Source organism: Bacillus sp. FSL M7-0307 (assembly GCF_038627835.1).
Taxonomy (GTDB): domain Bacteria; phylum Bacillota; class Bacilli; order Bacillales; family Bacillaceae; genus Bacillus; species Bacillus altitudinis.
The window spans coordinates 1,806,177-1,863,847 of record NZ_CP152023.1; the positions used below are offsets into that span (position 1 = coordinate 1,806,177).

Below are 57,671 nucleotides of genomic sequence, written 5' to 3' on the forward strand. Positions count from 1 at the left end.
CATAGCGCCAGTCAGTGTGGCCATTGGATTCGTGTAATTTAACAATAAAGCGTGTGGACATACCTCTTCCATATCCTTTGCGAAGTCCAGCATCACAGGAATGGTTCGAAGTGAACGGAAAATGCCGCCGATGCCAACCGTATCCGCAATCGTTTGTCTTAATCCATATTTTTTTGGAATCTCAAAATCAATGACAGTGCTTGGCTGATAGCCTCCCACCTGGATGGCATTGATGACATATTTCGCATTCTTTAAGGCTTCTTTCCGGTTGTGATAGGACTGAATGGTCACATGTGCACCGTAGTTCTCTTTTAAGTGACGCAGCATCGTTTCTGATTCTTTCAGCCGGTTGTGATCGATATCATATAACGCAAATTCAAAGCCGGCAAGTGCGGGAACGAACAGACAATCTCCTAATATATTTTTAGCAAACACGGTACTTCCTGCACCGATAAATGTAATTTTAGACATAGACGACACTCCTTTTTACATCAAGGTTGGATTACCCTTTAACAGAGCCTTGAGACAGCCCTGCGATAAAGTATTTTTGCAAAAGTAAAAACATCGTGACCATTGGCAGCATCGCAATGAGAGCAGCGGCGCCAACGAGCTGGAGCTGGTGTTGATTTTGACCAAAGAAATTGGATAAGGCGACTGTAAGTGTATGCATCTCTTTATCTTGCAGAAAGAAGATGGCAAATTGATAGTCGTTCCAAATATACACACAGGCAATGATTAAAACAGAAGCGGTAATCGGCTTCAGCAACGGAAAAACGACGGTGAAAAAGACTCTGAGTGTTCCCGCGCCATCAATACGAGCGGCTTCTTCAAGCTCCTTTGGAATCGTCGACCGGATAAAACCGGCATATAGAAAAATCGTCAGTGGCAAAAAAGCAGCAACATTGTTTAAAATAGCGATTTGATAAGTATTCATCATGCCAATTTGTACAACCATTTTGTATAAAGGGACAAGGGCTGTGAGCGGCGGTATGACCATAATGGCAATGAATAAGAGATACACCGCTTGATTCAGCTTTGTTCCTCTTCTTGCAAGCGGATAGGCGGCAAGTGATCCAAAGATGATGAGTAGGGCAGCCGAGCTAAACGTAATGATCACTGTATTCAAAAAGGACTGGCCAAGCTGAGCATCTGTCCATGCCATCAGAAAGTTTTCAAAATGAAGCGTTGATGGGAACAACCATTTTGAGCTAAAATCTCCTATCCCCTTTAGAGAGGTCGTGACTAAAATATAAAATGGAATCAGGTGCAGCAATGTGATCAAAAGGGCGAGTAAGGAGTACCATCTTTTCTTTCGTTTATAGGCGTTATCCATCACACCTCGGTCTCCTTTCGTTTGAAATAAATGAGCGCTGCGACACTAACGACAAGGATGATAATAGCCATGAAGACACCTTGCGTCGCTGCATAGCCTGCATCCTGCCGTTTGAAATACAGATCATACATAAAAGTCGACATCGATTGCGAGGAATCTCCGGGTCCTCCGCCAGTGAGGGCGACAATGACATCAAATAATTTAAGTCCACCGATCACATTGAGCACAACATTGATGGTGATAGATGGCATTAAAAGCGGTAATGTGATGCGCCAAAATTGCTGAAGACCTGAAGCTCCGTCGAGTTGTGCTGCTTCATAATAATCTTTAGGTATGCTTTGGAGTCCTGCTAAATAAATGATCATGGCAATCCCGACGAATTGATACGTATTCACAAACACAATGATCCAAGTGTTTAGCTGCGGATTACCAAGTGCGTTCATTGGATCAAATCCAAAAAAGGTAACAACGTCGTTTAAAGCACCACCTTGGTACGCAAAGACAAAATACCAAATATAGCCCATAGCAATCGGGCTGATCATGACGGGTAAATAGATCACCGTTCTTGTGATGGCTCTCATCTTTAAACTTTGATTTAATAAGAGTGCATATCCAAGACCAATCATATTTTGTAAGATGGTGCTCCCGATGCCGTAAAGAAGGGTATTTTTCACAACAAGCCATGTGGTTGGATCTTGCAGTAGTCGTTTGTATTGATCCAGTCCGATCCACTCATACTGTTGTGAGAAACCGTTCCAATTTGTAAAAGAAAGCTGAATCCCGTTAAAAAAGGGATAAATGATAAAGGCACTGACAACGAGAACAGCAGGCAGATACATCCACCAAAGTGAAGAATTTTGGCTATTTTTCATCTTCTGTTTTGGAAAAGAGGTAAATGTCGCCGCCTGTTTTTCTTTTGTGATGTCACTCATTGGCTTCACTCCTGTTTCAGCATGAGCCTGCTATTGTTTTTTCAGACGCTTATATTCCTCTTCCATTTTCTTCGATAGTTGTTCCGGTGTGATGGAGCCTGCTAATAATTCTTGACCGGTCGTTGCCATGACAGCCCACATGCCGCTCGGTAAGTATTTCCGATCAAAATAGGGTTCAATCTTAATATCTTCATATTGCTCGTAAAATATAGAGTAATAGTTTTTGGCTTTGACTTCTTTTAAAGCCGTTTCAGAGGAAGTGCCCTCTGCGATTTTTTTTGCGTTTTCAGGCTTTGCTAAAAAGTCAATGAATTGTTTTGCTTCTTTTAGATGCTTTGAGTCTTTCCATGCCGCAACAGTAAAGCGTTCCCCGCCAATCCAGCTTTGCTCATCTCCTTCATGAATAGCTGGTACGGGCATGGTGCCTACTTTGATCGATTGATTGAGTTCAGTCGCCTCAGGTCCTAAAGATCCTCCCACAAAGGTGAAAGCGATTTTGTTTTGTGCCATCAGCTCAGGTGCTTGGGATAGTTTCGCAGTGAGTACATCTTTGTTTAAAAGGTCTTGATCTTTCAGCTCCTTCATAAACTGTGCAAGCGGTGTATAGTGAGACCAATCAAATGATCCATTTTCAAGGTCTTTTCCGTATTGATGTTTTTGATCGGTAATGAGTAAAGGCGTTGCCAGCTCATCAAAGACTTGGGCAATATTTGAATTATCTCCTCCTGGAATCCAGAGTGGCACCACTTCCCCTTTACTTTTTTCTTTGACAGTTTGTAAAGCACTTTTCAATTCATCCAGTGTTTTTGGAACTTTAATGCCATATTCTTTTAATAGATTGGCATTAAAACTAAGTCCGTCTTTTGCTTGGTTCAGCGGATAGGCATAGACTTTGCCATCTTTGTCTTTTAAAATTTGATCGAGTGAAGGATCGAGTTGTTTTACCCATTCCATCTCCTTTAGATCAGCCACGTATTCGCTATATCGCAGTTTGGCCCAGCCGTGTGTATCAAATAGGTCTGGCATATCGTTTGCCCCCATTTTGACGCGTATCATATCTTCATAGCTGTTGCCAGGGAAGTTGGCATCAATTCGGATGTTTTGATGTTCTTTTTCAAAATCACGGATCACTTCTTCAAATGCCTTTCTCTCCCCGCTGTTACTCATTGTGGAGAATAGAGTCAAGGTCACTTTCCCGTTTGCTTCAGACGCACCGTTATTGCCGCAAGCAGACAAGATCATCGACAAAGCTAGAGCTACACACAGCATCAGAATTTTTTTACTCATCGTTTCCTCCTTTTGATTACTGAAAATTCAGACGATTATCGGTAGAATTCATGCGGTTGCGGAAACAAAAGAAGTCCATTATACTGGAATTCTATTCTATTCTTTTCAAAGAGATAAGAGAGCAATTGGGTGAACTGCGTTGTTTTCAGCATGATCTGGCCATCATGCTCAGCAGCTCCCTTCCTGCTTTTTTGTCTCTTTTTTATTTGCTGAAATGCTCGTTCACCCCCTTTCATGGATTGGGCATGTGCTGCCTCTTTGCATGAGCTTTGTTGGCACGACGACTTTTAGGGGAAGCTTTCTTCCTTTTATCCGCTCAAGCAAAAGCTTTAGGCCCACTTCCCCCATTTCTTCTGTATATACTTTAACCGTTGTGAGCGGCGGGCTTGAAAAGGAAGCGGCTTCGATATCATTAAACCCCACGATTGAGACATCTTGAGGTACACGACGACCGGCTTCATGTAGCGCGCGCATAGCGCCTATTGCCATAGAGTCACTTCCGATAAAAAAGGCTTCTGGAAGATTTCCTTTCTGAATGGCTTTTTGCATAAGCGAGTAGCCTTCTTGCATGGAATATTCGCCTATGTGGATGTCATTCATATGAAGAGTTCCCGCTTCTTGCATTCTTTTGATAAAAGTTGTTTGTCTTTCATCCTCAATCACAGCATTTCCTTCAAAATAATGCTCCCTCTCTTTCCCGCCAATATATCCTAGATGTGTATAGCCGAGAGATTGCAGATGACGAATGGCACGATCTGCCGCTCTGACAAAATCCACATGTACACAATCATACAAATCTTCATCCGCATAATGATTGATAAAAACGATATGTTCCATTCGGTTTGTCATCTTTTCAACCGTATCAGGGCTGATTCGTCCAATGACGATCAAACCGTCAATATCCTTTAGTATCGCCCCTTTATCCATGTTTCTTAGGCGAAAGGTATGGAGAGTGGACAGACCTTGTTTGGCATATTCTTTTTCAATTCCTTTTCGAATCGATGAAAAAAAAGGATCATTTAATTCTTCGTCAATGGATTGGGCGACAACGACACCGATGACTGGGGATGCGGGTGGGCTATTTACTTCTGCTTGATCGGCTTTTCTTGCTCTGACTGGGGTATAGTTTAATTTCTTGGCTATGTCGAGGATGTTTTGTCTTGTTGCGTGTGAAACGGCAAGCGTTTGGTCGCCATTTAACACACGGGATACAGTAGAGACGGATACTTTTGCATCATGAGCAATATCTTTGAGTGTGGTCATAGGCAAACTCCTCAATATTTTTGACTAAATGTTTACTAAAGATATTTGAAGAATACCACATAAATAAAGCGCTTTCAATTATAAATTTGTGCTTTTTTGAAGTTTTTGAGTATGTTTTGATAAGGAGATAGTTTGTTTAGTAAAATTGCGTAAAAAAGAGGATGGACTTCATCCTCTTTTTTACTAAGGTGATTTCATTGTGGCTGTTTCTTTTGCGAACAATTGCTTCATTGTTTCCCATGCTTTATCTAATTCTTCGTGAAGTCCAAATAAACCTGAGGTGCCGATGATGTAAATTTCATTTCCTGCCTCAGCAAGCAGCCGGAACGTGCTTTCATTACAAGAGCCGTCTACCTCAATTGAAAACGAGTATCCTCCCTTCTCTTTGATTTCTTTCACCTCTTTCATTTTCGGAAGCATTTCTTTGATAAAAGGCTGACCAGCAAACCCTGGATCAATTGTCATGATCGTCACCCGGTCTATTAAATGAATAAAAGCATCTAATGCTGCAACTGGTGTGGCGGGATTGAGAACAAAGCCGACCTCACACTTTCTTTCGTGAATATGCCGAATGATTCGAAAAACGTCTTTTTGCACCACTTCTGGATGTAAACAAATCATCGTTGCGCCTGCATCAATACATGCATCAATTAAAAATTCCTGAGGCTGTTCGGCCATTAGATGAACATCAATCGGAACGTCTGTCAGTTTCCGAAGTTGTTCAATGAAAAAGGGTGATAAGGTCATATTTTTTACATAATGACCATCCATGACGTCGACATGATAACGATCTGCCCTTGTGTTCAGAAGCTGAATTTGTTCACGGAAGTGCGTTAAATCCATACACATCAATGAAGGTGAGAAAATGGCTGTCATCCTCCAATGCCTCCTTTTTAAAGATGAAATAAAAACTTGATCAATCCAATCAAGATTCCGATGATACCGAAGTCTGTATCTCCAAATGTTGTCCCTTCAAAGCCAAGAGTGCCTAACACAGGAAGTAAACAAGCTGGTAAAAATGAAAGGAGTATTCCATTCACAAAGGAACCGGCGACTGCACCTCTCATTCCTCCCGTTGCATTGCCATATACGCCCGCTGTCGCACCGCAGAAAAAGTGCGGCACAAGTCCAGGAACAATGACAGTTAAACCAAACAAAGGAAGAAGGAAAATAGACACGATGCCTCCTGCAAAACTGCATAAAAAACCGATGATCACTGCATTTGGAGCAAATGGGAAAACAGTTGGCGCATCAAGTGCCGGCTTTGCCCCTTTGACGAAACGATCGGCAATCCCTTTGAAAGCAGGCACAATTTCACCAATTGCCATCCGTACACCTGCTAAAATAATGTATACCCCAGCAGCAAAGGTAATGGCCTGAATGAGAATGAAGACAGCAAAGTTCGTACCACCACTAATGTTTTCTATGAATGAAATTCCCGCAAACGGTGCAATCGCAAAGAAAAGCAAAGCCATCGTAATGGAGATGGCCACCGATGTATCTCTTAGAAAACCGAGTGACTTAGGTACTTGAATGGTTTCCGTTGATTTCTCTGGGCGCCCGACCCATTTGCCGATCATTCCCGCTGTAAAATAGCCGAACGTACTGAAATGACCGAGCGCCAAATCATCACTTCCAGTGACTTTCCTTGTAAACGGCTGAAGGATTGCGGGAGCAATGACCATCGCTGCACCTAATACGATTGAACCAGTGGTGATCAGCAGCGTTCCTTGTATGCCGGCTGTTGACAGAACGACTGCAAGCATAGCCGCCATATATAGCGTATGATGACCAGTTAAAAAGACGTATTTAAAGGGTGTGAATTTTGCCAAAAGCAAATTGACCAACATACCAAAAATCATAATGAGCGCTGTCTGTGTACCGAATTCCTTTTGGGCAATGGCCGCCATGGCATCTGTATTTGGGACAACCCCTTGAATGTGAAAGGCTGCTTCAAACATCTTCCTGAAAACCCCAAGTGAATCAGATACGACTGTGGCGCCCGCTCCTAATATTAAAAAACCCATTGTTGTTTTTAAGGTGCCTGATACAGTATCGGCAGCTGACTTTTTCTGCAAAAGTAAACCAGCTAGTGCAAACAAACCGATGAGAATTGCGGGTGTGCCCAATATATCGTTCATGATCAGTTCTATCATGATGTGAATCCCCCTTTTTCTGTCGATTATATGTGTTTACGAAGGACGTCTTTAATGGCTTCCTGGTCTAACAAGTTATTTAATCCAGCGACCTTTCTTGTGCCGTCATCCAGCTGATCGATAATATCTGTTGCGCCAATATAGAGGTCTGCTTGTTCATTTTTGCTTGTACTGAGATCGGTGTGATCCACTTCCGCTAAAAGTCCTAATTCTTCTAATGCTTTTTTGACATTCATTTCAACAATAAAACTGCTTCCTAAACCGTTTCCGCATACAACTAGAATTTTTTTCATCCTCTTTTTCCTCCTTTATACTTGTGAAAATCGATTGATTAGTTGTTGAATGGCTGCTAATTCCTCTGCTTCAATCAATTGTCTCACCCGTTTTTCTTCACTTAACAGCATCGTCAGCTGTTTGAGTGCTTTCAGGTGGGTCATACTGTCAATGGCAGCTAATACAATGATGAGACGAACTTGCTTTTTTCCATCCTTTGAAAAGGAAACGGGCTGATGACATGACATAAGTGACATGCTTAATTTGTTCACGCCATCCTCTGGTCTGGCATGCGGAATCGCCACTTGTGGCGCAATCACAATATAAGGACCATTTTGATGAACAGACTGGATCATCGCTTTCACATAACTTTCCTGAATCGTTTGTTGATCAAGCAAAGGCTGTGCTGCTTTTGTAATGGCCTCCTGCCATGTGTCTGCTGTTTGCTGGAGCTGAATGGTTTCTTCTGTTAATAAATCGTTTAACACTGGTTTCCACCCTTTCTGGTGTGATACATATGTGGGATGAAGCAGCTCCTTCAGGTCATGAAGCAATGCTTTTTCATTTTGAACGATGGTATGCTGCTGAATGATATTGAATAAAGCATTCACATGGTGCTCATCAAGCTTAGGTTCTGAGCCTTCTCCATATTGAAGCAAAATTTTTCTCTCATAAGCAGTGAGAATAGGGTGAACGAGATGAACAGGTTTTCCTTTAAACGAAATAGGTGTCGTTGACACAACAAAGTCGGCATCAATGGATGTTAATTCTTCATATGAACGTTTTGATAACAGTCCGCGTATGTCGATGTAGCCGATTAATTCAAGAAGCTGCGTTTTCAGCATGTGACTTGTGCCAATTCCTTCTCCGCAGACAATGTAAACAGAACGTTTCGCAATCGATGAAATCCCTTCTCTTCTCATCCAGCCGCCAAAATGCATCGCCACATAGGCAATTTCATGATCGCTCATCTTTGAACAGGCCGCCTTCTCTAAATGGCAAGCAACCTTTTGTGTGATGTCAAACACCTCTGGCTGTGCATGTTTAATGGAATCTGTTAATTCATTGATGATCTCAATGTGATAGATGAGCCTATAATAGGCCGGAATTAAATGCATGGTTAAGTTTTGTTCCAAGACTTCTACTTCCTGGAAGGAAATACACGCATAACGCTGAAAGTCAATGATCATTTGTCTCGCAATGGTTCGAATGAGATGTTCTTCTGGTTTTTGACTTGTTGGGAGTTTTTGTTTTTTGGCACTGAGCCATAGCGTACTAAGAAAATAGATTTCATCATCATGAACCAAAAGACTGGTTTCTTTTTGAATTTGCGCCATGAAACGAATAGCAGCCAAGCATTCATCTGTTTCCTGCAATGTCCGTTTTTCTTCTGTTGAAATGTGTACAGCACGTCCTAGCTTCATCCGTTTAAAGTAGAAAAAGAGATCCATAGACAGCTGATCCAGCATGTCATCTGCAAACTCAAGCTTCAGATCTTGTTCGGACTGTTGAAGGAGAGCATGTATTCTCTTATATGAAATAGGACCCTTTAACCAAACCGATGGAAACGTTTTTTCATTTTTTATCATGGTGCGAATGAAATGAATATAAGGCTTCAGCGCCAATCGAATTGTTCTTTCTTCTCCTGAAATTAAATAGCCGCTAGCCGCCTGATAGTGAAGTGTAAGCTGCTGTTTTGAAAGTGCTTCTTTTAGCTGTTTCATATCCTCGAGCAATGTATTTCGGCTCACCTTTGTTATCTTCATAAAATCATCAATTCTTAGGCAATGCTCGCTACATGCAATGGATAAAAGCAAGATGGCCCTTCGTTCCTTTACACATGGTTCATAATCTTGACCAATAAGCATGGTGTCAGCTTTTTGAATAATGACTTCTTTTTCATGAGGATTTAAATAATAGCCAAGTTGGCCTTTTCGCTGCACACCACTAAGTTGATGAGTTTCCAGCCAGCTGTTCATTCGTTTGATTTCAGCATAAACGGTTCGAGTCGAGACATTCATTCGATTCTGTAAATCTTCTATTGATAAATAAGATGTCGTATGAAGCAGCATAGATAGCAAAGTAGTACCCCTTTTGGTTAAGTACAGTTGGAATTCCTCCTTTCTTTCCCTTTGGTTATAAGTCTAATCAACTCACCTGCATCAAAGAAGCCCAAATGTCTTCAGCACGTGCTTTGCAGCGATTGTGTGCTCTTTTCATAAGAAAAACACACTGATTGAGTGTGCTTTCAGACTTGTATACAAAGAGCTCTTTGTCTTCTTTTACGTGTTTGAGGACGAATAAACGCAAAAAACCTAGAATGGTATAAAGCCAGTCAAGGTTTTTTATTTTTCCTATATGTGACGCTTAAAATTATTTTTTGTTTAAACTAAATCCGAAATCCAAATAGTTTTCAAATGAAATACAAATACTCCAATCACCTTCTAATGATATAAAGTAGTGGTGCTGTGGGATATCTAAAAAATAGACTAGTAACTCTTCTAGATGTTTTAATTCAAACTGGTACCCAAACTCTGTAAGGTTATCCCCTATGTAAATTACTTGTAAGTTATTATCTAAATATTTTTCTTTTAATTCAGTTATAAAGAGAAGAGCATCAGAAAGTAACGATTCATGATTTGAGCTCTTACTATAATGTTTATTGGTTTGTAACCAATCTATTTTTGAACCAGCAAAATCAAATTTTTGTTCTATTAAGTCTAAATAAATTTTTGGATTTTTATGTACTTTGACATATTTAAGAAGGTCTTTTAATTCCAAATCCTTTATTAGATCTTCATCATAAGAATTCAATAAAATTACCCCCCTTTGTGTTTTTTAAAGTCTTTCTTGTCAAAATCCATAGGAATCGCTGTTTCGTCATTTTGTTGCAATCAATTCAGTGTACAATGCCATTGTAGCTTGCTGATCCGTCTCTGACAAAGCATATTCATCTTTTTTTGACCGAGTTATATTAAATTTTCTGCCATACCAAAACTTCATTCTTCTGTGTTCAATCCCAATAATAAATATAGTGCTGAGTTGAAGAATCGCTTGTCATCCCCATTTTTTCATACAATTGTTGTGCTTTTGTATTAGAAGTCGCTGTTTCTAGACTGATAAATCGAGCTCCTTTATCGTTTGCAAATGAAAATGCTTTTTTCATCAATTCCTTACCTACTCCCTTTTGACGAAAATCGTTTATAACAAACAAATCATTTAAAATGAACGCATCTTTCATCGCAACAGATGAAAATGTGGGATACAGTTGTACAAATCCTACATATTGTTCACCTTGCTTTGCAACAAACAAAATAGACTCTTGTTTACGGTATCGTTCCACTAGAAAATGATAAGCACCTTCTACATTAGAAGTCTGTTTATAAAATTGGCGATATTGATCAAATAGAACCGAAACTTGTTTTAAATCATTTTCATTAGCTCTTACTATATCCACTCTTCTATCCCCTTTTCATATCAATTAGTAGTATAATAATCGATATTCTGACATGTGAAAATGTACAAATTTATACTTTATTAAATGTCAGAAGGGAGGAATGAAGAAATGAAACATTATATTTTCCCTTTCAGTGCCAATCAACCAAAATATAAACAAATTTATGAGCAATTTAAAAAATTAATCGAGGAGGGAAAGTTAAAAACAGGAGAAAATCTTCCTTCCATTCGTTCACTAGCCAATGACCTAGGTGTTAGTCGCCACACTACACTACAAGCATATGATCAATTATTAGCTGAAGGATATATTCAAGCCAATGAGCGTAAAAGCTATAGTGTCAATGAATTTGAACCGATATTTCTTCAAACCTCTATTTCAGAAGTACCTAGAAATGAACCAATACAATTGATCGATTTCATTGATTTCAAAGCAAGTACTGTTGATGAGGAACAATTCCCTTTAAAAGTTTGGCGGCAAATTTCCAACAAAGTGCTGCAGCAATCCATTAGCTTTCAATATGGAGATCCTTTTGGAGAACCGGGGTTTAAACAAGAACTGGCTGATTATTTATTTCAAGCGAGAGGTATGATCATTAACCCCAAAAATATTATCGTTGGAAGTAATACACAGCAGCTACTGTTGTATTTGGGATTTCTATTAAAAGAAAGTTTTTCTAGTATGATTGTTGAAAACCCTGGTTATAGCGGTGTACGGGAGGTCTTTCATTTACATGGATTTGAAATGGAGAGTATTCCTGCATTAAAACAGGGTGTATTATTGGACCCACTTGTACATAAAAAGGGGAAATTATTGTATATCACACCTTCACATCAATATCCTACTGGTACTGCACTATCGATTCAACAAAGAATTGAATTGATTCAATGGGTACGATCAAATAACGGTTTCTTATTAGAGGACGATTACGATGGAGAATTTCGATATGGACAAAAACCATTTCCTGCTTTAGCATCTTTAGATGCTGCACATGTCATTTATTTTGGTACGTTTTCAAAAGCATTTCTACCAGCTGTACGATTAGCATATATGGTTTTACCTGATTCATTAATCAATATCTATATGAGTAAATTTGAACATTTCGAACATAATGCTTCTTTATTGCACCAACTGACCATGACTGAATTTATGAAAAGTGGGGAATGGACAAAGCATATTAAGCGTATGCGCAATACTTATAAAAGGAAAATGAACTTATTGGTTCAACAAGTTCACCATCTATTTGGAGAGCAGATTGAGATCATTGGTGACAATGCAGGGTTATATATCATGTTACGTATACACACGCCCTATTCCGAAAAAGAATTAATTGAAAAAGCTCTTCAACAACATGTTAAAGTGTATCCTACAAGTCATTTATTTATCGAAAATCCACCTGTACAACCGCACATACTGCTCGGTTTCGCAAACCTTACTCTTGAACAAATCGAAAGAGGTATTTGTTTATTAAAAGAAGCATGGAAATAAAATTGATGGTTCATTGGAGGTTTTTTTGTAACTTAGATGGATAAACTCATCTAACGCTTCCTCTGGCGAATCAATATCCTGATGAAATGTCCCACCTAAAAAATCTGCTAACTTCTTTAAATAACTGGAGCTATCATTCATTGAATCACCTCTGCAATGTATTATATCTTTTCTACTATTGAAAAAAGTTAAATAAATGAAAGGGTATAACATATTTTATATGACGAATATGTTATACCCTTTCTTCTTAAACTAACGCACCTGTTAGCATAACAAAAAAATGATTATTTTATTTTTTTTAGCATTTTAAAATTAGCCAACTTAACCCCCTTTTTTTCCACAGTTTGTGAACAAACAATTTTGTAACCTAGATGTTCAAAAAATGGCTTAGCTGTAATACTTGCTTCGGTATCAATTTCTAAAAGATTTAGTTTCTTTGCCTCAGATTCGAGCATATCAACTAAAGCTGTGGCTATACCTTGTCCTTGATAATCTTTATGAACGAATAGTCTATCTAAGTACCCGGTATGCGTTAAATCGCTAAAACCAACAACTTTACCATTCACTTTAGCAACAAATGTTATATTTTGACTCAATGATTCCTTCCAAGAATTCATTTTAGATTCTTTTTCATCTCTTGGTGCCCAAGCATCCAATTGTACTTGGGAATAATTTTTTGAATTTACGGAATGCACTGTTTCATAAAACAATGAAACAATCTCTTTTGTATCAGTTTCCTTAAACTTTATAATCTCCACTTTCTGTATACCTCCCCTTGTTTGGATAAGCATCCTATATTGTTATTCTCAATGAGAACTTCTTGCACCCTCATAACACATTCTCTCATAAAAGATATTACCGCTTCGTCTAAAGACCTCACAGTGTCCTTTCTTACGATTTAGACTTAAGCAATTGCAGCTCTTGATCCATGATTTCAGCTGCTTCTGAAATAAATTGAATGATTAAATCCAATTCTTCTGGCTTGTATTCATTTGTGAGTTTTTTGGTGGATGCCGATAAAGATAGAAAGAGTTGTTTCACCTGTGATTTCCCCGCTGTTAATGGAACAATGATGACCCTTCGCTTGTCTTTTGGGTCCTTCTCCCTTTTGACGTAGCCTGCTTTTTCTAACCGGTCAATGAGAGCGGTGACCGCACCTGAGCTAAGACCGGTTTTTTCACTTAATTCACCTGCTGTGAGTGGTCCAAGTTCGTTTAACAAATCTGCTGATTTGAGATCTGTTGGGAAAAGGCCGAGCGATTGAGCGGCTGCTTGGTGGAATAGGACTGTTCGTGTAGCAAGGCGTCTCATCGTATGAATGATCAGGTCCGCTTGCTCTTCTGCCTCGTTCTTTATTGACAACTTGTTCTCCTCCCTTTAAAATCAATTTATCTTGATCATCAAGATAAATGTTCTCTTACTTTATAATTAACTTGATCATAGCAAAAAAGTGAAGAGAACGTAAGCAGGAGGTAAATGAAATGAATAACGTGGATCATAAAGGCAAGGCATCCACTCGCTTTGTTGTCATCGGGTTGCTGTTAGGGATTTTTATGGCAGCGATGGACAACACCATTGTCGCAACAGCAATGGGAAGCATCGTCGCCGATTTGGGCAGTTTTGATAAATTTGCTTGGGTGACTGCTTCTTACATGGTGGCAGTGATGGCCGGTATGCCGATTTATGGAAAGCTTTCAGATATGTATGGTCGAAAGCGTTTTTTTCTGTTTGGACTTATTTTCTTTTTAATTGGATCTGCGCTGTGCGGCATCGCACAAACAATGGATCAGCTCATTATTTACCGTGCGATTCAAGGACTTGGAGGCGGTGCTCTTCTTCCGATCGCTTTCACAATTATCTTTGATATCTTCCCGCCAGAAAAGCGCGGGAAAATGTCCGGTATGTTTGGTGCAGTTTTTGGTCTATCCAGTGTATTAGGCCCGCTGTTAGGAGCGATTATTACGGATTCGATCGGCTGGCATTGGGTGTTTTATATTAACGTACCAATCGGTATTGTCAGTGTGTTCTTGATCGCCAAATTTTATCAAGAATCGCTCGAGCATCGTAAGCAGAAAATTGACTGGTCAGGTGCCATTACACTTGTCGTTGCGGTTGTCAGTTTAATGTTCGCCCTTGAGCTTGGCGGTAAATCGTATGCATGGGATTCTGTTCAAATCTTGACACTATTTGCTGTGTTTGTTGTCTTTGGCACCATCTTCTTCATTGTTGAACGAAAGGCCGAAGAACCGATTATTTCTTTTTGGATGTTTAAAAATCGTTTGTTTGCGACATCTCAAATTTTGGCGTTTTTATATGGCGGGACGTTTATTATTCTAGCTGTCTTTATTCCTATCTTCGTCCAGGCAGTGTACGGTGAATCTGCAACAAGTGCTGGGTTCATTTTAACACCGATGATGATTGGGTCCGTGATTGGCAGTATGATTGGCGGAACGATGCAGACGAAAGTACCTTTTAGACGATTAATGACCATCTCTGTGATTTCATTTTTTGCTGGGATGCTGCTGCTTGCCAATATGTCGCCTGATACAGCAAGATTGTGGCTTACGCTCTTTATGATGATTTCAGGTTTTGGCGTTGGATTTAGCTTCTCCCTTCTACCATCTGCTTCAATGAATGATCTCTCTCCGCGCTACCGCGGCAGTGCTAATTCTACCAATTCATTCATGAGATCACTTGGGATGACTTTAGGCGTGACGATTTTTGGAACGATTCAAACCAATGTCCTGACAAATCGTTTAGCAGATGCTTTTAGCGGAATGAAAGGAGCTTCTTCTCAAGTTGGTGACCCACAAGCCATTTTCCAAGAGGGGGCACGCTCACAAATTCCGCCTGATATTTTAAATAAAGTGATTGATGCGATGTCACAAAGTATTACGTATGTATTTATGATTGCTTTATTCCCGATTGCACTTGCGGCGATTACGGTCGTATTTATGGGAAATGCACGAGTACGTACATCAAATGAAATGAAAGAAAGCGAATAATGTAAAAAAAGCAGAGCGATGCGGCTCTGCTTTTTTTCATCTTATTGATATAAAAGTTGGGCTTTTCCTTCACTGCCAACGATCTTTATTTTAGATGTGACCATGTCTTTGGCTGCTTGTTTTGCTTTTTGTAAATACATACGCGGATCTAAGCTTTCAGGTTCGTTTGAGAAATGATCACGAATCGCTTCAGAGTATGCATTTTTCAGTTCAGTGGACACATTGACCTTTGCCATACCGAGTGCGACACATCTTTTGACATCCTCATCTGGTACAGCTGAACCACCATGAAGGACAAGCGGCACATCGACAAGCGCTGCAATTTGTTCAATGCGGTCAAAGTCGATATCCGGCACCCCTTTATAGATGCCGTGGGCCGTGCCGATCGCAGGTGCTAAAGTAGGTACACCAGTTTCTTCTACAAATTGACGGCATTCTGATGGAATGGCTTTTTCAGCATCTTTTTCATCCACGACAATATCATCTTCTACCCCGCCTACCTTGCCTAACTCGGCTTCTACATTCACACCTACTTTTAAGGCAAGGTCCACCACTTCTTTTGTGCGGCGTACATTTTCTTCATATGAATGCATGGAAGCATCGATCATCACGGATGTATATCCTGCTCGTATACAAGTAAGAATCACATCAAAATCAGTGCAATGATCGAGATGAAGTCCGATTGGCATTTGGTATTGATCAGCTGCCGCCTTTACTGTATCTGCAATGGCTTTTGCGCCAAGCGATTGGACCGTGCCAACCGTTGTTTGCAAAATGACAGGTGATTTTAATTCAGCTGCCGTTTCAAGTACCCAGTAAATACTATCAAAGGAATGTACATTGAATGCGACAATTCCGTATTTTTCTTTTTTTGCTACTTCAAGCATGGGTGTTGTGGAAAGTAAAGGCATAGTCAAACATCCTCTCTTGTCAAAATCTCTGTTTTTAATAAAGTGAGCATTTCTTCATTTGTTCTTGTTTCGAGCAGTTTTTGCCGTTTCGTTTCATCCATTAAGCCGCGTGAAAGAGCAGAAAGTGCTTGTAAATGAGTGGTTCCTGCTTCACTTTTTGGGATGAGTAGGGATAAGAAGAAAAAGCAAGGCTTCCCATCAAAAGCGTCCCATTCGATTCCGGTTTCTGTACGGACGATGACGAGTGCCGGTACTTGAATGGCGTCTGACTGTGTATGCGGAATGGCAAATCCATCTTGAAAGCCGGTTGTACTCAGAGCTTCTCTTTCAGCTAGTCCTTTTTTGACTGCCTCAGGAGATGTACAAATACCTGCTTCAGAGGCAATGTCAGCTATGGCTGCGAAAACGCCAGCCTGTGAAGAAGCCGTTTCATGTAGATTCATATAAATATGTTCCATCATTTCTCTTCCTCCCTATTAAACTGCGGGTTTGTCTATTTTCTTGCGGTAAAGTCCGTATAGAATCGCACCTACAAGTGATCCGATGAGTATGGAAAGCACCCACTGAAATGCCCCTGTGACGACTGGTAAGACAAGGAATCCACCATGCGGAGCAGGAACCTGTACGCCAAACAGATAGGTCAAAATGGCAGAGATGGCCGAGCCAAACATGATAATTGGCAGGACAACGACTGGGTTTTTTGCTGCAAATGGAATGGCTCCTTCGGTAATATGAGTCGCTCCGAGAATATAGTTGATCATCCCAGCATTTCGTTCTTGTGGTGTGAAATGTTTTCGGAAAATCGTTGTGGCAATCGCAATGATAAGCGGCGGTGTGATACATGCTGCTGACACCCCTGCCATGAAATAAAGGTTACCTTCTGCGAGTAAAGCCGTTCCTGTGACATAGGCTGCTTTGTTAAAAGGTCCTCCCATATCAAATCCACACATGGCTCCAACAATTAAACCTAAAAGCAATGGATTTGTGGATTGAACTGATGAGAGAAAATCCATTAATGAATTATTTAGCCCTGTGATTGGAACTAATAGCGGGGTCATGACAGCCCCAATTAAGAAAATACCGATAACAGGATAGATGAAAATTGATTTTAATCCGTCAAGTGATGCTGGTAATTTTTGAAGCAGGAATTGAAGAAGTACGATGATATACCCTGCTGCAAAACCTGCGATAATACCACCTAAGAATCCAGCGCCTCCATCGTTTGCAAGCAGGCCACCGATAAATCCGACAACCATCCCTGGGCGTTTGGCGATTGAATCAGCGATAAATGCTGCTAAAATAGGCACCATTAAGCTAAAGCCGAGTCCGCCAATGTTTTTCAAGTAGGCAGCAAACGGATGATACGTTTCATGCTGAGGATCAGCTGAGTAAATACCGAATAGAAAAGATAAAGCAATTAAGACCCCGCCTCCAACAACAAATGGAAGCATGTGTGATACACCGTTCATCAAATGTTTGTAGATGGTGTGTATCCACTTATTCGCTGACTTTTGTTGAGCTGATGAAGGCGCAGATGTTTTTTCTGTTCCAGAAGCTCTTCCTTTCACTTGATGAACGGGGGCTTCTCCATTGATAATGCCTTGAATCAGTTCGTTTGGTGTGCGAATACCCTTTGCTACAGGCACTTCAATGAGTGGTTTGCCGTGAAAACGATCTGTATTCACATCTTTGTCAGCAGCGACAATGACCCCATCGGCCTCCAAAATGTCTTGATCCGTTAAAGCGTTTTCAATTCCTACTTGACCATGCGTTTCAACTTTGATGTCGACCCCTAATTGCTCAGCTGCGATTTTTAATGCCTCAGCTGCCATAAATGTATGCGCAATGCCTGTTGGACAGCCAGTGGCAGCGACAATTTTCTTGCGGCTCATGTGAACTCCCCCTTATATGTTCTGAATGTGTATTTGCTCAATTAATGAATCAATGTCATGTAAATCACTTAACCCTTTTGAAAAGGCGGTAGATGCCCCTGTTGCAATGCCGTAGCGTAAGCATTCTTCCGAAGGTTGTCCTTCCAGCTGTTTACTTAGGAATGCAGCGAGCATGGCATCACCAGAACAAGCCGTGTTTACGACCGTTCCTATTGGTGCATTTCCTTTTAATACGGCTTCGTTTGTAAGGAATAGAGCTCCTTCCCCTCCTCGGGAAATGAGTACTTGCTCTGCACCCATCTCGATCAGCTTTCGCCCTGATTCAACGAGTTCTGTTTCTGATAAACGATGGGTTTTTCCAAAAAATGCGGCTATCTCTTCTTCATTTGGTTTTAGTAAATATGGTTTGTATTGAAGTGTTTCTAAAGCTGCTTTAGAGCTTGTGTCTAAAATAAATTTCACGTTGTTTTGATGACAAATAGCGGCTATCTCTGAGAAAATGCTGGCAGGGACGCCTTTAGGTAGACTACCTGACATAATGAAGATGCTGCCTTTTGGAATGGTCGAGATTTTTTCGCGAAAGGCATCAAGCGCTTTTGCCTCTATAGCAGGTCCTTGATTCACAAGCTTGTATTCTTCCGTTGTGTTAATAAATACATTAATGCGTGTAATCCCATCAACTGGGATAAAATCGGTTTGAATGGAGAGATCTTTTAACGATTGTTCAATATATGAACCTGAAAACCCAGCAATAAATCCTAATGCAGTGCTGGTGAAGCCATATTTCTTTAGCATAATGGACACATTAACACCTTTTCCATTCGGCTGATAATCCTCATCTTCCGTGCGGTTGACTGTATCTGCACGCATTTCTTTTAATGCAATATATAGGTCAATAGCAGGATTTAAGGTGCAGGTATAAATCAATTGGTTTCACCTTCTTTCTTTTCTCTAAAGAAAGTATCTCATACGATTCAGTGAAAAAGTTTTCAGATTGTGTAAAGGTTTTCACGGTAAAAAGCCTCCCATCATGAAGTGTGGAAGGCTTTTTAAGTGTTTATTTCATCCGAATCACATAGGCGTCTAGTAAAATGCGGGCAATGACATGAAGAGACAGGCGGGACCTGACTTCGTAATCTGGGAAGAATGATTGTTCCCCTTTATATCCGACGAGTGTCATATCTGATATTTTACTTAATGTAGAATCAATTCTAGTTGTGACCGTAATGGTCGTGACTTGCTTCATACTGAGGTTTTGGCAGGCTTCTACTAGTTCCGACGTTTCTCCATTTAATGAAACAAAGATGGCAAGTTCGTTTTTATCAATGTCACGCGATTTGAGCCGAATGATATTCGGGTCGTCATGAACTTCACATGTTTTTCCGATGAGCTGCAATTTGATGGTCATCTCTTTGGCGATCATCTCTGAGAAGCCTCTGCCAAAAATATAAATTTTGTCCGCATCGTGGATTTTTTGAACTGCATCCTCAATTTGCCCAATACTTTGCAGTTGAATCGTCTTTAAGACCTCTTCTTCATTTTTTCGAATGGCTAGTTTGATGTCTTCGTCAATATTTTTTAGTTGATCACTATCATCTGTCATTTTCTTTTCTTGTTTCAATCGATATTTAAAGGATGTATAGCCATTGTATCCAATTTTCTTCATCAGTCTGACAATGGTCGCTGTCGACACGTTGGCTCTTTCACTTAATGTGACGATGGATAAGGTGGAGATATCCTCTAAATGCTGGTGAATATAATGCAGTAAATAACGTTCTGTTTCACTTAACGTTTGATACACATCACTTGGTATATTAAATAATGGTTCATTCAATGCGATTCCCCCTTACTCATTTCATACTATAATTAAATGCCCTATGAAAACAAGGTGATTCTTTTATCCTGTATTTTTCATTAGAAAGCTGGATGAGTGAAATTTTGTTTTTAACATAAGCTAAGAAAAAGAACGGTTTGTGTGAAAGGAGTTGATCACTGTGCTTCAATTCTTGTTTTTTCTGATCCTTTTATATGTGGTGTATGTATTTTTGACCGCATTTGTCTTGTTTTATTTACCGTTTCAAAAAACATGTAAAGAACATTGCATCTATAAAGCCTCTTCCATCTCAGGAGACGACCAAGGCATAAATCAAGTCATGCTACTTGATGACGGGTTTGAATCAGGTCAAGTGAGAGTTCAAATGATTCGCGAGGCTAAAAAGAACATTCGTTTGAGTTATTATTCCATTCAAAAAGGAAAAACCGCCGAATGGGTGCTTGGTGCTTTAATTGAAGCGGCTGATCGAGGAGTAAAAGTTCAGCTGTTGTTAGATGGCATTTGCCATAGCCTGCGTGGACCGCTGAAGCATTTGCGTTATGCTGTGGCGAATCATCCGAATATGGCCATTCGTTTTTATGAGCCTTTTCGTTTGTTCAAGCCATGGACGTGGCATAACCGCCTTCACGATAAGCTTCTTTTGGCAGATGGCAAGGTCGCTGTCATGGGCGGCAGAAATATTGGTGATAAATACTTTGCAGATCAGCCCCCGAAAGACTTTGCGTATGACCGAGATGTGCTGCTGTTCAACGCCAAAAGGGGAAAAGTATTAGATGAAATGGAGCAGTATTTCGTTTATTTGTGGAATCATGATTTTACGAAAAGAACGAAAGATGTATTTTCCAAGGCAAAAGCGAAAAAAGGAAAAAAGCTAAGAAAACAGCTGCTAAGATCTTATCAGGAAGCCATTCGTACAAAAGAACCCTTTGTCATGTCCACATATGATTGGGCAAAAGACGCCATTCGTGCAAAACAGATTGCATTTTTCACAAATCCAGTGGAACGCTTAAATAAACGTCCGCTCGTCTTGAAAAAGTTAAACGATCTCGCACAGCGGTCAAAGCGTTCGGTTCTTATCCAGACGCCTTATGTCATACCGACACGGCCAATGAAAGACGGACTCACGCCATTACCAAGTGATATTCAAACGACGATCGTGACGAATTCTCTTACAGCGACACCAAACCCTTTAGCATTTGCAGGATATTTAAGCACGAAAAAGGAATTAATGAAAACGGGTGTTCATTTGTATGAATATCAAGGGCCGTATTCAATTCACGCCAAATCAATGGTCATTGATGATAACTTAAGTATTATTGGAACATATAATCTAGATGCAAGATCCAGCTTTTTAAATACTGAATCGATTTTAGTGATTGATAGTGCACCATTTGCGTTATCTCTTACGGAAGCAATCGAACGAAAAATCGCTTATAGTGTTCTCGTAGCGAAAGATCGAACAGAATATAAAGCAAGCGACTATGGACAGAAAAAAAAGCCTTTCATGAAAAGGCTCCTTTTAACTGGTTTATCTACTATAACGGTTTTATGGCGGCGGTTGATTTAAATAAAAGGGCAGCTACTTTTGTGGCAGCCCTTTTTCTCTTGACTGCTCCTCTTCTACAGGTTCAAGCTTGGTTAACTTAAATACGAGGATTCCTGCCACAATGACAAGTACACCTAATAATTTTGTAAAAGAAAATGTTACTTTTTCTAACCCAAGCCAGCCAAGCGAATCAAATAGAAGCGCACAACCTAGCTGAGAGGTGAGAACAATCGAGATTCCATAAGTGGGACCGAGACGTTTGATGCTCTGAACAAGACAGATGACAACGCCTACCCCGATGGCTCCGCTTATCCAGTACCAGGCTTCCATATGCCTTAATTGAAACATGCCGGTTCCTTCTAACAAAAGACCCATCAAAAGTGAAGCGATAAAGCCCATTCCTAGAACTAGCGTCGTTGTTGACCAAGAGCCTGTCTGCTCATTAACTTTACTATTAAAAATGGTTTGTAAGCTGACAAGTGCCCCAGCAGTGACAGCTAATATTATTCCTATGATCATATATAAGTCCCTTCGTTTCTTCTATTCATAAATGTTGTGTTCTGCTATTTCTAAAAGCCCTTTTTGATCACATATCGTAATCTTTCCTCTTCGCCTTTCAATCAGCCCTTTTTCTTGGAACTGCTGAATGACCCGATTAATATGGCGGTAGCTTGTTCCGATTAAGCTCGCTGCATCCGTGAGGCGAAGCGTACGTGCGTGCGCGTCATCATCACCTGTTAAAACAGACAATAAATAGCTTGCAAGTCTGACCTCTACAGGATATAAAAGGTGGAAGCTTAAATCATTTGATTTTGTATAAAATTTGTTTGTGATGCCCTTGAGCAAAAAGGTTAAAACTCGAGGATCGTCCTTTGCATGCCGCATGAGGGCTTGATGAGAAATCCTGAGCATATGTACTTCTGTAACGGCTTCAACTGTATTGACCATATCTGTCTGCTGAACGTATTCAATATCTCCAATCGCTTCAAGAGGGTTTTTAAAGCAAAGAATAAACGTTTTTCCTTCCTTTGTGGTGGTGAAAATCTTTAATTTTCCTTTCACCAGCAAGTACATATACTCCCTTTTATCCCCTTTTGAACAAATCAGCTCACCTTGCTGATAGCGCCACAAGCTCACATGTGAGATGAGTTTTTGATGAAAGACATTCTGTAATTGATGCGTCTTGATATAAGAGGAAAAAAGAGATTCATCATGCAGCTCCTCCATCTGATGCCCTCCTTTATAGTTTTAAGATGATGACGCCTGCAATCATTAAAAGGATGCCTGCATAATGAGGCCATTTCATTTTTTTCTTCTGAACACCAAACCATCCTTTTGCATCAATGGCAAAGGTAAACGCAAGCTGAGCGATGAGTAGAGCAGCGATGGTGAGTGTCACACCAATGATTTGAATGGCAGTGACCTCATTAAAGATAATAATGGCTGCAAATGCACCCCCAATTAAATAAAGAGGCTGCACTTTTTTGTATTCCTTAAAGTGGCCATCCCGTACGATGAGTAAAATGACGAGAGAGATGATAAACCCTGTCAGCTGCGTGATCGTTGCTGCCTGCCACGTCCCGATATCTTGACTAATTCTGGCGTTGGCCACGCCTTGCAGTGTAATACAAGCGCCGCCTAATAATGCGAAAATAACACCTTTCATTCGTTCAAAAGCTCCTTCTTTTTTCAGTCTAGTTCCATTAAATGATAGATGCCCTCATGTTGAAAAGGACATATGTCCCACTTTGCGTATTATATCAGAAACTTTCCCTTTTACAGTTTCTCCGTTTTAGATTTTTCACAGTGGGTACAGTTTTATATCAGCTGAAAACAGAATATTGGATTGAATCACATATAAAAAGGAGACATGTCAGAATGAGAAATCAAGAGAAACACTTTATTAATGGAGAATGGGTCGCATCAACAGGAAACGAAACGACGGAGGTCATTAACCCTGCGACAGAGGAAGTCATTGGCACCATTAGTTTAGGAACGAAAGAAGATTTAGATAAGGCAGTCAAAGCAGCCCGAGCCGCCTTCCCTTCTTTCTCAAAAACATCTCGAAATGAACGAGTAGAAATGCTGGAAAACATTGTGCGAGGGTACGAAAAACGTAAGGATGAGCTTGTAGAAGTGATGACACAAGAACTTGGTGCACCATTGAAAGTGTCCGAAGAAGTTCATTACAAAATGGGTTATGAACATTTTTCTAAAGCAGCAGAAGCACTGAAATCTTATACATTTACCGAAGACCGCGGTGGACATACGATTATAAAAGAGGCGATTGGTGTCAGCGGATTGATTACACCGTGGAACTTCCCGACGAATCAGACATCTCTTAAAATTGCGGGTGCCATTGCGGCAGGTTCACCAGTTGTCTTAAAGCCAGCGGAAATTACCCCTTTTGCTGCGATGATTCTTGCAGAAATTATTGATGAAGCAGGTGTACCGAAAGGAGTCTTCAACTTAGTAAACGGAACGGGTGACGTGATTGGTGACGGCATTAGCTCACACCCTGATATTGACTTCGTTTCATTTACAGGATCAGGTGCCGTCGGCTCTAAAATTATGGAAAACGCAGCGGACAATGTGAAAAAAGTAGCACTTGAGCTTGGCGGAAAATCCCCTCTTATCGTCTTAGACGATGCAGATGTGAACGAAGCAGCAGAAACAGCCATTCATCATATTGCGATGAATACAGGTCAAGTGTGTTCTGCAGCTACACGTGTGCTGATTCCAGAATCAATGAAAGACAAGTTTGAAAAAGCGCTGCTGAACACCCTGCCGAAGTTTACAGTTGGTGATCCGAGAGAAGATCACGCTACTGGCCCGCTTGTTTCTAAAAAGCAGTGGGATACGGTGCAATCTTATATTGAAAAAGGAATCGAAGAAGGTGCTACCCTTCTTGCTGGGGGAACTGGAAAGCCAGACGGAATCGATAAAGGATATTTCGCCAAGCATACCATTTTCACCAATGTGAAAAATGATATGACCATTGCGCAAGAAGAAATCTTTGGGCCAGTCATGAGTGTGATCACGTATCAAGACCTCGATCATGCCCTTGAGATCGCCAACGATACAGTGTATGGTCTTGCCGGGTATGTTGTTGGTCAAGATGAAAAAACATTAAAATATGTCGCTGAACATATTCGTGCCGGTCAAATCACCATTAACAATGCTGAAACAGATTACTTTGCCCCATTTGGCGGTTTTAAGCAGTCTGGTATCGGAAGAGAATGGGGAGACTTCGGTATCGAAGAATATTTAGAAGTGAAAGCTGTGATGGGACTTCCAACGGCGTAAGTCAGGCGAAAAAGAGGAAAACGGTGATCCGTTTTCCTCTTTTTTGTGCCCTCTCCCCTATTCATCCGTGTTTTGTCATTAGAAATCTTAATCATGACAATCAATATTATATATTTTACTTAATGGCAAACTTTCGGTAAAGTTCAAATTGAACCTATATATATAATTCCTATCGAATTAATCTATGTTTATATTCCTTGTGAGGTGGATATTGTTGCAACTTCATGTATTGAACAGTCCGTTTAGCCAGGAGCAGGCAGAGTTACTCAATCAGCTGCTTCCGACTTTAACAGATCAGCAAAAAATTTGGCTTACTGGTTATTTATCAGCGCAGGCAGCGCTTGCCGGCTCAGAAGCTGTCACTTCGGCGCCTTCTGCCGCAGCACCTGTACAGCCTGTGAGCAAAGATGTGACCGTGCTTTATGGGTCGCAAACAGGCAATTCCGAAGGGTTAGCAAAAAAGACAGCCCAGCATCTTGAAGAGAAAGGCTTTCAAGTGACGCTCTCTTCTATGTCCGATTTTAAACCGAATAATCTGAAAAAAATAAACAATTTACTGGTCATTGTCAGCACACATGGCGAAGGAGATCCGCCGGATAATGCCCTTTCGTTCCATGAATATGTTCACGGCAGACGTGCGCCAAAGCTCGATCATTTAAGCTTTTCTGTCCTTTCATTAGGTGACAGCTCATACGAATTCTTCTGTCAGACAGGAAAAGAATTTGATGAACGCTTCGAAGAACTTGGCGGTACTCGCCTGTTTGACCGAGTGGATTGTGACCTTGATTATGATGAGCCGTTTTCAGAATGGCTTCAAGGTGTTGCCTCTTCTTTGAGTGAAGGTGAAGCTGTATCACTGCCGCAAGAATCAGCGGGAGCCAACAATCAAGCCGTTTCTGAATATTCAAGAACGAATCCTTTTTATGCTGAAGTTCTTGAAAATATCAACCTAAATGGGCGTGGATCTAATAAAGAAACACGTCACTTAGAGCTTTCTCTTGAAGGATCAGGCCTCGTGTATGAGCCAGGTGACAGCCTTGGCATTTACCCGACAAATGATCCTGCGCTTGTCGATGAACTGATTCAAACATGCGGATGGAATGCAGAAGAAGCCGTCACCGTTCATAAAAACGGAGACACTCTCCCTTTAAAAGAAGCACTCACCTCGCATTTTGAGATTACGGTTTTAACAAAACCACTTCTTCAAAAGATCGCTGCACTGACAAAAAGCGAATCCTTGCATGCTCTTTTAGAAGAAGGAAACGAAGAAAAACTGAAAGAATATATCGCAGGCCGCGACCTAGTAGATGCGGCTCGTGATTTCGGTCCTTTTGAAGGAACCGCTGCAGACTTTACGTCCATTTTAAGAAAAATCCCTGCACGCCTTTATTCCATTGCAAGCAGTCTCAAAGCAAATGACGAAGAGGTTCATTTGACGATAGGTGCTGTCAGATATGATGCGCACGGCAGAGAACGCCAAGGTGTCTGCTCGATTTTATGTGCAGAGCGATTGCAGCCAGGTGATACGTTACCTGTTTATATTCAGCACAACCAAAACTTTAAGCTTCCTCAAGATCCAGATGCACCGATCATTATGGTAGGACCAGGCACAGGCATCGCCCCTTTCCGTTCATTTATGCAGGAGCGTGAGGAAATGGGTGCAAACGGAAAGTCATGGTTATTCTTCGGTGATCAGCATTTTGTGACGGATTTCTTATACCAAACGGAATGGCAAAAGTGGTTAAAGGATGGCGTCTTAACGAAAATGGACGTGGCTTTTTCAAGAGATACTGAGGAAAAAGTATATGTCCAGCACCAAATGAAGAAACAAAGCAAAGAATTATTTGAATGGCTTGAGCAAGGTGCTTACGTGTATATTTGTGGAGATGAAAAGCATATGGCGCATGATGTCCACAATACCCTTCTATCCATCATTCAAGAAGAAGGTGCGATGAGCAAAGAAAAAGCAGAAAGCTATCTTGCCAACTTACAGCAGCAAAAACGCTATCAGCGTGATGTTTATTGATTTAATGCTTGAAAGAAAGGAGCTTTTACTTACATGGTGAAGACAGCATTAACAGCGCCGGATGGACCTCCGAGCGACGTAGAGGAAATCAAAGAAAAAAGTGATTATTTACGGGGTACGTTAAAAGAAGTGATGCTTGATCCGATTTCAGCGGGAATTCCGGATGATGACAACCGTCTGATGAAGCATCACGGCAGCTACTTACAAGATGATCGTGATCTGAGAAATGAACGACAAAAACAAAAGCTTGAGCCTGCCTATCAATTTATGCTGCGTGTCCGTCTGCCTGGCGGAATCGCCACCTCCAAGCAGTGGCTTGTGATGGATGAGCTTGCTCATCAATATGGCAACGGTACGTTAAAGCTGACAACTCGTGAAACCTTCCAGCTTCACGGTATTTTAAAATGGAATATGAAAAAGACCATTCAAGACATTCATTCTACTATGCTTGATACGATCGCAGCTTGCGGCGATGTAAACCGGAATGTCATGTGTACATCGAATCCTTATCAATCTGAAGTGCACCATGACGTGTACGAGCTGGCAAAAAAATTAAGTGATGACTTACTTCCACAAACAAGAGCCTATCATGAGATTTGGCTTGATGAGGAAAAGGTAGCAGCAACACCTGACACTGAGGTTGAACCGATGTATGGTCCGCTTTATTTACCAAGAAAATTTAAGATTGGCGTGGCCGTCCCTCCTGCTAATGACATTGATGTCTTTTCGCAGGATCTAGGCTTCATTGCCATTATAGAAAACGATCAACTGGTCGGCTTTAATGTCGCAATTGGCGGCGGAATGGGTATGACGCATGGTGATACAGCGACTTATCCGCAGCTTGCAAAGGTCATCGGTTTTTGTACACCTGAACAGGTCGTAGAAATTGCCAAACAAGTCATCACCATTCAACGTGACTACGGAAACCGTTCCGTGCGAAAAAATGCCCGCTTTAAATATACGGTGGACCGCCTTGGTCTTGAGAATGTAAAAGAAGAGCTTGAGCGCCGTCTTGGGTTTACTCTTTTAGAGGCAAAGGATTATCACTTTGATCATAACGGTGACCGTTACGGCTGGGTAAAAGGCATTAACGGCAGATGGCATTATACGATGTTTGTAGAAGGGGGACGCATCACAGATTATGATGATTATCCGCTGATGACAGGCATCCGCGAAATCGCCAAAGTTCATACAGGTGACTTCCGTTTAACCGCCAATCAGAATTTAATCATTGGGAATGTGACAACTCATAAAAAGAAACAAATCGAACAGCTCATTCAGAAGTTTGGTTTATCAGACGGCCAGCAGCATTCTGCCCTGCGCCGCAGCTCAATGGCTTGTGTGTCTTTGCCAACATGCGGTTTAGCGATGGCTGAAGCAGAGCGCTATCTTCCACGATTGATTGATAAAATCGAAGACATCGTTGAAGAAAACGGATTAAGTGATAAAGAAATCACCATTCGAATGACTGGTTGTCCAAATGGCTGTGCTCGTCATGCGCTTGGAGAGATTGGATTTATCGGAAAATCACCTGGTAAGTATAATATGTATCTTGGTGCCGCATTTGATGGTAGCAGATTAAGTAAATTATACCGTGAAAATGTGGGTGAGGAAGACATTCTAAAAGAACTTGGCTCTATTCTTCCCCGCTACGCAAAAGAACGAGAAGAAAATGAACATTTCGGCGATTTTGTCATTCGTGCAGGGATTGTGAAAGAGACAACAGATGGAACGAATTTTCATGTGCAATAAAAAGAGACAGGAAACATCCTGTCTCAGATTGTTGACAAAGGGCTAAAATGAACTTTATTTTAGCCCTTTGTCTTCTTTTCAGCGTGATAGAAAACCTTTGCAGCCCTAGGAAGGACGAGCATCGGCGCGGAGCGAATTTAACATTCGTGAGCACCGAAGCGCAGGACTGACACCGAATGCGAGGGTTTGTCTACACGCTGAGACAGGAACCATCCTGTCTTTTTTATTTTTTCTGTTTCTTATTTAAGTATTCGGTCAGACTCTTATATACATCTGGATTGTCTAATGAAGATAGATCTGGTGAAGGCTGCTCTTCATACGCCCCTTTAAGTAAACGCCGTACGATTTTTCCATTCCTTGTTTTCGGCAAAGCTGAAATGAGATGAACTTCTTTTGGTGTGAGCGCTTTTCCAGCATGTGAACCAACATGGGCTGAAAGCTCTTGGATAAGGGCTGCTTCTTCAAAAGCATGCGGACTGGTCACGATGAAACAGACGAGCGCCTCCCCTTTCACCTCATCCTTTACCCCAATCACAGCGGCTTCATGCACGGCAGGATGCCAGGTAAGGATGGATTCAATTTCAGCTGGCCCGATGCGTTTACCTGCTGTATTAATGACATCATCCGATCTGCCGGTGATGTGGAATTGTCCGTCCTCTGTTTGCATGACCCAATCTCCGTGTGTCCATACACCATCAAATCGTTTGAAATACGTATCTTCATAACGCTCCGGTTCGTTCCAAAAACCACATGTCATGCCGACCCATGGCTTTTTCACCACAAGCTCCCCTACTTCATTCATCACGCTTTGCCCAGCTTCATTGTATACATCTGCCGCCATTCCTAAGATCGCCGCATTAAAGAGAATCGGTTTGATGGGACGAAGCAGCGTACTGCCTACAATGCCACCAGAAACTTCGGTTCCTCCTGAATAATTTAAGATTGGAATGTTCTTTTGACCAATGGTGTGAAATAACCATTGCCACGGAGCTTCATTCCATGGTTCCCCTGTAGAAATAATGGCTTTGACATGCGATAGCTCGACCCCATCAATCGTTTGCTGCATCGCAGAACGAACAAATGTAGGGGAAAGCCCAAAATGAGTGACTTTCTTCTCGTGGATGAATGACCAGAGCTGCTGCTCATCTGGATAATCGGGAGCGCCGTCATATAAAACGATGGCAGCTCCATTGATCAAGCTGCCAAAGACGAGGAATGGCCCCATCATCCAGCCCATATCAGTCAGCCAAAACAGCCGGTCTCCTTTTGCCACATCCATACATAGCCCGGCATCAAAAGCTGCCTTTATCGGAAAGCCTGCGTGTGTATGAACGGCTCCCTTTGGTGTGCCGGTTGTGCCTGACGTATACAAGATCATCAGCGGATCTTCATTTGTGACATAGGTCGCGCCGGTGATCGGCTGTTCTTGTAACAAATCATTCAGCAGGACATCGTCCTGATATCCGGTATGAGAGGAAGTGTGCACAATCACTTTTTGCACAGTTGTGGTTTTGTTGATGGCATCCGCCACACATTCCCGCATGTTGATCGTTTTCCCTCGCCGCATCATTTCATTCGCTGTGACGACAATGGATGCGCCTGACGCACGAATGCGTACAGCGAGTGGCTCGCTTCCATAGCCTGAGAAGACTGGGCTGAAAATAACACCAATCTTTGCAAAGGCAAGCATGACGGCGACCGTTTCTGGAAGCATTGGCATATAGATGATGGCTACATCCCCTTTTTGAAGTCCTTCTTTCAAAAAGCCAGCTGCAAGACGGCTCACTTTCTCTTGAAGTTCGAGAAATGACCATTTCTTTTCTTCACCGGCTTCATTGCTCCAAATGATGGCGGGCTGATGCTTCGTCTCTTCTTTTTCTGCCCATTTGTCCACAGCCGTTTCGGTGATGTTAAGTGTGCCACCCTGATACCATTTCGGCCACATCAATGAGTGGTGACCTAATGCCGCTTCATATTTTTTTTTCCACTGAATGCCGACCGCCTTTTCCGCTTCTCTCCAAAACCAGTCTGTGCGTGCAATACTGGCTTGATAGAATGAGTCATACGTAGAAAAACCAAGAGATTTCATCCACTGATGCAAACGTGTTTTTTGGCTCTGCTTTTCTTCCGGTATCCATTCTGGTTTCAGGTTGATCATGAGGTCTGCCCCCTTTAGACCGGATAGACCGGATGTTTTCGTTTCGTAAATGTCATGTCTTTCGATGAATAGGCTAGTAATCTATGACAAAGTTCCGTTCTTAGACGGTCAAATGGGATGACGCCATCGACAATCATTTCAGAGGCAAGCTCATAGATATTCATATCTTCCTGGTATTCCTTCCGTTTCTCTTGTATAAATGAAGCCCTCTCTTCGGGCGGGAGTTCTGCAATTTTATTTGCATAGACGGCATTTACAGCGGCTTCTGGACCCATCACAGCGATTTGCGCCGATGGAAGAGCGAGACAGCAGTCTGGCTCAAAAGCAGGGCCTGCCATTGCATATAATCCTGCTCCGTAAGCTTTACGGACGATGACGGATATTTTCGGAACGGTTGCTTCTGACATAGCGGAGATCATTTTTGCCCCATGACGAATAATGCCGGCTTGTTCCACTTTTGTTCCAATCATAAATCCTGGTATGTCCGCAAGAAAGAGCAGCGGGATATGAAAGGCATCACAGAGTTGAATAAACTTGGCGGCTTTATCAGCTGAGTCGTGGAATAATACGCCGCCTTTGACCCTTGGCTGATTGGCAATGAGACCGACAGGCTGACCGTTCATTCTGCCAAAGCCGGTGATTAACTCTGCGGCAAACAGTTTTTTGATTTCAAAAAATGACCCTTCATCAATCAGTAAATCGATGAGTTGATACATATCAAATGGGGTATTCTGGCCTTTAGGAATTAAGTCTTGGATGGTGATGTTAGATGGTTTAGGTGCTTTTGCTGCTGTCGTTTTTGGTTTTTCCATATAGTTGGCAGGCATATAGGTTAAATAATCACGTGCAATTTGAATGGCCTCTTCCTCTGTTTTGGCTAATATATCTCCGCATCCAGAAATGCTGCAATGCATTTTCGCACCGCCCATTTCCTCAAGTGATACTTTTTCACCAATCACCATTTCAGCCATTCGCGGCGACCCTAAATACATGGATGCATTTCCTTCGACCATGACGACAATGTCACAAAAAGCAGGGATATACGCACCACCGGCAGCAGAAGGACCGAATAGTAAACAAATTTGAGGAATGCGTCCAGACAGCTTGACTTGGTTATAAAAAATTCGCCCTGCTCCTCTTCTGCCTGGAAACATGGCGATTTGATCGGTGATTCTTGCACCCGCAGAATCGACTAGATACAGCATAGGACAATTGAGCTTCTCGGCCGTTTCTTGAATTCGAATGATTTTTTCTACTGTTTTGACGCCCCACGATCCTGCTTTAACCGTAGAGTCGTTTGCCATGACACAAACAGTCTGCCCATTCATACGCCCGGTTCCTGTGACGACACCATCTGCTGGTAAATGTTCATCTTTGCACTCTGCAAACATGGCATCTTCAATGAAAGAATCCTCATCTAATAGCAAATGAAGCCGATCACGGACAAATAATTTTCCTTTTTCTTTGTTTTTTTGATGGTAGCGTTCTGCCCCGCCCTTTTCAATTTGTTGTTTTTTTAATTCATATTCTTCGATCATAAACATTCCCCTTTCTTGCTATTTCCCTCTGTAATAAGGCGTTCGTTTTTCTTGAAAAGCCTTGAGACCTTCTAGTCGATCTTCTGTATGAATAAGCCGCAGATAAGCTTCGTATTCTTTCGTCAGACCTGTTTGTAAATCGTGATCAAGGCTGGATTGAATGGCTTGTTTTGCTTCTTTTAAAGCAATCGGTCCATTTTTGGTGATTTGTTTTGCGAGTGTGATGGCATCATTCATCAGTGAATCGGCTGTAGAGATACGTTCAATCAGTCCGATTTGAACGGCTTCTTCTGCTCGTAAAGAAGTGCCTGTGAAGATCATTTCTTTCGCTTTCCCGGGTCCGATCAGGCGCGGAAGTCTTTGTGTGCCCCCTGCTCCCGGCAGGATAGCTAGTCCTGTTTCCGGCAGGCCGAGCGCTGCACCCGCTTTTGCGATGCGGAGATCACAGGCGAGCGCGAGCTCAAGACCTCCGCCAAGTGCGTGTCCGTTTATCACGGCAATGACAGGAACGGGCAAAGATTCAATGTCTGTAAAGGTTTGCTGAATGGTCAGAACAGCTTCTTTGGCTTCTTGTTCTGTCATCAATCGCCGTTCTTTTAAGTCTGCTCCTGCGCAAAAAACTTTAGCGCCAGCTCCTGTCATGAGCAAACAGCGGATGTTTTCATCATGTTTGATTTCTTGAATCGTTTGGTTAATTTCCTCTAGCATAGCAGCTGATAGAGCATTGGCTTGTGCTGGTCTGTTTAAGGTCATGATGCCAATGTAATCATCTTGTATTGAAAAATGGACCAATGAAGTCATGTGATTCACCCTTTATCAAGTAGTGTGAGACTGAAAAGCGCGTAAACAGTGACTTGGCAGGGTTCGATCCACTTTTGCTTCAATCCATTCAGCCGCTTTGATCAAGCGAGGGAGGTCGACATTTGTTTCGATCCCGAGTTTGTGAAGCATGTGCACCACGTCTTCTGTCGCCACGTTTCCGCTGGAGCCAGGTGCATAAGGACAGCCGCCAAGCCCCCCGCTAGAGGCATCAAATATGGTGATGCCGGCTTTTAATGCTGTATAAATATTGGCAAGCCCCATTCCTTTCGTATCATGAAAATGAAGTGCGATTTTATCAGCAGGAAAGCGTTCAAGTAAAAGGTCTAACCGTCTTTCTACTTGTAGCGGATGGGCTTCCCCAATGGTATCCCCAAGTGATATTTCATCAATGCCGAAGGACAGCAGCTGTTCCGTTAATCGCAGCACTTGGTCCATCGGCACTTGTTTTTCATAAGGACATCCAAACACGGTTGAAATATAGGCCCGCGTTTGCCGTCCTTCTGCTTTTAAATCGGCTGTCATTTGTTTGATCACAGGCAATGTTTCCTGTATAGATCGATTCATATTCTTTTTGTTATGTGTCTCACTCGCTGAGATAAACATAGCCCCTAGCTCAAGGTTTGCTTCAAAAAAATGAGCTAACCCCTTTTCATTTGGGATGAGTGCGGCATAGGTAATATCCTCTTTTTTGTTTAATGATTGGGCTAATTCTTTGGCGTCTTTTAAGGCTGGAACCCATTTCGGATGAACAAATGAGGTGACTTCAATATAAGGAAGATGGGCTTCTTCGAGTAAATGGATCCATGTTCGCTTCTCCATTGTGTCCAGCCAAACGGATTCATTTTGCAGGCCATCGCGCGGGCCGACCTCTCTAATGAGCACGTTTTTTGGTAATACCATGCGGCTTTCCCCCTATTCTGTCAGCTCTAAAAGTACCTCTCCCTCGTCAACAAAGTCCCCCTCCGCCTTATACACTTTACTGATCACACCTGCTTCTTCTGCAACAATGGGAATCTCCATTTTCATCGATTCTAAGATGGCGACTTCCTGTCCTTTTTGCACATCATCACCCTGTTTCACAAGAAGCTTCCATAAGTTTCCGGCCATTTGTATCGTGACAGTTTTCATGAACGGTTTTCCTCCCTTTTTTTCATCAGAAAATCGGTTGTGATGCTGCCATGTAAAAAGGCAGTTGATTCGGCCATTTCCTTTAAAAGCGGTACATTGGTTTTGATCCCTTCTATTTCATATGCTTGTAATGCTGCTTTTAATCGTTCTATGGCGAGTTTTCGGGTATCACCGTACACAATCATTTTCGCAATCATTGGATCGTAAAATGGGGTAATGACACTTCCACTCGTTACGCTTGACTCATGACGGATGTATGGGGCATCAGGTGTAGAAAGCCGAGTGATCGTGCCTGGCGAAGGGTAAAATGTCACAGGGTCTTCAGCGTATATTCTAACTTCAATCGCATGCCCAATTTGATGAATATCCTCTTGGCTAAAAGACAGGGGCTCTAATGCTGCAATTTTTAGCTGCTCCTCGACAAGGTCAATCCCGGTAATTTCTTCAGTGACAGGGTGTTCTACTTGCAATCTCGTATTCATTTCTAAGAAATAAAATTGCTGGTTTTGATCGACTAAACATTCAATCGTGCCCGCATTTTCATACCCAATCGCTTTGGCAGCTTTGACGGCCATCTGTCCCATTTGCTGTCTCACCGTTTCTTCAAGACAGACGGCTGGTGCCTCTTCAACAATTTTCTGATGTCTTCTTTGGAGTGAACAATCTCTTTCAAATAAGTGAACGCCGTGACCGAACGAATCAAAAAGAACTTGAATTTCGATGTGCCGTGCGTGTTCAATTACCTTTTCCATGTACAACGTACCGTCTTGAAAGAAACTTTGTGCTCTTTTTTGATTTCCTTCAAACGCTCGATGCAGCTCTTCGTCGTTGCGGACGAGCTGCATACCAATCCCGCCGCCACCACTCGATGCTTTTAGCATAATGGGATAGCCGAGTGTCTGTGCTTTATGAACACCTTCGTCTGCATCATGGAGCGGGGCTGAAACACCAGGAACGATTGGGATGCCCGCTTGTTCCATCGTTTTTCTCGCTTCAATTTTATTTCCCATCTGCTGAATGACTTGTGCAGATGGTCCAATAAAGGCAATGCCTTCGCTCCGGCAGCGTTCAGCAAATGCCGCATTTTCTGATAAAAGACCATACCCCGGGTGGATAGCATCAGCATTTGTTTGTTTGGCAACCTTAATGATCGCTTCCATGTTTAAATAGCTTTCAGAAACTTTAGCGCCGCCGATATAATAGGCGCTGTCTGCTTCTTCCACATGAAGTGCATGCTGATCAGCCTCTGAATAAACGGCAACGGTTTTGATTCCGAGCCGTTTACATGTCCGAATCACTCTACGGGCAATTTCGCCTCGATTGGCGATCAATACTTGTTCAAACATCGCTGCCTTCACTCCTTTATTAGATCAAGCGCCTGCTTTTTCAAGCGGAATTTCTGAATTTTGCCTGAGGCGGTCATTGGGTACTCATCTGTAATGAAAAAGTATTTCGGGATTTTGTAGCGTGCCATTTTCGACTGACAATAGCTCGTTAATGTCTCAATTGAGACCGACTTCCCTTGTTTCAGCCGAATGAATGCGGCTGCTTCCTCGCCGTATGTTTCGTCAGGAATACCAACAACCTGTGCGTCAAGAATGGCAGGGTGAGTGTATAGGACATCCTCAATCTCTTTTGGGTACACATTCTCTCCGCCTCTGATGATCATATCTTTGAGCCGGCCTGTGATTTTCACATAACCGTCATGATCCATCTCAGCTAAATCCCCTGTATGAAGCCATCCGTCCTCATCAATGACTTCATTTGTTGCTTCTTCGTTTTTATAATAGCCCTTCATGACATGGTAACCTCTTGTACAAAGCTCTCCTTGCTGTCCTCTTGGCACTTCTTCTGATGTCCCTGGTAAAGCAATTTTGACTTCAATTTGAGGAAGCGCACGCCCGACCGTTTGAACGCGTCTTTCAAACGAATCATCGGTTCTTGTTTGGGTAATGACGGGTGAACTTTCGGTTTGACCATAGGCAATCGTGAGCTCTCTCAGTCCCATTTTTTCAATGACTGCTTTCATGACGTGGGATGGGCAGAGTGAACCGGCCATAATCCCCGTTCGTAATGTGGACAGGTCATAAGAGTGGAAATTTGGATGATCGAGCTCTGCGATGAACATGGTTGGTACACCGTGAAGAACCGTGCATTTTTCTTTTTCTACTGTTTGAAGGACTCGTTCTGGATGGAATGATTCAAGTGGAATGATCGTTCCCCCTTTTGTGAGACAAGCAAGTACACCAAGAACAGAGCCGAAGCAATGAAAAAACGGTACTGGGATACACATACGGTCCTGCTCTGTTAATTTCATACAATCTGCGATCTGACTCGCATTACAGACGATGTTTGTGTGGCTGAGCATGACGCCTTTTGGATAGCCGGTTGTGCCTGAAGTGTACTGCATATTAATAACGTCATCAGGCGTGAGCTCATTCAATCGCTTCTCCCATTGATGATCTTCGGTTCTTTTGGCTGCCACTTGAAGACGATCCCAGCTGAGCATGCCGTTTGGTACATGCTGACCGATATAGATACATCTTTTTAAATAAGGAAATTGTGTGGAAGTGATCTCCTCTTGATGAGCGGTTTGAAGTTCTGGAATCAGCTCTTCAAGCATGTTGACATAGGACGTTTCTTTAAAGCCGTCTACAATAAACAACATTTTGCTGTCAGAATGCTTGAGTAAATAGGCGAGTTCCTGTGATTGAAAATTGGTATTCACAGTGACAAGAACAGCACCAATGGAGGCGCAGGCAAATTGAAGAATGAGCCATTCAGGTATATTTGGTGCCATAATGGCGATGTGATCTCCCTTTTGAACCCCTAATGCCATGAGACCTTTACCTGTTGCCTTGACCTCTCGATAAAACGCTTCGTACGAATAACGCAAAGAACGTTCTGGGTAAACAATGGCTTCATGTGCTGGATGCTGTTCTTTTTTTTCTCTTAATAGGGAGCCAATCGTTTGCGGGTGAATCGACATCATTGCTTTCCTCCCTCATGTGTAGTAAGCGTTTTCATTAAGGTATTACGCTAACAGCTGTCTTGCAATCACGAGCCGCTGAATTTCAGAGGTTCCTTCTCCGATTTCCATCAGCTTGGCATCTCTCACAAGCCGTTCAACACCGCATTCTTTCATATAGCCTGTTCCGCCATGAATTTGGACCGCATCAAGACTTGCTTTTGTGGCCATTTCTGAAGCAAACAGTTTGGCATAGGCCGCTTCTTTTGTAAATGGTTTGCCTTGATCTTTCAGCCAAGCGGCTTTCCAGACCATTTGTCTTGCAAGCTCTATTTGCATCGCCATATCCGCCAGCTTAAACTGAATGGCCTGGAAGGATGAGAGCGTCTGCCCAAATTGCTTTCTTTCTTTTGCATAGGAAAGTGAAGCATCAAGTGCCGCTTGCGCAATTCCGACAGATAAGGCTGCAATGGAAATTCGTCCGCCGTCTAATGTATATAAAAATTGCTTGAATCCTTTCGATTTGTCTCCCAATATATGATGCGCTGGTACACGTACTTCGTCTAAAATGATTTCAGCCGTATCTGAACCGCGAACCCCCATTTTGTCATATGGATTTGTAATCGACAGTCCCTTTTGCCCTTTCTCCACAATAAAGGCGGAGATGATCGGATGTCCGTTTTCATCATGATCTGTCACAGCGGTGACAATAATCGTTCTGGCATAATTGGCATTGGTGATCCAGCACTTTTCCCCACTGATGACATATTCTTGTCCGTCTTTAATGGCTTTTGTTTTTGTTCCTTTTGCATCTGATCCGGCGTTTGGTTCTGTTAATCCGAAGGAGCCAAGCGCTGTTCCAGAGGCTAATGGAACAAGATGGTCCATCTTTTGCTCCTCCGTCCCGAAGTAATAAAGTGGACTTGCGCCTAAGGAAACCGCTGCGGCATAACTTAAACCTGTACTTGCACACTGTTTTCCAATTTCTTCTACTGCCAGTGCATATGAGATCGTATCTCCTCCAGAACCTCCATATTTCTCTGGAAAGGGTATACCCATAAAACCGAGCTCCCCCATTTTTTGAAATGTTTTTACGGGAAATGCTGCCTGTTCATCAACTGTTTGAGCGTGTGGTGCAATTTCTGTTTTTGCAAATTCTTTGACCATCTGACGGATCATTTGCTGCTCTTTCGTTAATTCAAAATCCATTTTGCTTCCCCCTTTGGCGCTTTTCTATCATATTTATTAATCAAATAGCTGCTTCATGCCAAGCTTGATTGAATTCAGAAAATTAAAATAAAAATAGTAGAAAAATAGAGAAAGCAAAAAAGCATAAATGGAGGAAAACCCTCATTTATGCTGTCTTTGTTATTTTACTGTTTTTGTAGAAGGCTTGCTTTCATGATGAAGGCGATTGAGTGCCGTCACTTTGTAGGTATAGCTCTTCTTTTGATTGGCTAAAATGTCTTTCGTATGTGTGAAGGAGCCTGTTTCTTTTCTGACCGTTTGCACAAATTCGTATGTCCCTTTATTCGACAATCGATAGACTGCATAATAGGATGCACTAGAGTGCGGATCATTTTGTATCTGTAAAACTGCACCATCCTCTGTCTTTTTCACAGATTGAATGATTGGTTTTTTTGGCGCTTTTTGATGAAGCCATGGCATCTCTGGTATGAGAGCTGGTTTGCTATAGGTTTCTTCTATTAATCGTGTCTTTACATTCAAGGGATTCCGATTGATATCTTTCAGACTAAAATGCATGCTTCCTTGTACGAGCTGTGACTGCCTGTTCAGCTCGATCTGGCGAAAATACTCCTCGTGATCAGACCAAGCAGGATCACTGTTTTGATTGATTTTATACGTCGCTTGACCAATGTACAAATGAACAGGTTGCCCCTTCACTTCATTTGACCACCATTTCGTCAGCACATCATAGGCAGCGGGCTGAAAGCCAATACTCCAATAAATTTGCGGGGTGATATAATCGATATGGTGCTGCTGTATCCATTCTCTTGTATCAGCATACAAATCATCATAATTGGTCATCCCTGCTGTTGTGTTTGAACCGGTTGGGTCATCTTTTATGTTGCGCCATACACCAAATGGGCTAATACCAAATTTCACATACGGCTTTTCTTTCTTAATGGTGTCATTGATCTGCTTCACTAGCTCGTTCACATTATCCCTTCGCCAATCTTCTATATGAGTGAACTTCTTCCCGTAAGTTTCATACGTTTCTTGATCTGGAAATGGCACACCAGCGATTTTATTCGGGTAAAAATAATCATCCATATGCACCGCATCAATATCGTAGTTTTTCACTACTTCCTCTATCCCGTCAACAATGAAGTCCTGAGCATCAGGAATGCCTGGATTAAAGTAAAGCTGATTTCCGTAGGCGATGGTCCACTCAGGGTGTGCTTTTGCAGGATGATCGTCTGATAACCGGTTGAGATCGGTATGATTCATGGTGATTCGATAAGGGTTAAACCAAGCATGAAATTCAAGGCCACGTTTATGTGCTTCTTCTATCATAAATTCAAGCGGGTCATATCCAGGGTCTTTCCCTTGTGTACCAGTCAAATATTCAGACCATGGCCCGAATTTCGATGGATAAAAGGCATCTGCTGTTGGTTTAATTTGCATGATGACGGCGTTCATATTCATCGCTTTGATGTCGTCTAACAGTTGAATGAATTCTTGTTTCTGCTCATCTCTGGGCAGTCCTTTCTTTGAAGGCCAATCTAAGTTATAAACCGATGCAACCCACACTGCACGCATCTCTCTTGTGCTCTCAAGCTTTCCTTTTGGCATCGAACGAGCTAGACTGCTAGACGGAATCAATAAGAAGACACCCATGAAAACTAGTGTCAGAACCGTCATACTGATCTTTTTCAGCATGTTGTGCATCACCTCATATTAAGTTTATTCTGCGTTTTGTGATGGAATGCCAGCAGATGGTGTAAGCAAGATGTTTTTTACTTTAAGCAGCTGAGCTTGCGGGACGGCGCAGGCTTCTACTAAATACCGCTCTGCATTTCCGTATGTATCCATCATCTCATTCAGTACATCTTCGAGATAATCTTGCTGCACACCAAGCAGGGGTTGAATTTGTTCTTTTGACACCCGATATAAACTCATCATACGAACAAATCGTTCTTGTCTTTTCACTAGCATTTTCACGCCTTCATTGGAACGCATGTATTCACTTAAAACGGTATGCACCGGCACACCCGTTGCTAATTGAATAAGAGCAGATAAAAAGCCTGTACGGTCCTTTCCGCTTGTACAGTGAAGCATAAGTGGATAATTTTTTTCATCTGACAGTAGAGTAAACAATTGCTGAATCTCTTTTTTTCGCTCATAGAGCATGCTTTGATATACATCTTTCATGATCGGTGTAAAGGATAGAGATTTTCCTTCTGCTATCAGCATACGAAACATGGTCCATTTGCTAGGCATCATGCTGTCAGGCTGCATAGGGATATGAACAATTTTGTCATGTTCCATGATCTTTGGCGGGTGTGATTTTCGTTCTGAGCTTGTACGCAGGTCACAAATCGTTTGAATTCCAAGTGTTGAGAACGTCAATATGTCTTGCTTCGTGAGACGTGATAAATCGGCAGATCGATAAATCATTCCTTGTTTGATGACCATCTGATCCGTTGTTTGGAGTCCCCCTACCTCTCTAAAATTTGCTAGCTTTGAAAATTGTATGTTGTGCTCATTCATAGAAGTGAAAATCCTTTCTATCCTCTTTTCTCTATCATACGCTTTTATGAAAAATGAGAAAAGATAAGAGAAAAAGATCATTCAATTCTCCCATGTTGATCAGTGACATCTTTTACGTGGAATTATTGTTATAATAGAATCAGCATATTCGTATTGATTGGAGATTGTAGCATGATAAAAACAAAACGTATTCAGCAAATAAAAGAGTATGTATTTGACCGGGAATCTGCCTCTCTTGATGAGCTTGTGACGCATTTTGGCGTCTCAAAAAACACCATACGCCGAGATGTACAAGCATTGGTAGAATCCGGCGTGCTAAAGAAAGTGTACGGCGGCGTCGCTGTGAACCACTCAACGTTGGTGGTGTATCAGGAGCGAAAGACTCGTCAGCTGAGTAAAAAACAAATGATCGGACAGGCTGCCGCCGCTTTTGTTGAACATGGTGATATGATTTTTGTTGATTCTGGTACAACGACACTGGAGATGCTTCCCTATTTGAAGGAGAAACAGATTACCGTTGTGACAAATAACGTGGATTTCATTACACAGGCTATGCCTTATGAACACCTCACCATCTTTTCAACCGGGGGTATGCTAGAGCGAAAGACAAATTCTTTCGTTGGTTATCAAAGTGTTGAGCGTCTAAAAGCATACAATGTCAATAAAGCATTTATTGCATCAACTGGTTTATCCATTGATCATGGCGTCACGAATTCCTCCCCGCTTGAGACAGATATTAAAAAAACGCTCGTTGAAAAAAACGCCAAAACCTTTTTATTAGTCGATGATAGTAAGTTCGACCATTATGCCTTGACCACGTTTTGTGACTTAAAAGACATAGACATCGTCGTGACGAACGAACAACCAAATGAAGATTACCTTCAATATGGAAAAGAGCATGATGTGAAGTTTGTCACGCCTTAGTCCAGAGCGAAAAAGCCAAGCGCCAATGTTTTGGCTTTTTTCTTATGCGCAAAAGAGTGAAACGGCGAAGTGTTGGTTACATTATGATTGTACATTTAACACATATTTGGAGGTTGACCTGATGCCGTTGTTACGATTTGACGTGATAGAAGGCCGTTCAAAAGAGGAATTAAAAAAACTGCTGGACACTTGCCATGAAGCAATGGTTGATGCCTTTGGGGTACCTGAACGAGATCGCTATCAAATTGTTCATCAGCACCGCCCTGAAGAGATGATGATTGAAGACACTGGGCTTGGTTATCCGAGAACAAAAGATCTTGTTGTCATTAGTGTTGTCAGTAAACAGCGGACGAAAGAGCAAAAGGAACAGCTTTATGCACAAATCGCAGAACGTGTAGAAAAAGAATGCGGGGTTGCCAAGACGGATGTGATGATCTCCATCGTGGAAAATGGAGACGCCGATTGGAGCTTCGGGATGGGTGAGGCTCAATTCATAAGAGGATTGCTCTAAAAAACGGCTCAGGAATTTGAGCCGTTTTTTGATTCATTCATTTTCAAGCTGCATGAGCAAGTTGAATAAATAGCGGTACACTGCTGAGATCACACCAATCAAAGGTGTATCTTCTTTGATGTCCTCTAGTTCAAGAAGCGGAATGTTGACATCAAATAACCCGTCTTGTCCATTAAATTGAAGCTGAGCACCATTTAATGTTGAGAGCATCTCTTTTAGTAATCCAGTATCTTTTTTAGGACGCTTCAATCCGAATAACACGGTATACGTCTGAAATACTTCATCCCATTCAATGGCAAGTCCGTCGGCTCTCACCACATCAAACCACTTCGACTCGATGTAAATGAATTCTTTTTGTTGTTTTTTTACGTATGTAAGAGGTGTATTTAAAAAGGAAGCATTTTCTGTTTGGATCATTTCCTCCGATTCCTTGTCTACACGTTCTATATAAACATCAGCAAAGCGTGCTTCTTCTGTCATTTTTGCCCCTTCTAGCGGCCAATTTTGACTTGCGGCTTTGTTATATTCAAAGTCGGTGAGCGCCTGCCCTTCTTTCAGTAAATCTTGTAAGCGATTTTGCAGTGACATGGCTGTGTCTCCTTTCATCTACTTCATATGCGTTTTTTATTTTAGCATAACATATGAAAAGAAAGATATGCCTGAGCATATGATGGTATGATAGTGTAAAAAGAAACATCTCGGAGGGGACCGTTTTGCTCACAATGACACTGGCAGAAAAAATCGTAGATGAGGTCAAAAAGGTACTGACGGAAGAAATCATCATCACACAAACAAACGGTACTATTATTGCTGCAACAGATCCAGCACGCATTGGTCAATTTCATGAAGGAGCATATGTCACATCCTTAGAAGGGCAGAAACGAATTCTCACAAAGGATGATGTGCTGCAGATGAAAGGCGTCAAAGCCGGTATCAATCTGCCTATTTATTTTAAACAAGAAGTCATTGGGGTCATTGGAATGACAGGCGATCCAAGGCATGTGTCCCCTTTTGGCGACATTTTACGTAAAATGACAGAGCTGCTCATTCAAGAACATGAATTTTTTCAAGAAACGGAAACAGATGAACGGCAGCTTGAAGCCTTTGTGTTCGACTGGCTTCATCTGCCAGAGACAGCGGTTGATATGACCGATAAAGCGCAGCGGCTTGGCCTTGATGTCAACAAGCAGCGTGTCGCTATTCTCATTGATTGTCAAGATGAATCGTTTATGAAGCAGGATCAATACAAACTGATGAAGGACAAATTGCACCTGACCAATCAGGAGATCATTGTGCGCTGGGGGCATGCACGTTTTTTGCTCATGCTGCAAGCCACACCAGATGGTCGTGATACATGGCACAAGCGCCTGTTCCATATTCATGCTGCGCTTGCAGCGCTCTCACCAACGAGGGTTTTCATTGGTGCGGGAAAACCAGCAGCTTCTCATTTCATGAAGCAGTCCTTTCACCAAGCCTTTCGCGCTTTAAAATTGGCGCATGCTGAAACACCCATTGTGTTTGATGAAGATTTGACACTTGAACTTTTTATGGAGGAAATCAGTCAGGAAACAAAAGATGCGTTTCTTGATCGAACGATTGCGTCCCTTTTCCCCTATCCTGAACTAGTGAAAACTTTGCGGGTACTCATCGCTTCGGATTACTCATTGAAACATACAGCCGAAGCCATGCATGTCCATATTAATACACTTCATTACAGATTAAAACGAATCCAGGATTTAACCACACTTGATCCAAAGCGCATGCAAGATGCGATGCTTTTTTATTTGGCATTGCTGCTTTTAGATCATGATACAAAAAATACGATAAAACAGCCTGATATTTTGTAGAATCGTCCATAGGCATGTGACGGTTCTTTTTTTATACTGATAGAAACGAGACGTTAAATGAACGGGAGTGATTGTATATGCTGGATTCAGAATTTTCAAATCAATTAAAAGAGATTGTCGGTGCGTCCTATGTTCAAGACAGCAAGGCAGATCGTCTTGCCTACTCTTATGATGCGACACCAAATTTTCAACATATGCCAGATGCGATCGTGCGGCCTCACAAGGCTGAAGAAGTGCAGCAAATTGTGAAACTGTGCGCCTCTTACAAGGTGCCGATCGTCCCAAGAGGCTCAGGGACGAATCTTTGCGCAGGAACATGCCCTACTCAGGGCGGATTGGTGATTCTCTTTACTAGAATGAACCAACTCTTAGAAATAGACGAAGAAAACCTCACCGCAACGGTGCAGCCTGGCTTAATTACGCAGGAGTTGATTCATCAAGTAGAGGAAAAAGGCCTCTTCTACCCACCTGATCCAAGTTCTATGAAAATTTCCACATTAGGCGGCAATATTAACGAAAATTCAGGGGGGCTGCGGGGGTTAAAGTATGGAGTGACAAGGGATTATGTCCTTGGGCTTGAAGTGGTTTTGCCAAATGGTGACATCATCAAAACAGGCGGAAAGCTTGCAAAAGATGTCGCTGGATATGATATGACTCGATTGTTCGTTGGTTCAGAAGGAACACTCGGGATTGTCACAGAAGCAGTGCTAAAGCTCCTGCCGCTTCCAGAAACGAAACAAACAATGCTTTGTTTATACGAAAGCCTTGAAGAAGCTGCGACTTCTGTATCGGCCGTCATTGCTGAGCGTATCATTCCTGCTACATTAGAATTTATGGATCAGCCGACCCTTGAAGTTGTTGAAGATTTTGCAAACATCGGCCTGCCTACTGACGTTCAAGCTGTGTTATTAATTGAACAGGACGGCAACCCTGAAGCTGTTTCTCGTGATATCCAAAAAATCGCAGAAGTCTGTGAGCAGCACGGGGCTAAAAGCGTCAAGATCGCACATTCAGAAGAAGAGGCAAGTGCGCTCTTAACAGCGAGACGCTCTGCTTTATCTGCCCTCGCTCGATTAAGTCCTACAACGATTTTAGAAGATGCGACCGTTCCCCGGTCTGAAATTGCCAATATGGTTCGTGCAATCGAAGACATTGCACGAAAGTACGAGGTGAACATTTGTACGTTTGGTCATGCAGGTGATGGCAACTTACACCCCACTTGTGCGACAGATGCAAGAAATGAAGAAGAAATGAAACGTGTAGAAGCTGCCTTTCAGGCCATTTTTGAAAAAGCCGTTGCACTTGGCGGCACGATTACAGGCGAACATGGCGTTGGTCTCATGAAAGCCCCCTATTTGGAGCTAAAGGTCAAAAAAGAAGGAATCGCTGCAATGAAGGCGATTAAACAGGCACTTGACCCGGCACATATCATGAACCCAGATAAAGTGTTTGGAAAAGCCTCGAGAAAGCGGGTGGTGGTCTGATGAGTTCTTCTTCTAAGCAAAAAGAGATCCAGCAGCAGTTTCAGGAGCAAATGGATGAAAAGGAGCTGCTTAATTGCATGCGCTGCGGATTCTGCCTCCCTTCCTGCCCTACCTATATTGAATCTGGACAACAAGAAACGCACTCCCCTCGGGGCCGAATTGCGTTAATGAAAGCTGTAAGAGATGGCGTCATTGAGCCAGATGAAGATGTTGAACATTCCCTTAATCTTTGTCTTGGTTGCCGTGCATGTGAACCAGTCTGCCCATCTGGCGTCAAGTATGGACAGCTGCTAGAAGATGCAAGAGACATTATTCAACAACATAAAAAACAATCATTTCCTGTCAAATTGATGAGACGTGTTGTGTTTAAAGGTCTCTTTCCTTCACAAAGTCGTATGCGACAAGCTGCTAGTTTTCTTCGATTTTATCAAACATCTGGTCTGCAAACAGCCGCCAGGAAGACTCGCATACTGAAGGTGCTTCCCTCCCATTTACAGTTGATGGAACAGGCACTTCCAAAGGTGCCGCCTCAAAAGAAAAAACGTTTGAATGAATATAAAGCCATTGGTCAGGCAAAAAAAAGGGTGGCGTTTTTTACTGGCTGTTTAATGGATACAGTTTTCTCAAACACAAACAAAGCGACCATTCATCTCTTGCAGCTGGCAGGCTGCGATGTGATCATTCCTCCTATACAAACGTGCTGCGGCGCGCTACATGGTCATAGCGGAGAAAAAGACCAAGCAAAACAGTTAGCTAAGCGGAATATTGAAGCATTCGAGGAAACAGATGCCGATGCGATTGTCATGAACGCGGGCGGCTGCGGCGCCTTTTTAAGTGAATACGGTCATTTGCTTCAGGATGATCCAAATTTTCAAAAACGAAGTAAAGCCTTCTCACAGAAAATAACCGATATATCAAGCATCCTTGTGGAGCTGGAGTTTCACCGCCGCGTGCCACTGGCTTTGCCAGCGCAAGTGATCACTTATCAAGACTCCTGTCATTTACGAAATGGGATGAATGTACAACAGGCGCCGAGGGTGCTCATGAAAGCCATTCAAGGGGTAACGTTTAAAGAAATGAAAGATGCCGGCCGCTGCTGCGGATCTGCAGGAATCTACAATATCTTGCAGCCAGACATGTCGATGCAAATTTTAGATCATAAAATGACTGAAGCGAGCAATACAGCTGCAGCTGCCATTGTGACGTCGAATCCAGGCTGTCAATTACAAATGGCAGCAGGCGTCAAAAAGGCAGGACATATGCCTAGCATGAGAGCGATTCATCTGGCTGACTTTTTATTAGAAGCCGTTCAATATGGAAAAAAAGCGTCCAGCTCATGAAGCTGAACGCTTTTTTTATGCATATCTTCAGACGATTGGTTGGATAATAGAGGCAAATCGCGGAAGGAGATGGTTCAAGTGCTGAAGAAAAACAAATCAAAACAGAAAGACCCGAATTCAGTATTTGAGGCACTATCGCGTTCCTCTGATTTTATCAATGAATTATCAAGTTCCGGAGGTTTCCTTTATAGAATCTCTTTTTTTCGTTCTTTAATTAATGGCAATCTCCTTCATGAACAAATCTTGCCTTTTATTCAACAATTGCATCTGACACCCACCCTTGAAGAGCTGAAAGAACACATCCCAATTGAACAAGCTGTGATTACGAATGACCTTCAAAAAGTGGAAGAAGCTCTTCATCGAGGCAGTATTGCTGTTCGAATTGAGACAGACTGGGGCAAAGCGCTCCTTTTGCCGATTGAAGAAAAGAAAGGCAGACAAGTGAGCCAACCTGAGATTGAATTCGGAATCATTAGTGCGCAGGAAGCATTTGTGGAAGGGCTGGACACAAACTTAAACTTGATTAGGCGCAGACTGCCCACTCCTGACCTTAAAGTAGTTGAACACACAGTTGGTACCCTTTCTCAAACGAAAGTAGCCGTTGTATACATAGAGAATATCGCCAACCCGCAGAACATTGAAACCGTTCTTCAGCGGGTTCAAGATGTTGACTACGACCAAATTCTAGATTCTAATTATCTTGCGCAAATGCTTTATGATGTGTCCAATACAATCTTTCCATTGTTTTTAAATACAGAACGGCCAGACAGGGTTTCCTCAGGTTTAACGGAAGGAAAAATAGCCATTATGGTTGACGGTTCGCCTCATACCCTGCTTGCACCTACAATTTTACTCGAGTATTTTTCTACAATGGAAGACTATAACATGTCTTGGATCGCAGCATCCTCCTTTCGGCTGTTACGCATTTTTGCAGTGATATTTTCTATTTTTGCAACCCCTTTGTATGTAGCAGTTTTAACGTTTCACTATGAACTGATTCCTAAGGACTTATTAGAAACGATTGTCGCATCACGCTATCTCGTACCCTTTCCGCCTATTATTGAAGCATTATTTTTAGAGATATCGATTGAGCTACTTAGGGAAGCCGGGTCTCGCCTTCCTGCAAAAGTCGGACAGACGCTTGGTATTGTTGGAGGTATTGTGATCGGACAGGCTGCGGTTGCAGCGGGATTAACAAGTAATATCCTGCTCATTATCGTCGCATTATCAGCTCTTGCCTCTTTTGTCACCCCTATATATAAAATGGGGACGACCATTCGTCTCTTACGTTTCCCATTTCTTTTTGCTGCACAAGTGTGGGGAGCGCTAGGGATTTCGCTAATGGGGGCTTTTCTTCTTACACATTTAATGAAATTAACGTCTATAGGCCAGCCTTACTTAGAGCCAATCTTTCCACTTCGATTGGCCGATTTAAAAGGTAGTTTGATTCGGCCCCAACTCCGCTTTTTGAAAAAACGTCCAGAAAATTTACGTCCGCAAAATGAAACGATACACCGCCAAAAGCCAAAGCAAGGCCGTAAGGGGAAAAATGATTTTTATGAATAAGGAAGTGAAGGCATGAGCTCTTCTTCTGTGAAAGAAAAATTTCAAGTATCCCCTTTTTTTGTGTTTTTTCTGATCAATGCCAATCAAGTAGGTGTTGGTATTTTAAATTTCCAGACGAATCTTGTGCGGACGATTAATAATGATGGGTGGATCGCCATTTTAATTGCTGGTGCAAGCGTCAATTTGATGATCTTCCTCATTTACTTTTTGTTTAAAAAAGCACCTACTGACGAATTTAGTGACATTACGCAATCTGTGTTTGGTAAATGGCTCGGACAATTCATCAACATTCTCTACATTTTGTATTTTTCTTCATTGTCTTTGATTGTGCTTGTTCATTATATGGATGTAATCCATGTTTGGCTGTTTAAAGAAATTCCCGGTCTTCTATTTGCATCAGTGCTACTCATTCTTGTCTATTACATTCACACAGGCGGATTTAGAACAATCGCTGGCTGGGCATTCTTTAGCATTGTCCTAACGTACTGGATGACCTTTATCTGCTTTTATGTCATGAAATATAGTCACATCCGGTTTATGTTCCCCATGTTTGATCATTCATTTTCACAACTCATGATGGGGGTCAAAGATGCCTCTTTATCCATGTTTGGTTTTGGAACATTGCTTGTCTATTATCCCTTTATTAAAAAAGCACAAACGTCGCAAAAATTTGCACATATGGGAGTGTTGCTGACTACATGCCTGAATTTGCTTGTATTTCTCGTCTCTATAGCGTACTACTCAAGTGCTCAGCTCGAACTAACGAAATGGCCAACATTGACATTAACCAGCATTGTCAAACTTCCGTTTATCCAGCGCTTTGAATTTATTGAAGTGTCACTATGGCTTTTGCTTATCGTTCCAAATATCGCCATTCCATTATGGGCAGCCAGCAGAATGGCAAAACAAGTGTTTCACACGAGCCAACGCATGACGTTAATTGTTCTCAGCCTTCTCATTCTCGTCATGTTTTCATTTTTGATCGAGGCCACCTCTTTTGAGACGTTTAATAAATGGGTGGAATATAGCGGATATATCCTCATATATGGATTGACTGGATGTATGATCATTGGGCTGCTGCTGAAAAAAAGGTGGGTGAAAAAACGCGCATGAAACATTATATTCTCGTGTGTCTCATGTTATTGAGCCTTTTCTTAACGAGCTGTGCACAGCCTCGTCTCTTAGATGAATTAAGTATCTCGCAGGCAGCGGGATTTGACTTATTGGATGATGGAGAAATGAAGGGCTTCTTTGTTTTCCCTGTTTTTAAAAGCGAAGAACAAGGAAGCTATCAAATTGTAAGTGCTAAGTCAAATACCATTAGTAATATTCAGTTTCTTGTGTCGGAAAAATCGCCTTTCCCCGTTGTCATGGGACAAGTACTCGTGATTTTAATAAGTGAAAAGCTGGCGAAAGAAGTGGGTATGATTGATTTGATGAATTACATTTATCGTGATCCGATCATTGGGTCCCGTCAAGTATTTGCCATAGTAGGCGGAGAAGTTGAAGATTTGTTGTATACAAAGATGAATCAAACCAACTTAAATATCGGTGTATATCTTTCAGATTTGCTGGCCCAAAACATGCGAAATGGCAATCAACCTGTGACCAATCAGCATATTTTTATGAATCAGATGATGGCAAAAGGCGTGGATGCCTACCTCCCTTACATTAAAAATACAAGCAACTCTATTAAAGTGTCAGGTGTCGCTCTTTTTGATCAAGAAAAAATGGTTGGGCATATTCCAGGGGAAGATACGTTTACGTTTAAAGCGATGATTGAAAATCATAAAAATGGGATTTATGAGTTTCGATTTAATGACACAAAGAAAACCCATGTTGTCATTGAAAATATCAAATCACATGTGTCTTATCACATTAAACCAACTGAAAACCTTTCAAAAAAGCCTCATATCACCATTGATATCAAGCTGAAAGGTGAGTTAAAAGAATTTATGAAATCAAAAAAAATCGATACGCCTTCTATCTTGCAGCATGTTGAAAAAGAAGTGGAGAAGCGTGTGGCCCAGCAAGGAAAAGACCTTGTTCAATCCTTTAAAAAGCAAAAAATTGATCCACTTGGACTTGGTTTGAGATATCGCTCTAAAGATAAAGCCATGACACCGGAGAAATGGCAAAAAATCTACCCTGATGCAGATGTCCAAGTGAATTGTCATATGAACATTGTCCAAACGGGTGTCAGCCAATAAAAAAGCCTGTATGAAAAGGTTCTCCCTTCTCGTACAGGCTTTTTTAATCTTCATCTTTTACATCCGGATCCTCAGGGATTGGTTCATTTAAGATGTCTTGAATGAGCTCTTTATATTGTTCTAGCTGTTTCATATGGGTTTGAAACTGCCCTTGATAAATGAGATACGATTCCCCGTCAAATACGTAACGAATCTTTTTTTGCTGGATTAATTTTTCAACATATGCTTCAGATACTTCTAAGTATTCAGCTGTTTCTCCAATTGTTAAATACATGCATGTGCACCACCGTTCGTTTCATCTTACAAATTATATCACGAGCTGGTGAAAAAACAGATATCGCTTGTTCATGTTTTTTTCATCTTTTCTTCACTGATTCGTCAACTCGCTTTTGTACAGTATTCATACACCCACTCAAACACTAGGAGGTGATGATCCTTCGCATGACAAAGAAAAATATTCGGACCTATGCCACATTTTTAACTGTAGGTGCAAGCAATACGATGATTGACTTTCTGCTCTTCTTTTTTTTAACTGCCTGCTTTGTTCCCTCTTTTCTTGCACAATGCCTGTCCTATACTGCAGGAATGCTGAACAGTTATGTTTGGAATCGAAAATGGACGTTCCAAGTAAAAAAGAAAGCTGACAGGTGGGAATGGATCAAGTGGACCACAGTCAACGGCGCAGCGTGTCTCCTCACCTATGTTGTCTTATATGTCATGCAGCAAGCAGGTTTCTCATTATTCATTAGTAAAGCGATTGGTACCCTTCTTGGCATGATGATCACTTTTACTGGAAGCCGCCTATGGGTGTTTCCATCAGAAAATAAACCATCAGAAATGGAGCGATGATTCAATGAACATCAAAAAAGCCGTTATACCAGCAGCCGGATTAGGCACACGTTTTTTACCCGCAACGAAAGCACAGCCAAAGGAAATGCTGCCGATTATCGACAAACCCGCTATTCAATACATAGTTGAGGAGGCTGTTCAATCAGGCATTGAAGATATACTAATTATCACAGGAAGAAATAAAAAATCAATTGAAGATCACTTTGACCGTTCGATTGAGCTAGAACACACGTTGCTTGAAAAAGGGAAAAATGAACAGTTAGCTGAAATCAAACATATTGCGGATATGGCCAATATTCATTATATTCGTCAAAAGGAGCCCTTAGGTCTTGGACATGCGGTATTATGTGCACGTCATTTTACTGGCAATGATCCTTTTGCGGTCCTTTTAGGTGATGATGTCATGGTGTCAGAAAGACCTGCACTCTCTCAGCTCATGGAAGTCTTTGAAGACAAACAAAGAGAGGTCATTGGCGTCCAGCAAGTGGATCGTCTAGATGTCAGTAAGTATGGTATGATAAGACCAGCTAGAGTAGACGGTCAAGTGTTTGAAGTCACAGACTTAGTGGAAAAGCCAGCTATTCATGAAGCTCCTTCCGATTTAGCCGTGATGGGCAGGTATTTGTTAACACCATCGATTTTTCCTATTCTTCAAGGAATCGAGAGAGGTGCCGGGAACGAAATCCAGCTGACAGATGCCCTGAAAATCATTGCACATGAATCACCCATTTATGCAAAACAATTAGATGGGATGAGATTTGACGTTGGTGATAAGCTGGGCTCATTTAAGGCAGCGGCTGAAATTGGATTGATGCGTCATGATATGCGGACAGCCATGCTAGCCTATATGCAAAGCATACTCATGAGAGAAGCAAAACAAGCATAGGCTCTTATAAGGATGCTTGAAGAAAATTCGTATTTAAAGGCAGAGTGAAATGAATGGGAACCTTGTTTAATGAAATTTTAACCTGGCTGACAAGCCTTGGTTACGCAGGTGTTGCACTTGGACTGATGATTGAAATTATCCCGAGTGAAATTGTACTTGCCTACGGCGGATATATGGTGTCAACAGGAAGCATAGGATTTGTTGGAGCCGTCATCGCTGGGGTTATTGGAGGAACACTTGCCCAGTGCTTTATTTACTGGATCGGCCTTTACGGCGGAAGACCTTTTTTAACAAAGTATGGGAAGTATTTATTCATCCATGAGCATCATATTGCCACGGCAGAACGCTGGTTTGACCGATATGGAACTGGTGTCGTATTTACAGCTCGTTTTATCCCAGTCGTGCGCCACGCGATCTCGATTCCAGCTGGTATTGCAAAGATGCCATTTCTCAAATTTGTTCTTTTGACCGGATTAGCCGCCATCCCTTGGTCCATCCTATTTATTTACCTTGGAATGCAGCTTGGGACAAAATGGGACCACATTCAAAGTGTCGCTCACACGTATACAACACCAATTATGGTCATTGCCATTGTTCTCATCGTACTGTATTTCGTTTTGAAAAAAATTCGCACAAATCGAAAACGGACAATCTAACAAAAACGCCTTTCACTCGTCATGTGAAAGGCGTTTTTTCTATGCGTGCGTCGATTGTTTTTTCATATATTGAGATAATTCCATAATCATTGCACCCATTCTTTCAAGTGATGGGGCTAGAATGCGGCTTATCCCCTCTTCTTTTAAAGCTTCAGCTGTGACTTTTCCAACAGCTACAGCTAATACATGCTGCTCGAATAGATGTTGCAGTTCTTCTTTTTTGCCCCATTCTTCTGCTAGTTTGAAAAAGGCATGAACCTGAACAGCGGTTGTAAAACAAACGGCATGGACCTTCCCTTCTTTCATTTCTTGAAGCAAAGTGTCTGCCGCCTCTGGTTCAGGGGGCGTGTGCTGATATGGCATGAGCTGCAAAACGTCTGCTCCCTTGTGATGTAAAAAATCAATGAGAGCTGGTGCATTTTCGCCGTGAAGCTGCACCATGACCCGTTTACCTTGAAGTTCTTTGTCTTCTAACTTTGAAATGAGGTCACGAACGGTTCCATCTTCATCAGAAACATCAGGCTGAATGCCGTGTTTTTTTAGAGCCGCGAACGTTTTGTATCCTCTTGAAGCGATATGGGCACTTGATAAAATGTTCATAAATGCTTCTCCAAGCTGCAGCTCTTCTGCACTTTCAATTAATGTGTCTGTGCCGATACCCGTTGTTAAAATGACCCAGTCAGCTCCCTTCTTTACAAAGGTTTCTATGCCTGGCTTCAATTCCTCTTTGGCTAAAAATACAGTGCCCTGAAGAGAACGAATAACAGCTTGTCCTCCTTGCTTTTCAACAAGTGTACGCATTTCTTCTGTTTTTCTTGTTCCACATATGGCAATGGTCTTTCCAGCTAAGCCTTTACTCATTCTCATCCCTCTTTTTCTATCACATGTATGATGTATTGTATTAAATATAGATTTATTTGGAAGACGTTGCAAGTGTCTACTAAAAAAGAGCTTGACGTTTCTATCGAATTCGAGTATCTTTTGTAAGTGCAAATTGTAGGAGGTCATTATGGAAAAACAGAATGTTCAAGCAATTCGATTATCAATCGCTGACCCAACACCACTTGGTTTGTTTGGTTTAGCAATGGTGACGCTTGTTGCGTCTTCACAAAAACTAGGAATCACAGATGGCACATCTCTTATTTTACCTTGGGCTATCTTCCTTGGAGGAATCGCGCAGCTGATCGCGTCCATACAAGATTCAAAGCATCATAATATTTTTGGAGCCACTGCCTTCGGCGCATTCGGTCTTTTTTGGATGGGTGTTGGAACCACTTGGCTCATTCAAGCTGGCGTTTTTGGGAAAACGCTTGCGGGAGCTGCGGATCCAAAACAACTAGGTTTTGCTTTTATTGGTTATTTGATTTTCAGCTTATTTATGACGATCGGTGCAATGGAAACACATAAAGTATTGTTTTTGATTTTCGTCTTTATTGATTTCTTATTCATTGGCCTGTCCCTAAGCTCGTTTGGTGTGATGTACGATGTGACTCATACGATGGCTGGTATTGCAGAATTGATTATTTCTCTTCTTTCATTTTATGGTTCTGCAGCTGTTGTGCTGAATACACATTTTGGTCGTACAGTACTGCCAGTTGGACAACCATTTCGAGTGTTTACTAAAGCATAAATAAAAAAGAACTGCTCTTGGCAGTTCTTTTTTTTATTCTTATTTTTCTTGTTCCTCTTGAAATATCTCTGCAATGATTTCATAAGAACGCATTCTTTCTTGATGGTCAAACATATCAGAATTAATCATGACTTCATCTGCTTGAGTCGCTTCAATAAAGGCTTCTAACTCTTTTTTCACCTTTTGTTTATCCCCGATCATCGTCGAACTTAATTGTTCGTCCACCATCGCCTTCTCATATGGACTCCATAACCCATCCATACTTTCAACAGGGGCTTTGAGTTTTCCTGGTGTATTACGAATAAGGCTCAAGAATCGCTGATAATGAGACGTCGCCAAATATTCAGCCCGCTCTGTTTGATCAGCAGCAAAAATCGTCACACCAACCATCGCATAAGGTTCTTTTAACACATCTGAAGGTTGAAATGACTGTCTGTATAATTCTAAAGCAGGAATGGTGTTTTTAGGTGAGAAATGTGCCGCAAAAGCAAATGGCAGCCCAAGTTCTCCTGCAAGTCTAGCGCTAAAACCACTTGAACCAAGAAGCCAAATTGGTATATCCAACCCTTCTCCTGGAACAGCTCTAACATGTTTTTTGACCTGACCAGTCGGTTTGAAATATTGCCGAAGTTCTTCAAGCTGCTCAGGGAAATTCTCCCCATGATGAAGATTACGTCTAAGTGCCCTTGCTGTTAACTGGTCTGTTCCGGGTGCCCTGCCTAGACCTAAATCAATTCTCCCTGGATACAAAGTCTCCAGTGTTCCAAATTGTTCTGCAATGACAAGTGAAGAGTGGTTGGGAAGCATAATCCCCCCAGAACCAACTCGGATCTTTTCGGTCCCTCCAGCAATATATCCAATCAAAACAGACGTTGCTGAACTCGCAACTCCTTCCATATTATGATGCTCTGCAAGCCAATATCGATGGTAGCCCCACTTCTCAGCTTTTTTTGCTAAATCCATACTATGTTCAAATGAATCTTTGATTGTGCCACCTTCTGTTACAGAGGATAAATTTAACACGGAATATGCTGTGTGTTGTAAAACTGATTGACTCATACATGATGCCCCATTTCTGTCAAAAATCATACTAGTTTCATCCTTTCCACACCATAACATAAAACGATTTAACTTTTAAATGATTTGATTCGATGAACTTCGAACTAAAAAATATCATTAAGCTCAATTCCGCTTTTAAAATTTCCACATAGAATAAAATATTAACTTTTAGGAGATGGGGAATTTGTATAATCAGTACGATAACAAATGTCCCTTTTGCGGAAAAAATCATGATTGGCAACCTCATTACAGAAAATCTCGTCACGATAGACCTACATTTGATGATTGCCCTCTTCTTAAACGAGAATGTAAAAAGAAAAAAGTTGTTAAACATCACAGCACTTGTGCTAAAGCAAAAGGACGAAAAAAAACAAATAATAAGATTGTAAAAAGAGGTTCTACTGGTGTTACTGGGCCTACCGGTGCTACAGGTGCGACCGGAGTTACTGGATCCACTGGAAATACCGGACCTACCGGTGCGACTGGTGTAACTGGTGATACCGGGCCTACCGGAGATACCGGACCTACTGGAGCCACTGGTGTAACTGGTGATACCGGACCTACCGGTGATACGGGTGCGACTGGAGATACCGGGCCTACCGGTGATACGGGTGCGACTGGTGATACCGGACCTACCGGTGCGACTGGTGTAACTGGTGATACCGGGCCTACCGGTGATACGGGTGCAACTGGAGATACCGGGCCTACCGGTGATACGGGTGCGACTGGAGATACCGGGCCTACCGGTGATACGGGTGCGACTGGTGCCACTGGTGTAACTGGAGCTACTGGGCCTACCGGTGCGACTGGTGTAACTGGTGATACCGGGCCTACTGGTGCTACTGGTGTAACTGGTGATACCGGACCTACCGGTGCGACTGGTGTAACTGGTGATACCGGGCCTACTGGTGCTACTGGTGTAACTGGTGATACCGGGCCTACTGGTGCCACCGGAGTTACTGGAGCTACTGGAGATACTGGTATAACTGGTGCGACTGGAGTTACTGGTGATACTGGTCCAACCGGTGCCACCGGAGTTACTGGATCCACTGGAGATACCGGACCTACTGGTCCAACCGGTGATACTGGAGCCACTGGTGTAACTGGTGATACCGGACCTACTGGTCCAACCGGTGATACTGGAGTAACTGGAGCTACTGGGCCTACCGGAGCCACTGGTGTAACTGGTGATACTGGGCCTACTGGTACCACTGGTGTAACTGGAGCTACTGGGCCTACTGGTGCCACTGGAGTAACTGGAGCTACTGGGCCTACCGGAGCCACTGGTGTAACTGGAGCTACTGGGCCTACTGGTGCCACTGGTGTAACTGGAGCTACTGGGCCTACTGGTGCCACTGGTGTAACTGGTGATACCGGACCTACCGGTGCGACTGGTGTAACTGGTGATACCGGACCTACCGGTGCGACTGGTGTAACTGGTGATACTGGACCTACCGGTGCGACTGGTGTAACTGGTGATACTGGACCTACCGGTGCGACTGGTGTAACTGGTGATACCGGGCCTACTGGTGCCACCGGAGTTACTGGAGCTACTGGAGATACCGGGCCTACCGGAGCCACTGGAGTAACTGGAGCTACTGGGCCTACCGGAGCCACTGGTGTAACTGGAGCTACTGGGCCTACTGGTGCCACTGGAGCTACTGGGCCTACCGGTGTAGGATTAACAGGAATTGAAGCGTTTGATCCGGTAGTAAGTCCTACTTACCCGGTAGGGCAAGTAGTGACCTTTAATGGCAGTACGTATGTAGTAAATACTGCACCACCGACAGGTACACCAGATACTTCCCCAGACTACACATTACTGGCTGCAGCAGGATCAACTGGAGATACTGGAGTAACTGGAGATACCGGACCTACCGGTGCGACTGGTGTAACTGGACC

The 57,671-nt window shown here is 42.2% G+C and carries 54 protein-coding genes (2 of these 54 cut by a window edge); 19 read left to right on the forward strand and 35 right to left on the reverse strand.

The features are described 5' to 3' along the window. From MHI41_RS09160 to MHI41_RS09210, 11 genes are all read right to left on the reverse strand, one after another. Window positions 1-471 carry the start of an alpha-glucosidase/alpha-galactosidase gene (locus tag MHI41_RS09160; RefSeq protein ID WP_342494735.1) on the reverse strand. 861 nt of this gene lie to the left of the window's left edge, so only the first 471 of its 1,332 coding nucleotides appear in the window; the start codon lies at window positions 469-471; its stop codon lies beyond the left edge, outside the window. Window positions 472-502: 31 nt separating this feature from the next. Next, window positions 503-1,333, reverse strand: coding sequence for a carbohydrate ABC transporter permease (locus MHI41_RS09165; RefSeq protein ID WP_007499267.1), 831 nt, complete (start codon window positions 1,331-1,333; stop codon window positions 503-505). Continuing rightward, window positions 1,333-2,265, reverse strand: coding sequence for a sugar ABC transporter permease (locus MHI41_RS09170; RefSeq protein WP_007499266.1), 933 nt, complete (start codon window positions 2,263-2,265; stop codon window positions 1,333-1,335). The genes MHI41_RS09165 and MHI41_RS09170 overlap by 1 nt, the downstream gene beginning before the upstream one ends. 30 nt (window positions 2,266-2,295) lie before the next feature. Further along, window positions 2,296-3,552 (reverse strand): ABC transporter substrate-binding protein, encoded by a 1,257-nt coding sequence (locus MHI41_RS09175; RefSeq protein WP_342494736.1) that lies wholly within the window; start codon window positions 3,550-3,552, stop codon window positions 2,296-2,298. A 222-nt stretch (window positions 3,553-3,774) separates the two neighbouring features. Beyond that, a complete protein-coding gene (locus tag MHI41_RS09180) occupies window positions 3,775-4,815 on the reverse strand; it encodes a LacI family DNA-binding transcriptional regulator (protein WP_142155206.1) in 1,041 nt (346 codons plus the stop codon). A gap of 183 nt (window positions 4,816-4,998) precedes the next feature. After that, window positions 4,999-5,691, reverse strand: coding sequence for a D-allulose 6-phosphate 3-epimerase (alsE, locus tag MHI41_RS09185; protein WP_142155207.1), 693 nt, complete (start codon window positions 5,689-5,691; stop codon window positions 4,999-5,001). A 17-nt stretch (window positions 5,692-5,708) separates the two neighbouring features. Further along, the gene (locus tag MHI41_RS09190) at window positions 5,709-6,971 is read right to left on the reverse strand and encodes a PTS ascorbate transporter subunit IIC (RefSeq protein ID WP_342494737.1); all 1,263 of its coding nucleotides are present in this window, start codon (window positions 6,969-6,971) and stop codon (window positions 5,709-5,711) included. Between the two features lie 26 nt (window positions 6,972-6,997). Beyond that, window positions 6,998-7,264 carry a PTS sugar transporter subunit IIB gene (locus MHI41_RS09195; protein WP_017359544.1) on the reverse strand — a complete coding sequence of 89 codons (267 nt, stop codon included), beginning with the start codon at window positions 7,262-7,264 and terminating at the stop codon, window positions 6,998-7,000. Between the two features lie 15 nt (window positions 7,265-7,279). Continuing rightward, a complete protein-coding gene (locus MHI41_RS09200; RefSeq protein ID WP_342494764.1) occupies window positions 7,280-9,352 on the reverse strand; it encodes a BglG family transcription antiterminator in 2,073 nt (690 codons plus the stop codon). Window positions 9,353-9,617: 265 nt separating this feature from the next. Further along, window positions 9,618-10,058: a rhs-associated protein gene (locus tag MHI41_RS09205; protein WP_282833685.1), complete on the reverse strand. Its 441-nt coding sequence runs from the start codon at window positions 10,056-10,058 to the stop codon at window positions 9,618-9,620. 199 nt (window positions 10,059-10,257) lie between these two features. Then, window positions 10,258-10,701, reverse strand: coding sequence for a GNAT family N-acetyltransferase (locus MHI41_RS09210; protein ID WP_342494738.1), 444 nt, complete (start codon window positions 10,699-10,701; stop codon window positions 10,258-10,260). 108 nt (window positions 10,702-10,809) lie between these two features. On the opposite strand from MHI41_RS09210, the gene MHI41_RS09215 reads away from it, so the two are divergent. Beyond that, window positions 10,810-12,186, forward strand: coding sequence for a PLP-dependent aminotransferase family protein (locus tag MHI41_RS09215; RefSeq protein WP_342494739.1), 1,377 nt, complete (start codon window positions 10,810-10,812; stop codon window positions 12,184-12,186). A 284-nt stretch (window positions 12,187-12,470) separates the two neighbouring features. On the opposite strand, the gene MHI41_RS09220 is transcribed toward MHI41_RS09215, so the two are convergent. Together MHI41_RS09220 and MHI41_RS09225 are read right to left on the reverse strand one after the other, a co-directional pair. Then, window positions 12,471-12,944: a GNAT family N-acetyltransferase gene (locus tag MHI41_RS09220; RefSeq protein WP_142155210.1), complete on the reverse strand. Its 474-nt coding sequence runs from the start codon at window positions 12,942-12,944 to the stop codon at window positions 12,471-12,473. Window positions 12,945-13,077: 133 nt separating this feature from the next. Then, a complete protein-coding gene (locus MHI41_RS09225; protein ID WP_046344981.1) occupies window positions 13,078-13,497 on the reverse strand; it encodes a MarR family transcriptional regulator in 420 nt (139 codons plus the stop codon). A 170-nt stretch (window positions 13,498-13,667) separates the two neighbouring features. Between MHI41_RS09225 and MHI41_RS09230 the strand changes: the two genes are divergently transcribed. Then, the gene (locus MHI41_RS09230; RefSeq protein WP_017359534.1) at window positions 13,668-15,191 is read left to right on the forward strand and encodes an MDR family MFS transporter; all 1,524 of its coding nucleotides are present in this window, start codon (window positions 13,668-13,670) and stop codon (window positions 15,189-15,191) included. Between the two features lie 41 nt (window positions 15,192-15,232). Here the strand turns inward: MHI41_RS09230 and MHI41_RS09235 are convergent, their stop codons facing one another. From MHI41_RS09235 to MHI41_RS09255, 5 genes are all read right to left on the reverse strand, one after another. Continuing rightward, window positions 15,233-16,102: a class II fructose-bisphosphate aldolase gene (locus MHI41_RS09235; protein ID WP_342494740.1), complete on the reverse strand. Its 870-nt coding sequence runs from the start codon at window positions 16,100-16,102 to the stop codon at window positions 15,233-15,235. Window positions 16,103-16,104: 2 nt separating this feature from the next. Beyond that, a complete protein-coding gene (locus MHI41_RS09240; RefSeq protein ID WP_255816709.1) occupies window positions 16,105-16,563 on the reverse strand; it encodes a fructose PTS transporter subunit IIA in 459 nt (152 codons plus the stop codon). Between the two features lie 15 nt (window positions 16,564-16,578). After that, window positions 16,579-17,994, reverse strand: a complete 1,416-nt coding sequence (locus MHI41_RS09245; protein WP_039167833.1) for a PTS fructose transporter subunit IIBC — start codon at window positions 17,992-17,994, stop codon at window positions 16,579-16,581. A 12-nt stretch (window positions 17,995-18,006) separates the two neighbouring features. Beyond that, window positions 18,007-18,921: a 1-phosphofructokinase gene (gene pfkB / locus MHI41_RS09250; RefSeq protein ID WP_281215213.1), complete on the reverse strand. Its 915-nt coding sequence runs from the start codon at window positions 18,919-18,921 to the stop codon at window positions 18,007-18,009. Between the two features lie 130 nt (window positions 18,922-19,051). Further along, window positions 19,052-19,828, reverse strand: coding sequence for a MurR/RpiR family transcriptional regulator (locus MHI41_RS09255; RefSeq protein WP_007499235.1), 777 nt, complete (start codon window positions 19,826-19,828; stop codon window positions 19,052-19,054). A gap of 160 nt (window positions 19,829-19,988) precedes the next feature. Between MHI41_RS09255 and MHI41_RS09260 the strand changes: the two genes are divergently transcribed. Further along, the gene (locus MHI41_RS09260) at window positions 19,989-21,395 is read left to right on the forward strand and encodes a phospholipase D family protein (RefSeq protein WP_017367376.1); all 1,407 of its coding nucleotides are present in this window, start codon (window positions 19,989-19,991) and stop codon (window positions 21,393-21,395) included. A 12-nt stretch (window positions 21,396-21,407) separates the two neighbouring features. On the opposite strand, the gene MHI41_RS09265 is transcribed toward MHI41_RS09260, so the two are convergent. Genes MHI41_RS09265 through MHI41_RS09275 form a run of 3 tightly spaced genes read right to left on the reverse strand, consistent with a single transcriptional unit; the run spans window position 21,408 to window position 23,040 of the window. Then, window positions 21,408-21,893, reverse strand: coding sequence for a DMT family transporter (locus MHI41_RS09265; RefSeq protein ID WP_041092781.1), 486 nt, complete (start codon window positions 21,891-21,893; stop codon window positions 21,408-21,410). Window positions 21,894-21,914: 21 nt separating this feature from the next. Continuing rightward, window positions 21,915-22,601, reverse strand: coding sequence for a Crp/Fnr family transcriptional regulator (locus tag MHI41_RS09270; protein ID WP_206114357.1), 687 nt, complete (start codon window positions 22,599-22,601; stop codon window positions 21,915-21,917). 13 nt (window positions 22,602-22,614) lie between these two features. Beyond that, window positions 22,615-23,040, reverse strand: a complete 426-nt coding sequence (locus tag MHI41_RS09275) for a DMT family transporter (RefSeq protein ID WP_019744156.1) — start codon at window positions 23,038-23,040, stop codon at window positions 22,615-22,617. A 212-nt stretch (window positions 23,041-23,252) separates the two neighbouring features. On the opposite strand from MHI41_RS09275, the gene MHI41_RS09280 reads away from it, so the two are divergent. The 3 genes from MHI41_RS09280 to cysI all read left to right on the forward strand — a co-directional run bounded on the left by MHI41_RS09280 (window position 23,253) and on the right by cysI (window position 28,458). Next, window positions 23,253-24,680 (forward strand): aldehyde dehydrogenase family protein, encoded by a 1,428-nt coding sequence (locus tag MHI41_RS09280; protein ID WP_342494741.1) that lies wholly within the window; start codon window positions 23,253-23,255, stop codon window positions 24,678-24,680. Window positions 24,681-24,894: 214 nt separating this feature from the next. Beyond that, window positions 24,895-26,706 carry an assimilatory sulfite reductase (NADPH) flavoprotein subunit gene (locus tag MHI41_RS09285; RefSeq protein ID WP_342494742.1) on the forward strand — a complete coding sequence of 604 codons (1,812 nt, stop codon included), beginning with the start codon at window positions 24,895-24,897 and terminating at the stop codon, window positions 26,704-26,706. A gap of 33 nt (window positions 26,707-26,739) precedes the next feature. Continuing rightward, window positions 26,740-28,458 (forward strand): assimilatory sulfite reductase (NADPH) hemoprotein subunit, encoded by a 1,719-nt coding sequence (cysI, locus tag MHI41_RS09290; protein ID WP_282833692.1) that lies wholly within the window; start codon window positions 26,740-26,742, stop codon window positions 28,456-28,458. A gap of 223 nt (window positions 28,459-28,681) precedes the next feature. On the opposite strand, the gene MHI41_RS09295 is transcribed toward cysI, so the two are convergent. The 10 genes from MHI41_RS09295 to MHI41_RS09340 form a co-directional block, all read right to left on the reverse strand. Next, complete coding sequence (locus tag MHI41_RS09295; RefSeq protein WP_342494743.1) at window positions 28,682-30,616, reverse strand: AMP-binding protein; 1,935 nt, start codon at window positions 30,614-30,616, stop codon at window positions 28,682-28,684. A gap of 14 nt (window positions 30,617-30,630) precedes the next feature. After that, a complete protein-coding gene (locus MHI41_RS09300; protein ID WP_342494744.1) occupies window positions 30,631-32,154 on the reverse strand; it encodes an acyl-CoA carboxylase subunit beta in 1,524 nt (507 codons plus the stop codon). 18 nt (window positions 32,155-32,172) lie between these two features. Beyond that, window positions 32,173-32,955: an enoyl-CoA hydratase gene (locus MHI41_RS09305; RefSeq protein WP_342494745.1), complete on the reverse strand. Its 783-nt coding sequence runs from the start codon at window positions 32,953-32,955 to the stop codon at window positions 32,173-32,175. Window positions 32,956-32,970: 15 nt separating this feature from the next. After that, window positions 32,971-33,876, reverse strand: coding sequence for a hydroxymethylglutaryl-CoA lyase (locus tag MHI41_RS09310; protein WP_282833696.1), 906 nt, complete (start codon window positions 33,874-33,876; stop codon window positions 32,971-32,973). A 12-nt stretch (window positions 33,877-33,888) separates the two neighbouring features. Then, window positions 33,889-34,104: an acetyl-CoA carboxylase biotin carboxyl carrier protein subunit gene (locus MHI41_RS09315; RefSeq protein WP_008346646.1), complete on the reverse strand. Its 216-nt coding sequence runs from the start codon at window positions 34,102-34,104 to the stop codon at window positions 33,889-33,891. Next, complete coding sequence (locus MHI41_RS09320; RefSeq protein ID WP_342494746.1) at window positions 34,101-35,450, reverse strand: acetyl-CoA carboxylase biotin carboxylase subunit; 1,350 nt, start codon at window positions 35,448-35,450, stop codon at window positions 34,101-34,103. Before MHI41_RS09320 ends, MHI41_RS09315 begins: the two co-directional genes overlap by 4 nt. An 8-nt stretch (window positions 35,451-35,458) precedes the next feature. Then, on the reverse strand, window positions 35,459-37,096 hold the full coding sequence (locus tag MHI41_RS09325) for an AMP-binding protein (RefSeq protein WP_342494747.1): 1,638 nt from the start codon (window positions 37,094-37,096) through the stop codon (window positions 35,459-35,461). Between the two features lie 42 nt (window positions 37,097-37,138). After that, a complete protein-coding gene (locus MHI41_RS09330) occupies window positions 37,139-38,281 on the reverse strand; it encodes an acyl-CoA dehydrogenase family protein (RefSeq protein ID WP_249670123.1) in 1,143 nt (380 codons plus the stop codon). Between the two features lie 159 nt (window positions 38,282-38,440). Further along, window positions 38,441-39,976, reverse strand: a complete 1,536-nt coding sequence (locus tag MHI41_RS09335) for a family 10 glycosylhydrolase (protein ID WP_342494748.1) — start codon at window positions 39,974-39,976, stop codon at window positions 38,441-38,443. Window positions 39,977-40,000: 24 nt separating this feature from the next. Further along, window positions 40,001-40,888 (reverse strand): tyrosine-protein phosphatase, encoded by an 888-nt coding sequence (locus tag MHI41_RS09340; RefSeq protein ID WP_342494749.1) that lies wholly within the window; start codon window positions 40,886-40,888, stop codon window positions 40,001-40,003. Between the two features lie 90 nt (window positions 40,889-40,978). On the opposite strand from MHI41_RS09340, the gene MHI41_RS09345 reads away from it, so the two are divergent. Both MHI41_RS09345 and MHI41_RS09350 read left to right on the forward strand, forming a co-directional pair. Then, window positions 40,979-41,731: a DeoR/GlpR family DNA-binding transcription regulator gene (locus tag MHI41_RS09345; protein ID WP_060832382.1), complete on the forward strand. Its 753-nt coding sequence runs from the start codon at window positions 40,979-40,981 to the stop codon at window positions 41,729-41,731. A 121-nt stretch (window positions 41,732-41,852) separates the two neighbouring features. Beyond that, a complete protein-coding gene (locus tag MHI41_RS09350; protein ID WP_017359513.1) occupies window positions 41,853-42,242 on the forward strand; it encodes a tautomerase family protein in 390 nt (129 codons plus the stop codon). A gap of 33 nt (window positions 42,243-42,275) precedes the next feature. Here the strand turns inward: MHI41_RS09350 and MHI41_RS09355 are convergent, their stop codons facing one another. Beyond that, the gene (locus MHI41_RS09355) at window positions 42,276-42,830 is read right to left on the reverse strand and encodes a hypothetical protein (protein WP_046527663.1); all 555 of its coding nucleotides are present in this window, start codon (window positions 42,828-42,830) and stop codon (window positions 42,276-42,278) included. A gap of 125 nt (window positions 42,831-42,955) precedes the next feature. On the opposite strand from MHI41_RS09355, the gene MHI41_RS09360 reads away from it, so the two are divergent. From MHI41_RS09360 to MHI41_RS09385, 6 genes are all read left to right on the forward strand, one after another. Continuing rightward, complete coding sequence (locus MHI41_RS09360) at window positions 42,956-44,089, forward strand: sugar diacid recognition domain-containing protein (RefSeq protein ID WP_336619529.1); 1,134 nt, start codon at window positions 42,956-42,958, stop codon at window positions 44,087-44,089. Window positions 44,090-44,166: 77 nt separating this feature from the next. Next, on the forward strand, window positions 44,167-45,573 hold the full coding sequence (glcD, locus tag MHI41_RS09365; protein ID WP_342494750.1) for a glycolate oxidase subunit GlcD: 1,407 nt from the start codon (window positions 44,167-44,169) through the stop codon (window positions 45,571-45,573). Then, a complete protein-coding gene (locus tag MHI41_RS09370; protein ID WP_342494751.1) occupies window positions 45,573-46,913 on the forward strand; it encodes a (Fe-S)-binding protein in 1,341 nt (446 codons plus the stop codon). The genes glcD and MHI41_RS09370 overlap by 1 nt, the downstream gene beginning before the upstream one ends. 69 nt (window positions 46,914-46,982) lie before the next feature. Beyond that, window positions 46,983-48,479 carry a spore germination protein gene (locus MHI41_RS09375; protein WP_342494752.1) on the forward strand — a complete coding sequence of 499 codons (1,497 nt, stop codon included), beginning with the start codon at window positions 46,983-46,985 and terminating at the stop codon, window positions 48,477-48,479. Window positions 48,480-48,491: 12 nt separating this feature from the next. Continuing rightward, entirely contained in the window at window positions 48,492-49,592 is a 1,101-nt protein-coding gene (locus MHI41_RS09380) for a GerAB/ArcD/ProY family transporter (RefSeq protein ID WP_007499199.1), read from the forward strand. Continuing rightward, window positions 49,589-50,689, forward strand: coding sequence for a Ger(x)C family spore germination protein (locus MHI41_RS09385; RefSeq protein ID WP_230677016.1), 1,101 nt, complete (start codon window positions 49,589-49,591; stop codon window positions 50,687-50,689). Before MHI41_RS09380 ends, MHI41_RS09385 begins: the two co-directional genes overlap by 4 nt. A 43-nt stretch (window positions 50,690-50,732) precedes the next feature. Here MHI41_RS09385 and MHI41_RS09390 read toward each other — a convergent pair whose 3' ends face one another. After that, window positions 50,733-50,963, reverse strand: a complete 231-nt coding sequence (locus MHI41_RS09390) for an excisionase family DNA-binding protein (protein WP_008346618.1) — start codon at window positions 50,961-50,963, stop codon at window positions 50,733-50,735. A 155-nt stretch (window positions 50,964-51,118) separates the two neighbouring features. Between MHI41_RS09390 and MHI41_RS09395 the strand changes: the two genes are divergently transcribed. From MHI41_RS09395 to MHI41_RS09405, 3 genes are read left to right on the forward strand one after another with little or no spacing between them, the layout of a single operon-like run. Then, on the forward strand, window positions 51,119-51,538 hold the full coding sequence (locus MHI41_RS09395) for a GtrA family protein (RefSeq protein ID WP_342494753.1): 420 nt from the start codon (window positions 51,119-51,121) through the stop codon (window positions 51,536-51,538). Window positions 51,539-51,542: 4 nt separating this feature from the next. After that, entirely contained in the window at window positions 51,543-52,424 is an 882-nt protein-coding gene (galU, locus tag MHI41_RS09400; RefSeq protein WP_017359504.1) for a UTP--glucose-1-phosphate uridylyltransferase GalU, read from the forward strand. Between the two features lie 53 nt (window positions 52,425-52,477). Beyond that, entirely contained in the window at window positions 52,478-53,080 is a 603-nt protein-coding gene (locus MHI41_RS09405) for a DedA family protein (RefSeq protein ID WP_007499192.1), read from the forward strand. A 39-nt stretch (window positions 53,081-53,119) separates the two neighbouring features. Here MHI41_RS09405 and MHI41_RS09410 read toward each other — a convergent pair whose 3' ends face one another. Continuing rightward, on the reverse strand, window positions 53,120-53,941 hold the full coding sequence (locus tag MHI41_RS09410; protein ID WP_024719426.1) for a uroporphyrinogen-III synthase: 822 nt from the start codon (window positions 53,939-53,941) through the stop codon (window positions 53,120-53,122). A 148-nt stretch (window positions 53,942-54,089) separates the two neighbouring features. Here MHI41_RS09410 and MHI41_RS09415 point away from each other — a divergent pair, with 148 nt between their 5' ends. Then, complete coding sequence (locus MHI41_RS09415) at window positions 54,090-54,710, forward strand: GPR1/FUN34/YaaH family transporter (RefSeq protein WP_007499188.1); 621 nt, start codon at window positions 54,090-54,092, stop codon at window positions 54,708-54,710. A gap of 39 nt (window positions 54,711-54,749) precedes the next feature. Here MHI41_RS09415 and MHI41_RS09420 read toward each other — a convergent pair whose 3' ends face one another. Next, window positions 54,750-55,769: an LLM class flavin-dependent oxidoreductase gene (locus MHI41_RS09420; RefSeq protein WP_342494754.1), complete on the reverse strand. Its 1,020-nt coding sequence runs from the start codon at window positions 55,767-55,769 to the stop codon at window positions 54,750-54,752. 175 nt (window positions 55,770-55,944) lie between these two features. Between MHI41_RS09420 and MHI41_RS09425 the strand changes: the two genes are divergently transcribed. Then, window positions 55,945-57,671 carry the start of a hypothetical protein gene (locus tag MHI41_RS09425; RefSeq protein WP_342494755.1) on the forward strand. 7,069 nt of this gene lie beyond the right edge of the window, so 1,727 of the gene's 8,796 nt are visible here — the first part of the coding sequence; it begins with the start codon at window positions 55,945-55,947; the stop codon falls past the right edge of the window.

Excerpts from the sequence above, each read along its gene's own strand:
- MHI41_RS09350 (WP_017359513.1), top strand. The coding sequence starts at position 41,853 with ATGCCGTTGTTACGATTTGACGTGATAGAAGGCCGTTCAAAAGAGGAA.
- MHI41_RS09310 (WP_282833696.1), bottom strand. The coding sequence starts at position 33,876 with ATGGTATTACCAAAAAACGTGCTCATTAGAGAGGTCGGCCCGCGCGAT.
- MHI41_RS09280 (WP_342494741.1), top strand. The coding sequence starts at position 23,253 with ATGAGAAATCAAGAGAAACACTTTATTAATGGAGAATGGGTCGCATCA.
- MHI41_RS09410 (WP_024719426.1), bottom strand. The coding sequence starts at position 53,941 with ATGAGTAAAGGCTTAGCTGGAAAGACCATTGCCATATGTGGAACAAGA.
- MHI41_RS09245 (WP_039167833.1), bottom strand. The coding sequence starts at position 17,994 with ATGAGCCGCAAGAAAATTGTCGCTGCCACTGGCTGTCCAACAGGCATT.
- MHI41_RS09340 (WP_342494749.1), bottom strand. The coding sequence starts at position 40,888 with ATGATCTTTTTCTCTTATCTTTTCTCATTTTTCATAAAAGCGTATGAT.
- MHI41_RS09345 (WP_060832382.1), top strand. The coding sequence starts at position 40,979 with ATGATAAAAACAAAACGTATTCAGCAAATAAAAGAGTATGTATTTGAC.
- MHI41_RS09225 (WP_046344981.1), bottom strand. The coding sequence starts at position 13,497 with ATGAGACGCCTTGCTACACGAACAGTCCTATTCCACCAAGCAGCCGCT.
- cysI (WP_282833692.1), top strand. The coding sequence starts at position 26,740 with ATGGTGAAGACAGCATTAACAGCGCCGGATGGACCTCCGAGCGACGTA.
- galU (WP_017359504.1), top strand. The coding sequence starts at position 51,543 with ATGAACATCAAAAAAGCCGTTATACCAGCAGCCGGATTAGGCACACGT.
- MHI41_RS09270 (WP_206114357.1), bottom strand. The coding sequence starts at position 22,601 with ATGGAGGAGCTGCATGATGAATCTCTTTTTTCCTCTTATATCAAGACG.
- MHI41_RS09375 (WP_342494752.1), top strand. The coding sequence starts at position 46,983 with ATGGTTCAAGTGCTGAAGAAAAACAAATCAAAACAGAAAGACCCGAAT.
- MHI41_RS09405 (WP_007499192.1), top strand. The coding sequence starts at position 52,478 with ATGGGAACCTTGTTTAATGAAATTTTAACCTGGCTGACAAGCCTTGGT.
- MHI41_RS09230 (WP_017359534.1), top strand. The coding sequence starts at position 13,668 with ATGAATAACGTGGATCATAAAGGCAAGGCATCCACTCGCTTTGTTGTC.
- MHI41_RS09170 (WP_007499266.1), bottom strand. The coding sequence starts at position 2,265 with ATGAGTGACATCACAAAAGAAAAACAGGCGGCGACATTTACCTCTTTT.
- MHI41_RS09300 (WP_342494744.1), bottom strand. The coding sequence starts at position 32,154 with ATGATCGAAGAATATGAATTAAAAAAACAACAAATTGAAAAGGGCGGG.
- MHI41_RS09295 (WP_342494743.1), bottom strand. The coding sequence starts at position 30,616 with ATGATCAACCTGAAACCAGAATGGATACCGGAAGAAAAGCAGAGCCAA.
- MHI41_RS09275 (WP_019744156.1), bottom strand. The coding sequence starts at position 23,040 with ATGAAAGGTGTTATTTTCGCATTATTAGGCGGCGCTTGTATTACACTG.
- MHI41_RS09180 (WP_142155206.1), bottom strand. The coding sequence starts at position 4,815 with ATGACCACACTCAAAGATATTGCTCATGATGCAAAAGTATCCGTCTCT.
- MHI41_RS09415 (WP_007499188.1), top strand. The coding sequence starts at position 54,090 with ATGGAAAAACAGAATGTTCAAGCAATTCGATTATCAATCGCTGACCCA.
- MHI41_RS09305 (WP_342494745.1), bottom strand. The coding sequence starts at position 32,955 with ATGACTTCATTGGTCCATTTTTCAATACAAGATGATTACATTGGCATC.
- MHI41_RS09240 (WP_255816709.1), bottom strand. The coding sequence starts at position 16,563 with ATGATGGAACATATTTATATGAATCTACATGAAACGGCTTCTTCACAG.
- MHI41_RS09355 (WP_046527663.1), bottom strand. The coding sequence starts at position 42,830 with ATGTCACTGCAAAATCGCTTACAAGATTTACTGAAAGAAGGGCAGGCG.
- alsE (WP_142155207.1), bottom strand. The coding sequence starts at position 5,691 with ATGACAGCCATTTTCTCACCTTCATTGATGTGTATGGATTTAACGCAC.
- MHI41_RS09380 (WP_007499199.1), top strand. The coding sequence starts at position 48,492 with ATGAGCTCTTCTTCTGTGAAAGAAAAATTTCAAGTATCCCCTTTTTTT.
- MHI41_RS09195 (WP_017359544.1), bottom strand. The coding sequence starts at position 7,264 with ATGAAAAAAATTCTAGTTGTATGCGGAAACGGTTTAGGAAGCAGTTTT.
- MHI41_RS09265 (WP_041092781.1), bottom strand. The coding sequence starts at position 21,893 with ATGATCATAGGAATAATATTAGCTGTCACTGCTGGGGCACTTGTCAGC.
- MHI41_RS09335 (WP_342494748.1), bottom strand. The coding sequence starts at position 39,976 with ATGCTGAAAAAGATCAGTATGACGGTTCTGACACTAGTTTTCATGGGT.
- MHI41_RS09320 (WP_342494746.1), bottom strand. The coding sequence starts at position 35,450 with ATGTTTGAACAAGTATTGATCGCCAATCGAGGCGAAATTGCCCGTAGA.
- MHI41_RS09215 (WP_342494739.1), top strand. The coding sequence starts at position 10,810 with ATGAAACATTATATTTTCCCTTTCAGTGCCAATCAACCAAAATATAAA.
- MHI41_RS09315 (WP_008346646.1), bottom strand. The coding sequence starts at position 34,104 with ATGAAAACTGTCACGATACAAATGGCCGGAAACTTATGGAAGCTTCTT.
- MHI41_RS09385 (WP_230677016.1), top strand. The coding sequence starts at position 49,589 with ATGAAACATTATATTCTCGTGTGTCTCATGTTATTGAGCCTTTTCTTA.
- MHI41_RS09420 (WP_342494754.1), bottom strand. The coding sequence starts at position 55,769 with ATGAGTCAATCAGTTTTACAACACACAGCATATTCCGTGTTAAATTTA.
- MHI41_RS09190 (WP_342494737.1), bottom strand. The coding sequence starts at position 6,971 with ATGATAGAACTGATCATGAACGATATATTGGGCACACCCGCAATTCTC.
- MHI41_RS09370 (WP_342494751.1), top strand. The coding sequence starts at position 45,573 with ATGAGTTCTTCTTCTAAGCAAAAAGAGATCCAGCAGCAGTTTCAGGAG.
- MHI41_RS09390 (WP_008346618.1), bottom strand. The coding sequence starts at position 50,963 with ATGTATTTAACAATTGGAGAAACAGCTGAATACTTAGAAGTATCTGAA.
- MHI41_RS09330 (WP_249670123.1), bottom strand. The coding sequence starts at position 38,281 with ATGGATTTTGAATTAACGAAAGAGCAGCAAATGATCCGTCAGATGGTC.
- glcD (WP_342494750.1), top strand. The coding sequence starts at position 44,167 with ATGCTGGATTCAGAATTTTCAAATCAATTAAAAGAGATTGTCGGTGCG.
- MHI41_RS09235 (WP_342494740.1), bottom strand. The coding sequence starts at position 16,102 with ATGCCTTTACTTTCCACAACACCCATGCTTGAAGTAGCAAAAAAAGAA.
- MHI41_RS09175 (WP_342494736.1), bottom strand. The coding sequence starts at position 3,552 with ATGAGTAAAAAAATTCTGATGCTGTGTGTAGCTCTAGCTTTGTCGATG.
- MHI41_RS09165 (WP_007499267.1), bottom strand. The coding sequence starts at position 1,333 with ATGGATAACGCCTATAAACGAAAGAAAAGATGGTACTCCTTACTCGCC.
- MHI41_RS09325 (WP_342494747.1), bottom strand. The coding sequence starts at position 37,096 with ATGATGTCGATTCACCCGCAAACGATTGGCTCCCTATTAAGAGAAAAA.
- MHI41_RS09395 (WP_342494753.1), top strand. The coding sequence starts at position 51,119 with ATGATCCTTCGCATGACAAAGAAAAATATTCGGACCTATGCCACATTT.